The sequence below is a fragment of the Rhizobium sp. R634 genome (assembly GCF_002211305.1).
GTDB lineage: Bacteria > Pseudomonadota > Alphaproteobacteria > Rhizobiales > Rhizobiaceae > Rhizobium.
Map to the genome: position 1 here is coordinate 1 of NZ_LOKW01000023.1, position 56721 is coordinate 56721.

Below are 56721 nucleotides of genomic sequence, written 5' to 3' on the forward strand. Positions count from 1 at the left end.
TCCTTGAAGAGATCCACAATCTGGGTCGCAGCCTCAAACGCCTGATTGGCGGTGTCGGCCACCCCAGTCAGGAAAAAGTCCAACCAAGCCTCCCAGTTGCCATGTTCGCGAACCTCTTGCAGTAGCCGATAATATTCCCTCCGATGGGATTTCAGGTAAAGACTGAGGTAGAGCAATGGCTTGCGTAGAACGCCGTTCATGCAGAGGTATAGGGTCACTAGCAAGAGTAAGGGGCTGCGGCGTGCCAGTCAGCCAATTGAGCTTCGGCCTTCTCATCTTCCCCGGCGTTTGGGACTGGTATCTGCAGTGGCGCGAACAGCGCCGTGGCTTCTACACCAAGTGGGAAGAGGACATGCTCACTGCCAGTCTCGTTCGAGCACTACAATCGCTCTCACCCTCACAAAGCCCTCGGCTACCGCTCGCCAAAAGAATTCCTGGCCGACAAGACGCGCCAGCCCTCGTTCATGGGATCAATTTGATGACAGTAACTGTGATATTGGGTCCGGAATACGACAAGACTCTACGAACAACGGTCATGGATGTTATGGGGCAGCTTGGTGCTTCAGTCGAAAGCCGGATTTGGTCCGTTGCGGGTTCGCAGGAAATTGAGACCGTTCAGGCGCGATTGGCCGGACAACAAATCATTATAGAGGCAGAAAGCTATATTGGCCTTTCCATTACTGGCGATGAGGACATGATCAATGAAATCTCCGAGCGAGTGAGGCAGGCCAATCAAACTACCCCAACCTGATCCTGTCCGGTATTTTGGGGGCAACGACAGACCTCGGCGTCAGCCATCGATCGATAACACCCCGGTTTCCCCGGTCGGATCCCCGTGCACTTGCCGCGGATCTTCACGCCGCTCACAACCTTGCGCATTGCACAGATACTGACTGATGCACAGCGACGGTGACGCGCCGGTCGCAGCCGGCTCGACGAGCGGCAACACGACTTGATGGGGTTTTTCTCCCACCTGGAGAGAGTCGCACCCGGTCCAATAGCCCACAAAGCGGTGCGCTGCATCTACAGGTTTGCCACCATGAAACGGCACCAGCACGACACTTGACCACCGCTGATGCACACCACTTTTGCCGATACCGCTGTGCGCGAATTCCAGGCATGTGCCCCATCGCTGCCCGCCTGTATCGATCTTGTAAGCGGCGATTGGTGTCCAATCCATCTCGGGCAGCACCCATCGAACTGTCGGCTTGTGCTCGATCAGCAGAAGCGGCTTGCCGTCGTGCTCGAAGAAACCCTTATCACGTTGGATCCGCAGTTGCTCGACCTCGATCATGCAACCTGCCGGCCCACAGCCGCTCTCGATGTGGATTTCGGTCGACGTAGCGGCGGTCGCGGAACTACTCAAAATATTCCGCAGCTCCGTGGCATTTGTCGCGGCAGTCGGCGGATGGGTGGTGGAACCGACCAAAAGTACTGTCGCAAACAGCAGATGGCGCATGTGTGATTATTGCTCGTCGTTGTTCCGCAGTGGATCGGGAGAAGTCGGGCCGCTATCCGCAATTCATATCCATAGGCAGGGAAGTTTCAATCGCTAAGCGAAAATCCTTGACTGGGTCTGCGACAGTCACAGTCACGGGACGGTGGCGACCATTGTGTTGACTCGTTTCGCCTGAACGCTACAAACCCTGCGATTGATGTGGACGAGTCTCGGGCAGTTCTGCCCTTTTGGATGGCCGTCTTTTTGCCCGCAGTGATACCTTCCAAGAGGACAAACAGGCATGCAATCGAACAGGATCTACTTCGAAGGTAATCCTTGGCCAGAGGGACATTCAATCGTAGAGTTTTTGTGGTCAGCAAAAGAGATCGACGGAGATGTATGGTTCGACATTCATCTCGAGTCAGCAAATTACAATTCAGAGCGCGATATAAAGGATAAGGAAAGCTCGAACTACACCAGCGACTGGGACGCGCCATACTCTTGGGAAAACTATCAATCCTGCATACTATCGTCGGACGACTGGCACATTGGCGGCTTTAGGATCTGCTCCAAGCATGAATATACACCGGAGTTTCTGGATGGCCTCGAATTGCTGATAGACCCCCACCCGGAAACGATAACAGACCGGAATGATTTCGCGTTTCAGATATACCTGCTCGGCCATGATACGGTTGCCAAACACAAAATCAGGTTCGACCGGATCAGCAATTCCAGCCGCTTCAAGATCACCTGGTCCGGCAAGATTGCGCGAACCTACGTTGGAGACCACGAATTCAAGCACAATTTTTCGGTCATGGTGATGTCGGCGGATTTTCCTCAGCTGCCCGAAACTCCATGATATCCGCCCACAAAACGAATTTGGGTGTTCTCGCGTTGCTCGTCGGCAGTTTTGGATCAACTTCGGCAAAATCCGGAAGGCCCGCCTGGGCGTGATATCGATCGAACTCAAACTATCCGCTTGTTGGAGGCCACGCCTGCTCCGTGCGCCGAGGTTTCGTTCGGTCCAATTTCAGTGGCGCCGTCGCACGCGGACCTTGAGACTCTCGCCAATTCGTCCCGGGGCCAATCACAGACTCCATTCATTAAAAATCGGGCTTTCAATCTTTCATTGGGAACGACACGAGAACGGTTTTTACAGTCAACTCGTCGTTGTAATCGACCTTCACCTGCCGACTATCCTTCATCCAAATATCCCAATACACATCGCCATCCTCCTCCTCGGTTTCCTGAGGTTCACCGAAGGCGGCGAGCGCCTCCTCCCGACTGCCAACGGGACCGGAAGAGAGTGGAATGGATCCCAGATACGCGGATACCGTCGCCGAGCCGTTAGGATAGTAGAAGACGCCACTCATTGCATAAGGGCCGGATCCAAGCGGGTCTCGATAGTTGCGGGAGAAGAACTCCTTCGGCGTGAATGCGAGCGCGACACCGAGGTCAATGAGCTGAACGAAATCCGTCGTCAACTCCTTGAGCTTCTTCGGAGAGAGGGTATCGATCGATCCACCATTGGCCTTGATCGCCTCGATCACGTCGTTGTCGGTATTGGTCATTCCGACCAGCGTAAACAGTCGATCTGCATTCATGCTTTCACTTGCCCTCTGAATTGTTCCGGATCATCTTCTTGAGCCACTTGTCCCAATCGTCGTTGCTCATTATGGACAGCGTCTTCGCGGCGTCCCTGTACCGATTCTCATAGGAATCGTCGCAAGTAAGCATTGGAGCTGCTGCATGGCAATCTACAAGGGCGCGCTGGCATTGCTGGGAAAGTCGGAAACCGACGCAGCGCTCGTGGACTACTTGAAGTCGCTGGGTGCGACGCTCCCGCTCAAGCGGCCGCCACGCGGCGAGAAGGAAACGAACGTTGAGGTCCCCGGTCAACAGATTGAACTGCTCTTTACTCTCGGAAGCGAATTGCCGAACGGGAAGCGCTTTGCGGAAGGGGAGTTGGTTCTGCGTACATTCTTCGTTCTTCCGGAGGAAGCAGGAAGACCGATCGATGGAACGCCTTTCGATCTCGATATGACCATGACCCGGGAGCAGGCGCGAGCAAAGTTCGGGGAGCCGGAATGGAGCAGCGGTGGTAGTTTGAAAAACGATCGCTGGGTGCTTGGAGACAAGCGGATGCTTCTGAGCTTCACCTCGGACGAACGGCGCATCCGGCAAGTGTCGGTGTCGCAATTGTTCGAGTGAGCGGGTGTCTTTGCTCCGTATCGAGAGAAAAGCCCGACTATCTCGTCCCGTATTCGGCCAAGGCCGGGTGAATGGCTGGAATTAAAGCGCGAAGCTGCCATAGGCATGCACGTATTCGCCTTGAACCAATTCGAACCATCGACCGGTCCACCCCAAAATCGTGGAAAGACAACAACTTCACCGGCGGCCGTTATGCATAAGCCACTGAGGCGCCACCGAAATCCCGATGTGTCTTGCGGCGCTCAGGCGGCGACCGGACGCCGCACACTAACCGTACGACTCAACCAACAGCGCTGAGTGGCTTCACGCGGCGTTTCGCTAACACATGAGAAGCGTGCTCCAAATCCCCAGAAGCAAATTTAACCGTGCAACACTCGGCGCCTGCCTTCCACCGGAACACGAATTCGTGCACTCAGGTTGCAAAGAGGAGCGACACCATGAGCACTGAGGAGCCAGAAAAGTCCAAATCGGAAACGCCGAGCAGCCGGATCTACGATCTATTCAGAGTGCTCGTTTCCTCTGTGCTCATCAGCCTGCTTTTGGCAGGTATCAGCACATCGGCGGTGAGACTCTGGGAGCGGCTTTATCCGGAGAAAGTTGTCAAGGTCTGGCAGGTGTCCGAAGGCGACTACCAACGCATCTCAATTGCCCTGAATAACTCGGATACCAATCTTGTGCGCCTCAAAGAGTTGGTTGCCAACAATCCGGAAGCGTTAAAGCTGGCAACGACCATGCAAGAGGAGCTTCAGGCTGCACATACGTCGCTCGCGAATTCGCCATTCATCGAGCAGCGCGATACTATAAGCGTCTCGTGGAATCTCATCTCCTCAGCCTACGCCAAAAGCGTGACGGGCGACACTGGCGGTCAATCCGACAACACGATTATCTACATTCTCTTAGCTTTGGTCGCCTTCGTGCTCGTTGCCTTCACCGGCATCTATGCCTTCTGCAAGGATAAGTCGCAGCGCGCATTCATCGAGAAGACCATCACGACCATCGTTGGATTCGCGCTTGGGATGATAACCGGCTCAACTACCGCGCGGTTCAAGTAGTCGGTGGCTCAGGAGCTGCGGGCGCGACCGGCGTGGGCTTCGGGAGCGAACGGAAATATGCGGTGCGCCGCTTTTTCTTGTGACCTGTGCGCCACGTCTTCGACTCCACGATATCGCAGTAGGTCTTGAACCCTTCCTCGCTTGCAGGAGAGCGTTCCTCAGCGAAGAACTCGTCGACGCGATCCTGCAAAACCTCGGTTTTGCCGTTGGTTAGACTGCAATTGAAAATATCGATTTGCGACGCAGGGGCGCGCGTCTTGTCGTCGTTGAGGGTGAAGCCAGCTTCGGCGACGGCGGCAACAAGCCCATCGAACGCCATCTTGAGCTCGGCCTCATCGTTGCCCGAGAGACATATATCGTCCATATACACGGAGACAGTAACGGACGCGGGAAGCGCACGAAGATAGACGCCTATTGGGGACTTCGCGAGAACGAGCGTCGCCAGGATAGGCGATTGGACGAACCCATAGGGGAGCACATACCCTGCCCCGTAAGGATTTTTGACTGTTGACCACTTCGCATAATATTCCGGGCGCTGGACGTGGATGTCCTTCAACACGCGCTTAACGCGATTGCGCTGGATGCTGTAGAAAAATTTCGAGATGTCGATGCGGCAGAAAAGCTGGTTGTTTCGATGCCGATGCAGCGCGAGAACGTGCGACCCGTCCTTGAAATGGTAAACAAAGCTGTCGAATTTGTGCGCCTTGTTCACCTTGCGCTTGAGTTCAGCGCCAAGTTTTTCCCCGAACGGATTAGGCGCATAAATGGGCTTGCCGTTCTTGTTGTAAGAATACAGGAAGTTTTCGAACGATAAGGGCATAGTTGACAACCTTGCTATAGATATCGAGCGCAACATTGATGATCTCCAAGGCGGAGTACAACATCGTCAAGACAGCTACAGCAAGGTCGAGATGCTTATGAAATTTCTTCATCGGCAAATCCTCCATTGCGAGATTTCAGCAAACTGCAACCCATGTTTAACCATGGAGTCGTCAACTGAGAGAACAATAGTATATTCCCGAAGCTCGTACATGAGGACAACCCGAAGGTCGAACTTTCCGTAGAGCCGTGAGCTACAGCCTATTGCTGAAATCGATGTGGATATACGGTTGCCTTCAAAGAGTTGCAAGGGGTACAACCTCTGAAGGAATAAGATTCTTACTGGGACTGGCGAGTGCCATTGCCACCGACCGCCGGACATGTTGCCCGATTAACCAGGTCTCGATCAATTCAAGTTTTGTGCGCCGGTTGACATGCTGCTTGACACATGGCTGCGGCCGCTATCATTCCTTTGTGCTCTTCGGCGCGGTTTTGACCGTCGCTTTCTTTCGAGTTGGAGCCCTCTTGCGCTTCTCGCCCGCGTTTGGACGCGCAACATCCAACACGATCACCGATATCTTACCTTCAGATTCCGATGGTAGGTCGTCGACAAGCATGGCCTGCAGTTCTTCGGCGGTGGCAGGAGCTTCTTTCCGGTCGCGTCTTGCTGGCACTCTGTATTCAGAGCCGAACCAGAAAACTAGATAAATGCCGTAGCCGAAAGCGCCCTCGTCCGCAGCGTAACCCGTCAACTGCTCGATGGGCGCACTCCACAGCTCTGAATTGTAGTGCCGTTTGGCTTCAATTGGAAGGTTTTTGCCTGCATGCGTTAGGAGCAAAACGTCGGCACGTGTACTTTCAGCCCGCCGAGCCTCTGGAAGAGATGCCGCAACACCGTAGCGCTCCAATCGAGACCTAAGAAGCTCAAGAAGTCGATCCCGATCCTCGTTTTCGATTTGAGGTTTGGTCGCAGCGCCCGTGTGGTCGGTATTCCAATAGCGCTTCCATGGCATTTCGCTGCCCGTCCGAAGGCTCGCCCTATATCGTTCGATTTCCTCCATGACGACTGCTGCAAGATCCGCTGGGTTCGCGGGTGGCCCGCCGCTAAGTGCAGCTTTCAATTGCGAAGCGGTCGGCGCAACGAACATGCTGTCTCGCAACATCGAGGCATGCTCCGCAGCTGCGTGACTCAACACCGGGCTCCAGCTTGGGTCGACGCCCGGAATGAGCGCCTTCAGGAGTTTTCCGGCATCCGCGCGACTTGACGCACTGAGGCGATTGATTGCCGCCCGAACAATGCGGCTTGAACTATCTGGATTGGCCCAGTCACGTTCTTCTGCAGGCTGATCCCCACCGAGCGCGGCTATGCGGAGATAGTCAAGCTGATCGAGATCAAGAGATAGCTGATTGTATTTTTCGACCAGGTCGCCATTCGGAGCAAGAAGCGCGGCACCAACCGCCTCGCGTGAATGGCCGATGGCGAATCTGACAGGGTCAAGCGCCAGATCGATGAAACTCCATAGCCCTGTCGCTTCCGCGTCGAGGGTGCCACCGAGCGCATTTGCGACAAGCTCCAAAATTTCATCTCGCGTCAAAAATTGAGCGGACGCGCTTAAGGCCTGTCTGAGCGCGGCCGGTGGCAGATTTGGTCGCTCCTTTAAGAGTGCTTTCAAGACCTCTGAGACCAATTCGTGCTCGTTCGATTGGGACAGGTAGTGGATAGCATCGAGGTCGGAATCGCCAGCATCGAGAGCAGCGTTCCAATAGTTCAGAATCTCGTGTTTCCCTACAGCGGCGTCGCGCGCGAGATGCCCCATCGCCCAATTCGCAAGCGACGGTTTCTCGTCTCCGCTGAAATAGTTCTGCCTCAGGGCTACAATTGCGGTCACGGGAGGGCATTCTGAGATTTCTTCGTCCCTTCCAGCCAAAATTGCCTGGTGAATGCCGGCGGCGACCACATACTCGTTATGGAAAGCCCTATTTTCCGCTTCGGCTTTTCCCAGATCGCTTGAGGTCAGTTTAATATCAGCGTGAATCGCAAATTGAACGAACCCTTCCGCGATCGCGGACTTGATCCGATTGTTAGTATATTTCTCAATCTTCGCGAGCGGATCTTCCTTCTTCCGGATGACTGCGTTTCGATAATGCTGAGAAGCCCACCGCAGGACCCCCAATTCGCTCTCGCGTCCCGCCGCAATTGCATTCATCTTGGGTGTCATGTCTGCAATGTTATGAGCTCGGGCTTCCTCATTATCCGCAAGCTCCTTCGCTTGACGCTTTGCCTCCTTTTCCTTCCAATCTCTATTTGGGTCGGTGCGCAGTGACGTTATGAAATCGCCAAAGCCGCCCTCTTTCTCCAGGGTTTCAACAATGCGCTTTTCCCAGATGGGCCAATGCGTTTCAGTCCGCACGGCGTATGCCGCGACCTCCAATAGCCGTCGGCGATATGGTCCTTCGGGGGTGCTCTCGGCAAGGTTGATCAGGTTTTCGATCAGCGTGTCCGACGGAAGCCTGCGCGCGATGGTGATGAAATGGTTTGTAGCCATCCACGCGCCTTCACCCTCTTCGCCGCTTTCCATCAAGACGGTAAAGAGGTCGAGTTCTCTTTGATTCGTGTCCCGACCAATCCAAGCGTTGATTGACTTCGACAGATCGTCGTCAATTCGCTCCCACTCATATTCGCGCGTATTCCGAATCCAGGACCAAAGTGTTCGCGCATCGATGTCGAGATTTGACGCGATTGCCGAGGATAACGTCTGCTGCAAGAAGTGCCGCACTTCGACCTTGTGACCACGGTGGTCGTCCGATTCACCGATCATCGGTTGATCAAACAGATCGCTGCGAGGCGATTTCATCAGTCCCATCATCAAGGAGAGCAAAGCCCCCGAGTCTTCGCTTTCCCCTGGGGGAACCGGGGGAAGTCGATCTAGGTCGGAAAGCAGCCCCCGAATCTCCTCCAGTTGGAGCTGCTCGGGCTTGATGCCGGAAAGCAGATTGGCTCGGAGCGAAACCTGATCGTAGTTGACCGGGGTAGCAGCGATCTCGCGGAATAGCTGACGTCTGGCCGCAGTTGGATCGGTCTGGCCCTTGATCCACGCCTCGGACGTGCGCAATCTCTGCCAATGTGGACGGGTCGGCGCGATTGAGATTTCGTGCAGCTTTACCTGCATGCCGACAAGAGGCAGACCATCCCCTAATGCCTCGAGTACGGTGAGCTTAAGGTGGCTCTGTGCGTCACTATCGAGAATGGCTATGAACTCGTCGACAAGATCGTCTGACGCCAGACCGCCAAGCACGGTGGCACCATCCCGCGATGACAGAAAATATGGATCGTCGCGATCCAGATTGTTTAGAATAGCCTTCCGACCGGCCGCTTTGAAGGCAGCCGCATCGCCGTAGGCTAAAACGGTTGCCGCATCTCTCTCAATCAACCGGATCGCTCCGGTTTCATCGCCCTTCTGTGACAGGCCTGCGGCAAACCAAGCGTACAATCCCCTTAGCTCACTCGGCGCCTTTCGATCGTTGCCTGTGATGAGCGCGGCAGCACGACCAAGAGGAAATGGAAGGCTGCCTGAGGAACCAGAAACCGCCCCAGCAAGATAACGGCCGGCAAGAAATTCGGCGACGGTTCTGTGGGAGGGTTCGAAACTTTGCCCTTCACCACGAAAAATGGCCGTATCCAATGCGAACGCCGCGCGGGCTCTATCGACTCCGATTGCATCGACGGTGACATAGCCTTCGGCTTGCACTCCAGTGGCAAGCGCGTTTGAACGCCAGATCCTGCGGGCGCCGGTCGCCAAAAGGTAAAAGCACAGTCGCTCGGCGTCAGCGATGATCTCCTCGACGCCTGGGCGGGGATCTAGGACGCGCTGAGGATCGTGTTCGTGCGCGAGAGCATCGATGGCTCGCTCGAACAGCTCAAACCTCGTTGCTGGCCAGACACCATCCCTGCGCACAACAGAATGAAGAAGGCTGAGGCTAAGAGGATTTTCGAGGGATGCTATTGCTCCCCTGCCGCGCGTGTCGGCTATGAATTTTTCGGGGTCAGGCTCTCCCAATCCGGCAAGGACAGCTTCCGCCTCTTCGTCGTCCAGAGGAAGAAGATGAGCGACAATGATTGGCTGGTTGTTCGCCGCCCGTCGCATTTGCTGGAGATCACCTGCGGCCCTCCAGTCCTCGGCCCGGCAGGTAAGCCGCCAACGCCCGACTGTACTGTTGGAAATCGCCGTGGCGAGCTGAAGTAACTTGTCCTTGCCGCCATCTCCCGCTCGATACTCATCGAGAGCATCGAGATACGCCGTCTGCGAACTGCTAAGAGCGACGCCGTTCATGACCTCTCGGCATGTTACGACCTCGCCGCCTTCCTGCATTGCTTCATGCTGAAGTGCTGTCGATTTTCCGACCCCGGGCTCCCCAAGCAAGACCACATATGGTCTGTCTCGTAATTCGCTAAGATGAAATTCAACGGTTTCGCTCTCGAGGCGAATGTTAACCCGTCGGTCGAGTGGCACAATGGTCATGACATCAAAGGTAGAGTTGATCGTTGCCCGCAATCAATTCCTAGATGAGATGCTCAACAATTTTATTGCGCGAGGCAGTGCCGCAGGCCTCAAGGATCAGGTCGGGATAATCGAGTGCAGCTCGGCTCGCTGCTGGCGTCAATTGAGTAGATCGACCTTGCGGCGCGCTACCGTTGGGTCAGTCGCGGACACCGGAGATCGCAGGCAATCGGCGCTCCTTCTCGCTCAGCCAACGTCGCTTGCGCCGCATACCGCCTCCGCGGACTTTGCGGCACATTTGCTACATTTGCGGGCGATGGCCACGGAAGCCATCTCGAATCGGAAGACGTTTCGACGGCGGCACTCAGACTAGCGCGGCAAAAATAGCACCCGATTTAAGGTCGGACCTCGCGATATTGTCACGCTTTCGACCTTCTGCTCTGTTCACAACTTTTTGCTGCAATCTCTTCATTCGTACTTGGCAGCAAACGATTTGCAGTGTGCAACTACAGCGTAAAATTATTCCCGACACGGGGCGGCGATGATCTCAGAAGACAAATACATTGAAATGCTGGCCGCGGCGCTACAGCGCGCGACCATTCCCGACGCCGATGTTCAGTGGAACGTCAAAGTTGGAACTCGGCAGTTCGACGTACTGGCGACCATCGCCGCTGGAATGCATAAGATTCTAATTGGATATGAAGTCAAAAACAAAACGCGGCCGGTCGCGGTCGACGCGATCGATGCCTTCGTGACGAAAACCAGGGACGCTGGTGTAAACAAGGCGGTGTTCGTCAGTCGATCCGGTTTTCAAAGTGGCGCTATAACTGTGGCGGCCAAACATAATATCGATCTGTTCCAGATCGACCTCTTGCCTGACGGGCTTCCGGGCGTTTCGAAGACCTAGGCTCATTTTGTGATAAGTCGCGGTGCAGCTCGCCCATTCGAAGGTTTGAAAGTATCCGTCGTCGACGAAAGCTACAGAACGAATGCGGTAGAGACTGTCCACATCATCTATGAAGATGGACGAGTGATCACTTTGCCCGACGAGCCATCGCAGATGAACTATCTGATCACGAAGAGCAAATTCAGATCAGGGCTATCGCTGAAAGATGTCATCGATCCTGTTGTCGATGAACTCGTCCCGCTTGGAACAGTCATCGATCGATCCATCTCTGTTCGTGATCATCTTATCCCCCCCGACGAGTATTTTCTAAATTCCGGCAAGACGATGGAAATCAAACTCGTCATACGAGGGATCCAAGCAATGCTCTTGTCATCGAATGCCACCGTGGAACTGACGACCGCTAAGTCGAAGGTCCGATACTCTAATCTTACGACAGGTGAGAATATCGAGGTCCCGGCTCATCAGTTGCCTGTGGGCGGTGACAGCTTTCGTGTCGGCGCCTTCTATTTCACTTATGAACCGTTGATATATTATTACTGCGACCGGATCGACGGCGACATTGCCCAATTCTATCTTGTCGAGAGTTTCCAGTCCGGAGAACTCGTACAGGCCCTCTTCAAGCTATCGACGAACTATAGCCGCTTTTACATCGAGCTGACGGATCGAGACATCATCACGCGACTCGAAGCGCGCCTAAGGAAGCTGAAGCAATGAGGGTGGGAAGCATATCCCCTGCAACTGCGCCCTGTTCAATCGGCGCGCTCGCCGCTCCATTTCCGCAAGCACCATGGGGCATGTAGTCGATGTATCCCAATGAAACTTCAGCCCCTCTGCCAAATATCGATTCCTTGAGGAAGGCCACCGCCCATGGTGTACTCGGCTTTTTTCGCCGAGCCGAGGTCATCGAAATCCTAGCCTTCAAAAAGGGCAATGCTCAGCCTATCAACGTCTTCACCTTGGTTGCCATCGATGAAGAGGAACCAACGAAGACGAACACGAGCCCACAGTTTCTCAATGAAAAGCGACTGTCGCTTCCCGGCCTCAGTGGTATTACGTTCGGGGTATGCCGCTATGAGCGAACGATAGAGCATCTCCTTCAGGCCATAGAGCGCCTCACGCGCGACCACATCTGGGACTTGTCGGGCAAGGCGGTGCTTCAGGAGGCCTCGACAGCCCAGCCGCCGATTTTTGTGTCGCCGAATTCGTTCCAAGAGATTCCCATCAATTCAATCCTGAAGAACAATTTCTGGAACGGGAGCCACGTCTTCGAATGGGCGGATGCAGAGAAACGCCTGATCTCTCATTTGCTGACCGAACCCCAACGCCTGCAGATGCTGTCGGAAGCGATCACGGAATATCTCCCTATACGGTTGGCGACTTTGTCGGACCGGATCGGGAATATTATCGTGCAGGTACCAGTGAATATTTTGATGACCCGTTTTTCCGGAGCTCAGCATGGTGACTTCGTTCTGGAAACAGGATGGCATCCCCGGGCGAAAGCGCGTCCTTTACGCACGACGATCGAACTTGAGTTCGACAACCTGATCACCGGCTACTGCTCCGCTGTCGTTTTGAACGAACGCACGGAGCTGTCGATGCCGCCAGGTTCCGGATCGCACCGCGCCACCCTTTGGGATGATGAGCACCAGTTGCTGCTCGCCGCAACGGGTCCAAGCGCCTTTGTTCGTAGCGTTCATTTGAACTTTCAGCCAATTGCTCCCGAGCCCCGTATCTTTTCGTTGCCTGATGGCAAAGGCGGCGACACGCCGCAGAGGGTGTCAATCCATACCTCTATCGAAAGCCTGGTGGGTGCGGTCGATTCCGATGAAAGAGGCGGCTGGACAGAGGGGCGAATTTATAAAAGCGAAACCGCGCGCCAGGCAAAGGAACGTCAGTTTGTGCAATATCTTCCCGAGCCAGGACGACAGCGAGAAGAGCATGATAGGGCTGTTGCCGACATCAGAAATCTGATTGTCAGATACGGAGAATCCGGAGCGTGGCTATGGGATCCGTACCTTAGTGCGCTCGACATCTTGGAGACACTTTTCTTTTCGCCCCATCATGGAGCTGACCTTAGAGGCTTGAGCGCTCGCAAAACCGCTTGCGAGGACGACTGTGTCGTAGTCGAAGACGATTATATGTCGCGGCAACAAGCGCAGTTTGGCTCTTTCGCAGGGAATTTATACGGATTGAAGCTCGAATTTCGCGCCAGAAGTGGACCAGCCGGGTGGAATTTCCACGATCGCTTCCTGATTTTTCCGCAAAAGAGAAAGGGCGCTCTGGCCTGGTCGCTCGGTACTTCGGTCAACAGCCTCGGCAAGGCGCATCACATCCTTCAGCGAGTCGACGATGGCCAGATCGTCATGGACGCCTTCGACGAGTTGTGGAGAGCGCTTAACGCTCCCGAACACCTTGTATGGAGAAGCACAGGTGCATAGTGGTCATTGATCAGATGTCTAAGGACGAGCTGGCGGACCTCCTTGCGAATCGTCGAGGGCGCGCGCCGACTGGGTTGTTGGCAGCACTCAGCGTCAAGGCGGATCCGCTGTCAGCTCTGGAGACCGTACGTTGGCAAGACGAGATCTGGCCCGCGGTTGTAGAGGACTTCGGGATACTCGCTGAGAGCCCTCCTCCTCGCATCTTCCATGGCGATGAGACAGCCAGACTGTGGGCCGAAAGCGTGTCGTGGTTGGTTGCGGGAATTGCCGCCTGGTCCAAGGCAGAAGATGAGCGACTTGTTATGCTATCGGCCCTCCTGATAACCGCCGACATTTGCGGCGGCCGACGAGGCCTTTGGGAGTTGCTGCCGGATGACTTCGCACCGTCTTCCGATTTTCTCGATATAATCGAGAGATATGTCGCGCAACGAAAAATAGTGTTTGAGCCCCGCGGAAGCGCCGTGGCGCCGATATGGGAGCGAGAGTTCGTCGACGCCTTTCAGCAAGCTGACAGCGAGGGCGACTGGCCGAGAGTAGCAACGATGTGGCCCTCAATTGAACAGGCAACTTATCGTCAGGGCGGGTTGGTGAGCCCTCTGGCCTTCCTAACGCGATATGGCTTTGAGCGACTGGTTCAGGCAGTCAATGCAATCGAGCAGGTTGCGGCAACAATGGAGGTTATTGATGCGTTACCGCCACGGCGGCGGCTGTCTCTAGCGCTTGCCAGCCCGTCGAGTCGTTTACGATTCTGCGTAACCATGCGTAGCGTACGGGCGGACGCACGACGTGATGCAACCGCTTATTCTTTGGACGAGCTGACAGAGCTTCTCGTGAAGGTAGCTGCCAGAGGCGATGAATGGCGTAAATGGATGAAGGCTTTCAACGCCTACCCGTCTCGTTACCCCCACCTCCATAAAGCTCTCGGGAAAGCGCTTGCGATGTCGTCGCCCGAGGCAATGTTGATCTATCTGGAATCGGTTTCCCTGCAGCCAAGCCCCCTTACGATGCGTGACGAAGGGCGGAGATGTGTCAGCGATTGTTTGCGTACCTTTGACGAATGTGCCTCCGAGTCCGATCGCGCATTAGCCTTGGCAAAGGCGTTTCAGCTTTGGAACGAATGGGGATTTGCATCACGGGATCCGTCTATTCATCTGACTGGCATCAACAGATCTGCCCTGGATTATGCCATCGTGCGGTATATCGAGGTTTGCATGGACGAAGAGCAACGCCAAGCAACCTTGTCAAATATCCGGCAAAACCTGTCGAAGGTGGATGTCCGATGGCATGCAAGCGATGTCGACTGCTACAGTGAGTGGAATCGTTTGTTGTCTCGATTCCAGCCCTATGCTCATGCAATCTCCCGGCAAGAAGGACGAGATGACGCCCTAGCCGAGAAAATATACTACCCGTTTGACCCAACACAATCACTGTATCACGTCATTCAGTTTCACATGACAGATCCCATTCGAAATCTCTGATTCGGATCAAGGTTGATGCTTGTCTCAGTTATAAGCCCGATCGGCCCAGGATATCCTCCCGCTTTCAGATAATCGATACCGTTTGTTCTGGCGCGTATATTTAGGATCGACCGTGAGGCCGGTCTCTTCAAGCTCAGGATTCGTCATCGACGCGGTGAAGATAATTTGACGGGAACCCTAAGCGTTCTTCGAAGGCCGAGAGCGGCGCACTCCGACCGTGAATTCATGAGGCCTTTGCCGCTGATAGGGTGCGATCAGACCTCATCGCCATTTGTATTCAGAAGCGGTTTTCTAAACTTCTCGGGGAAAATGACAATCCGGTCGGCGGCCTTGGGCCACAGAACCCGCGCACTTCCCCACTGACTTGCCGTCGACAGTTCCGGATATCCATCAGAGAATGGATGACCGTGCTCCTTTGCCGGCTCGAAATAGATATGAGGATGGCTTGTGATATCGTCGCCAAGCTCATCAATCTCGACGATCGAAGAAAAGGGAACGACACCCCACACCTCAAACCACGCCTTGTTCTTTTCAGGGAGCGAGTGCCAGAAGGCAAAGAGTTCGGCACGATCGTCACCGGCTGCATCCGTTCCGCGCCAAGGATCAGCGTGGGTGCCGAGGCGGGCATCATTTAAGGCGTTCGCCAAGTCCCAGTTTTTATCCTCGTCGCCGCGGTAAGCGAAATAACGTCGATGTAGACACTCCAGTCCTCGGAACGTCATCTTTGGCCGAGAATACACCCACCATGCATGGTCGTCGGAGCCGTCAGAGGCATAAGGATAGCTTTCGTCGGCAACATCCCGGAGAAGGATCTCGTACTTGTCCGTAATTGCCCGTTTGAGCTTGCGCTTAATCGTAGTTTGCGCGCGCAGGCGCGCTTGATCGGAGCGGCGTCGAATTGTCAGGGACAGGCCAAAATAGGCAAAAAGAAGATGATCGTTCTTTGGCTGAAAGAGTGCGTCCTCCAACTCCGCCTTTCCCCAAAGATAAAACTCACCAATGGAATTTTTGGCGCACCAGGATCGAAAAGCGTCTCGTGCCCGTTTCGAAAAATCTGAACAGGCGGCAAAGATCAGACCGTGTAACTGTGATCGTTCCACCGGAGGAATGGCGTCGAGATAGCTCAGGAGTTTGCCGGGACCGATCGCGCGCTCACGCTTGCATTGGACGAGCCAGATCCGATCGCCAGACTGTCGCAAGGCGATCTCTTCATCTTCATCGCTTGTCGCATCGGCGAGTGATCCGTCGGCAACTTCCCATCCCCTGGCATCGAAACCGTCGTCACCGCCAAGGCGTCCCGTGGGCTCCAGGGCGCGCCAAGCTCGGAAATCATAGAGCACCTGCCGCACCAGATCCTCGAAACGCTTAGGTTCGAGCGCCTCAAACTGCAGTGGATTGACCGTCCGTGTATACTTCGGTGAAACCATCGTGCTTAAACCTCAAAATATTGAGCGACGGCGATACCCGTCGCGTAGGGTGGCACCAATTCGGCGGATTCAATACAGACCATCGAGTCCAAATATTGGCTAAACTATCCCCCATGCCCGAAACCTCCCCCTCCCCGTCATCTCCCTGAGGCCGAGCTCCAGAACGATCCGCCGCGCCGCCTGCGGCGTCACATCCAGCGTTTTCGCCACCATCCCGGCCGACACCAGCGGCTTTGACATTACCAGCTCGACCAGCTCCGGCAGTTTTGAAGACGTCCGGCGTCCGTCCAGCTTTCGCTCAAACATTGTTCGCGCCAGCGCCAACCGGTCGTGCTCTTTCATGCCGAGTTCGGCGGCCGCCAACAATCCATGGGCGATGGCGAGCAGCCGGGTTTCGCGATCGCGATGCCGGCGCCGATCGACAGCAATAGTTTTCAGGCCGAGGTTGATGGCGGCGAGATGTGCGCCGCTGGTGATGCCGGCTTCTCGAAGGATCGAGGCGGCAAACAGCCGGCCGAGCCAAGGCGCGTGCTGCAGCACGGAGAGTTCGTTCCAAGCATCGAGGGCAACAATCGCCTGCAGCGCCGCCGGCAGATGTTCGGCCTGCCGCAGCACGCTGCGCCATTCGTCGAGCCGCCCATCCTCGTCCCAGTCGAGATCATAGATCATCGGGTCCTTCTCGGCTGCAGTGCGACCTCTGGCCCCGCCAGCCCGGGTTGCGTTCTCGATTGCGGCCGACGACCGGGCCAGCGTCGCATCGATGGCGGCATAGTCAATGTCGGGCAGATTTTCCTCGTCATCACCATCCCCCTCTCCTTGCGCGTCGATGGTGACCACGGGCGTGGTAACACCGGCCAGCGCCACAGCTTCGGCGCCGCCCGCGCCAGTGTCCGACGTTTGTCGCAAAGTCCGGATACCGTCGGCTGAAAGAGCCCAGTCGGGCGACTGCCCGGAAATCCGTCGGCGGGTTCGCAGCACGTCGCGGGCGATGGTGAGCTCGTGGGTTGGGGTGCGGGTATCGCGAAAGGCGTCGTGGAGGACGAGGTCTTCGAGATGGACGAGTTCGCCGTCGATCCACAGCGAGGCGCAGGCATCGGCGAAATGCATCCTCTCGATCCAGCCAGCGCCGACGGGCGAACGGGCGATGCGCTCGTCGAGACGCGTCAACTCGAGGCCGGCTCGAAAAGCCGGGTCCATCAAGGTACTCATTGGTAATTTCGCGAGATCGTAAGTCATTGAAATCATGGTAAACGATTTGCTAAACGAACTCTATCTTAAAGTTAGTATTCCATAGTTGGCATGACGGTGAGTCATTGACCTCACTTCCGATAAGTCATGCTTATCGGACGTTATTGCTATAACGCCGCAAATCAGTGAAAACGGGGTAAAGCGCAGTCGCTGACGCCATGCCTACAGCCGGATTTCCCCGCTTCAGGAGGACCAATGGACATTCTCGCTCCGAAATCAGCGCCGGACGCCATCGCCCGCCGGGCCGAAACGCTCGATACCATTGCCGCGGTGCTGCCGATCGACCGACGCGACAAGCTGGCGGAAATTCTCACCGACCAGGACGTCGAGACGCTGCGGCACCTGGTCAACGAAGGCATGGGCGACAATACGCTGCGGGCGCTCGCCTCCGACCTCGGCTACCTCGAGGCCTGGTGCCTGGCGGCGACCGGCAGCCCCCTCCCATGGCCGGCGCCCGAGGCGCTGCTGCTGAAATTCGTCGCCCATCACCTCTGGGATCCACGACGCCGCGAGACCGACCCGGAGCACAGCGTGACGGCCGAAGTCGAGCAGGCGTTGCGAGACGGCGGCTTTCTCCGTTCGATCGGGCCGCACGCGCCGGACACGGTGCGCCGACGGCTGGCCAACTGGTCGACGCTGACCAAGTGGCGTGGTCTCGACGGCGCCTTCGCCTCCCCTGCCCTTCGATCGGCGCTCCATCTCGCCGTCCGCGCCGTACCGCGGCAACGCCGCCGCAAGAGCGCCAAGGCGGTGACATCAGAGGTGCTGGCCAAACTGCTGGCGACCTGCAGGTCGGACAGCCTGCGCGATCTGCGCGACCGCGCCATGCTGATGGTCGCCTTTGCTTCCGGCGGCCGCCGGCGCAGCGAAGTCGCTGGCCTGCGGAAAGAACAGCTGACGGTCGAGGCGCCCGTTACCGGCGACGACGGCAGCCCCCTCCCCTCACTGTCGATCCATCTCGGCCGCACCAAAAATTCCGGCGCCGGCCAGGACGAGGTCGTCTATCTCACCGGCCGGCCGGTCGAGGCGTTGAGCGCCTGGCTGGCCGCCGCCAAGATCGACGGCGGCAGTGTGTTCCGGGGGATCGATCGCTGGGGCCATGTTTCTCGGCGGGCGCTCGATCCGAAGGCTGTCAACGACATCGTCAAGCAGCGGGTCAGGATGGCTGGGCTGGAGGTGGGGGAGTTTTCCGCGCACGGGCTGCGGTCAGGGTATCTGACAGAGGCGGCCAACCGTGGCATTCCCCTCTCCGAAGCGATGGAGCAATCTCGCCATCGCTCGGTCCAGCAGGCATCGAGCTACTATAACAATGCGACGCGTAGAAGCGGGCGAGCCAGTCGGATGCTGTAGCTGTGGCTCTCGGACATGCACCTGCCCTTCCGGCGAACACGGTAGGGCTATAGGGGCCATGCTTAGCGAACAACGGCTGGTTCAGATCTTTGAACCGTGTCGGGAGCGCTCCGCGATGCTAGACAGATCGACTTTCTTGCCCGCGACATCCGCGACGATCTTCAAAGTGCCTCCGAGGGATTCGACATAATCGCGGAGCGTCGACAGCTTCATGTCGGCGCGCTTCTCCAGTCTGGAAACATTGGTCTGCTTGAAACCTGTCGCAGCAGACACGTCTTCTTGTGTTCGTCCGGCAAGTGCCCGCAGTTCACGCAGATTATGAGCGGTCACGAGGTCCTCGGCGCGCTTTGCAATGGCGCGCTGTTCATCCTCAGGCAGCGTTTGTATCAGCTTGTCGAGATCATCCATGCTTCTTCTCCAACTCGCTCAAATGCTCGTCGTACCGTTTGTCCGCCAGATCGATCAGCCGTTTGTAGAAGAGTTTCTGGCTCACACCGCTCTTCGCACCTCCGCAGAGGACGACCGCCTTTCGCTCCGGATCGAAGGCAAAGGCGAACCGCCATTGTACCTTCAAGACCTTGACGCGAAGCTCTTTCATGTTCGCGTGTCTGGAGCCTTCGAGGGTGTCGACCTCAGGTCGTCCCAATCGAAATCCTTTCTCGCGAAGCAGCACCAGATGCGCGAGCAATTCGACCCGGACATCGGCTGGGAGGTCTGCGATCTCGCCTTTGAAGCGATCATGAAGCTCGACCTTCCATTGCGTCATTTCATATCCTGAACGATATAGATACTTTGGGATATATAATCCGTGTCTCTCCTCGACGCAATAGGGTTTGCTTCGTCGAAGAGACGCTCACAACATCATTTTTCTCACGCATTTCTTATCTGTACAAAACACATCAAATGGATCGCTGGAAAGCCGGATGGCAACGTCCTAAACCTATGAAGCGGCTCATTGGCTATGTTCGCGTCTCTACTGACGACCAGGCCCATGACGCCCAGATGAACGAACTCCGCGCCGCCGGCTGCGATCGGATTTTCCAGGAACACGGTTCCGGGGCATCGCGTGCTCGGCCGGTGTTGACGCGGCTGCTTAGAGAGCTCAGCGCGGGAGACGTCCTCGTCGTTGTCCGTCTCGACCGGGTGGCCCGATCTGTCAGCCACCTCCTGCAGGTGATCGAGGACCTTGAGGAACGCGGAGCTCGTCTCCGGCGAGGTTTCGAAGCTTTCCCTCCCTTCCCTGCAGGCCGTGATCGCTTTTCTTCGGAGGTACCGATTCGGTATCGTTTGGGATTGGTTATGTCATTTTCCTCGGCACGAATAAGATGGACCGGGATCATCGATAGATGTTGGGCCGTTTTTCGCACGACTTCGGGAAGACTGCTTTGAATCCAGAGAAAGATGTAATTGCCTGTCTTTCACCGGATGTGCGCGCGTATCATTGATTCCACAGGTGAGAACCGTCACTGTATTAACCACTTGTTAACCAAAAAACTCTTGCTCAGAGCACAGAATCGGCGCCTATTGCCATCGGCGGAAATCTTTTGATTTTTCGCTTCAAACCGCCACTGGCAAGAAATAGGTTACGAGATGGCGAATAACGCCGCAAAAACAGCACCCGAAATCGAGGGACTGACCGCTTTGATGGAGCGGCATGCTGAGGCCTTGTCGGGGCAATTGCAAGCGCATCATGTCAAGGTCTTTCCGCCATCTGCGGAGAAAGGCATCCGCGGGTTTGCGCCGTCGGAGGCCGCCAAGCTCCTGGGCGTTAAAGAATCCTATCTTCGCCAGATTGCCTCCGACATGCCTGAGTTGAACGTCAGTACGGGGGCGGGCGGCCGGCGCATATTTTCGATAGAGGATATTCATCAGATCCGAAAGCATATGGATCAGGTGGGCCGTGGCAACCGACGCTACCTGCCCCATCGGCGCGATGGCGAGCAGTTGCAAGTCATCTCTGTGATGAACTTTAAAGGCGGCTCCGGCAAGACCACCACGTCGGCGCATCTGGCCCAGTATCTCGCGATGCGTGGATATCGCGTGCTCGCGATCGATCTGGACCCTCAGGCCAGCCTATCCGCCCTATTCGGCAACCAGCCGGAAATTCACGTCGGTCCTAACGAAACGCTTTACGGCGCCATTCGCTATGATGAAGAGCAGCGCCCGATCGAGGAGGTGGTCCGGGGAACATACATACCCGATCTCCATCTCATTCCCGGCAATCTTGAGCTTATGGAGTTCGAGCACGACACACCGCGCGCGCTGATGAGCCGCAAGGAAGGCGATACGCTTTTCTACGGGCGGATCAGCCAGGTCATCGAGGATATCGCGGACAATTACGATGTCGTCGTCATCGACTGCCCTCCCCAGCTCGGCTACCTGACCCTTTCGGCCCTGACCGCAGCGACGTCGATCCTGGTGACTGTGCATCCGCAGATGCTCGACGTCATGTCGATGAACCAGTTTCTGGCGATGACGTCAAACCTGCTGCGGGAAATCGAAAATGCTGGCGCCAGGTTCAACTTCAACTGGATGCGGTATCTTATCACCCGCTTCGAGCCGAGCGATGGCCCACAAAACCAGATGGTAGGTTATCTCCGGTCAATCTTCGGCGAGAACGTGCTCAATTTTCCAATGCTGAAGACGACGGCTGTCTCGGATGCCGGGCTTACAAACCAGACGCTCTTCGAAGTCGAGCGTGGCCAATTCACGCGTTCGACCTACGATCGCGCCTTGGATGCGATGAATGCCGTCAATGACGAGATTGAATCTTTGATCAAAAAAGCGTGGGGTAGAACCACATGAGCCGAAAGGACATTTTGGGCGTTTCCGCTACCGTACCGGCTGCGCCCTCGCCGCGCGATCCGCAAGTGGCAAAGAGCCGAACCATGCCGCTTCTCGGTGTGGCTCGCAAGGACCGTGACCCGGCGACCAAGCTGACCGCTAATATCGGCAACGCTTTGCGCGAGCAGAACGATCGCGTGGAACGAGCCGAGGAAATCGAACGGCGTCTTGCCGAGGGACAGACTGTGATCGATCTCGATCCGAAGGTTATTGACCCTTCGTTTATGCAGGACCGGATGCCAGGCGACATTGATGGGCTGCTGGCGTCTATCAAGGAACAGGGCCAGCAGGTGCCGATCCTCGTGCGCCCTCACCCGCAAAAGTCCGGCCGCTATGAAGTTGCCTTCGGCCATCGACGCTTGCGCGCGCTGACGGAACTCGGTCTGGCGGTCAAGGCGGTCGTCCGCGATCTGACGGACGAGCAGCTGGTGGTTGCCCAAGGCCAGGAAAATAACGAACGGCAGGATCTTTCCTTTATCGAGAAGGCGCGCTTTGCCGCCCGCCTGAAGGAACGCTTCCCCCGGGACGTAATCATCTCATCGATGTCCGTCGACAAGGGCGATCTCTCCAAGATGTTGTCCATCATTGAGGCGCTTCCCACAGACTTGATCGATGCCATCGGCCCTGCCCCCGGTATCGGCCTCAGAAGCTGGCAGGAAATGGCCGAGCTGATCGAAAAAGCATCTCCGGCCGCCAACACCCTCGAACGTGTACGGTCCAGCGAATTTCAGGTGCTTCAGTCCGCCGACCGTTTCAAGGCGCTAATTGCGCACCTGAGGCCGCGCCGGTTGAAACGTGGACTTCCCGATGTCATGGCGAGCCCCGCTGGCGAGCGCCTAGCGCAGGTGAAGCAGAGCAAGGCGAAAGTGGAAATCATGATCGATCGGAAGGCGACGCCGGACTTTGCGGCCTTCGTGCTCGAGCAATTGCCGGCGCTTTATGAAGCGCACCGTGCGAAACAGAAACAGAAGAAGGAAGCGTAAGCCGCAAAAGAAAAGAGCCCCCTCAACGTTGCCGTCGCGGAAGCCCTTCTGTCTCTTTAGCACGAACAGAATCGCATTTCCTCGAATCCTCGTCAAGAGTCTTGGCACCGATTTGGTGAGCAAATTTCTTTTGCCTGCGGAAAGGTAAGAGACGATGCAAACGGGAAATGTGACGACGCCCTTTGGGCGGCGGCCGGTTTCGCTCGCCCTGGTCAGACGACAGCAAGCAGTTGCCGAGATCAAGGCGGGGAAGTCGGCGCAGAAGTGGAAAGTCTTTCGGGATGTTTCTGCAGCAATGGCCGCACTTGGCATTCAGTCGAACAGCCTGGCGGTGCTTGACGCTCTGTTGAGCTTCCATCCGGAAAATGAATTGCGCCAGGACGCGCCGCTTATCGTTTTCCCGTCGAACGCACAGTTGTCGTTGCGTGCCCATGGCATGGCGGGATCCACCCTCCGACGGCATCTTGCGGCGCTTGTTGAGGCCGGCCTGATCGGTCGAAAAGATAGCGCCAACGGCAAGCGTTATGTTCGCAGGGACCAGACCGGCGATATCGAGAACGCCTTCGGCTTCGATCTTTCGCCATTGCTGTCTCGCGCTGATGAGCTTGCGACACTGGCGCAGCAGATCGCGGCGGAGCGCGCCGCCTTCAAAAGGATGAAAGAGAATCTGACGATCTGCCGGCGCGACGTGCGCAAGCTGATTACGGCCGCCATGGAAGAGGGCGCGGCTGGCGACTGGCAGGCTATCGAGGGCATTTATGTAGGGCTGATTGCCCGGCTGCCACGCACACCGTCGCCCACCGATGTGAGCGTAGTTCTCGACGAAATGCAGATGCTGAAAGACGAAGTGCTCAACCGGCTGGAAAATCAAGAAAAAGCAGAAAATCCCGGCGGCAATGGCGCCCACAATGAGCGGCACATACAGAGTTCAAAACCCGAATCCCTTAATGAACTTGAACCTCGCTCTAGAAACGAGCAGGGGGCGAAATCGAGCAAAGCGAATGGAATTCAGCGAGAGCCGTTGAAGGCATTTCCACTCGGCCTCGTGTTGAAGGCCTGCCCGGAAATTGTCGACTATGGGGCTGGCGGCGCGATCGGGTCCTGGCGCGAGTTGATGTCCGCTGCGGTCGTCGTCCGGTCGATGCTGGGAATAAGCCCGTCGGCCTACCAGGAGGCCTGCGATATTATGGGGCCGGAAAATGCGGCGGTCGCTGTTGCCGGCATCCTGGAGCGCGTCAACATGATTAACTCGCCCGGTGGGTACCTTCGTGATTTGACGCGGCGAACCGAGCGTGGGGAGTTCTCACTGGGGCCCATGATCATGGCTTTGCTGAAAGCAAATGGTGCGGCGCAAGCGAAAGCGGGGTAGGGCGGCCGCGCCATTTTCGAGGTGAATTGCGTCGCCGCTTGCCTTTCAGAGCCCCGAAAGCGAGTTGGTCGCGACCAACTCTGCTAAACCTTTGTAGTCGTTGATTTTTCGGGCATGGGTGTTTTGGAGTAAAATCACCGGCCGCAATAATGACGTTCCACCAAGACCGATCGGCTGACCTCTGTAATTCAGCGGCGCCAGCCGTGGGATCGACGACGAGTAGGGTGGCTAAGGTACTTCAGCGTGTGAATAGCCGCTCGATCTCCCCACGCTGTTCGGCGTGTTTGACCGGGTTGTCGTTCTTTAGTTTTTGCGGGTTGAGGATCTTCCAGCGGATCGGCGGCAAGGCGAGGGCATGTGGCAAGCCGATAGGCTCGAAGTCGGGTTCGCCATCGTGAAGAGACAGCAGAAACGTGCGGCCCCGGCCGCGCCCACCGCGGTCTTGTCATCGAGGCCTGCCTGGATGTCCTTCAGGAACCGCTCCCGGATATCCAGCAAGTCATCCAGTGAGACCTTTCGATCGTCATCCCATCGAATTCTTGATTGAAGACATGTGTGACGTCGGCCCTATTGGGCTGCAGCAACTCATGGGGCGAGCGCCCGGAGCTCGCCACGTAGACAAGGAAAGTACGAAACAGCGGGTCAGTCAGTCCCTCGTTTTCATAAAGCAACTTGATGTCGAAGAGATCGCGCGGATGTTGGCGATCAATTGCTGCATGCATCTTGCCGCCGAAGAGGACTTCGAAGGCGACAACCTCCATTTCTACAAACCAAACTGGTCTTCGACCAGCTCGCTGACCCTGCGTCGTTCGACGGGGCGGACCGTGCCGCGGGCGACCGGAGAGGTCTCGACCTTGACTGCGGTTTGGCCCCGCCTCACTTCGACGCGCGTATCGCCGCCGCCACCGCCGGCTATTCGCTTTGCTCGGACTCCCTTGATCCTTTCAACCTTGGCGGCGACCCGGTCGAGGATCTCGTTGATTTCGGCCAAGCTCTCGTCCCTCGGTTTGAGCGGAAGGTAGGTCAGGTCGATATCGACTGACACGCGGGGGAGGTCTCTGTAGAAAAGATTGATAGCGGTTCCACCCTTCAACGCGAAAGCCGGCTCGTTGGCAATCATCGGCAAGACCTGGACGAGGAGATCTAGCTGGGAAAGATACTGGTCACGGGCCATCGGCGCTCTCTGGCTTTCCTGGAAGGTACTCTTCTGGGATGGTGATGCGGTATATGGGATGCAGCTTGCCGCCCTTGATGAATGAGCGGTCGCCTCTCCCAAGATCGATATTCGACCGGTCAATATATTTGAGCCAGGCGTGATCATGGCGGTCGGCAAACACGAAGAAGAGCCGTTTCACCTGGACTTTCGTGCAGTCTGCGAGAAGTTCGGTTATGCGGCGCGGACGAAGGGTTGTCAGACCCTCGAAGATCGCATCGATGTTATCAAAGCTCTCGTTTTCGGGCAGTTCGTCCAGCGCCTCGATAATGGCCCGCTCCGGCGTTGATGCGCGTATCGTCCAGCTCTGCAGAAACAGGATGTGATTGCCGTCCGGTTCCGCCGCCAGTAGTTCAATGCCGATACCCGCTGTCTTGAAGAGGCGCGTGCTGCGAAGGAGAGGGAGGCCATTGGTAGGCAGGTTCGCGAGCCAGCGCGGCGCATCGCCATAGATGAAGATCTTCTCGGCAGCCTCTAGTGTCAGGTAGGGCACATGACCGCGAAGGGCCAGCGCCGTGCGGCCGCCAACATGGAACGGATAATTCATGATCGTCTGTGCAGACATGACGGCAATGCGCCAGTCGATGTGTTCTTTCGGTGAGCCGTCCCGTCCTGAGGGGCGCCGGTAGACGCCATGAATGACAGGCTGCAGCCAACCGCGGCGGAGATAATCATGCGTCGAGCTCCGGCGGATTTGCATTTTCCGCATCCATGCCGAATCCACGAGGAAGCCTGCAGGAACCTCATCCAGCATTGACTTTAATTTAGCGCGTTTTCGATCGCCCATGACGGACAAAAATGACATTATTTAAAGTCGCTAGCAAGGATACTTTGATAAATGGCGAAAATGTCCGTTTGAAACGGACTTTTGTGATCGATTATACGGCGATGAATTGGCCGTTTGCTCACGCGCGAAAAATTAACGCCTTTTCGTACTAACGAAGCTGAACGCCCGAATCGGCGGCCATGCGGGATATCAGGGAGGATCTCAATGGATGCCCAATTGTGAATTTCGTGTCGCTATGGATTGTGGGCCGCCAATGCGATAGTCGCTATCTGCAGAACCTGCTGCGATGCTGAGTGCATCGCCGAACTTCAACGCAGACATCCAAGGCCATCAAAGTGAAAAGAGTCCAGCGCAGCTTTGCCGTCGAATACAGATCTGGTCGGCGAAAAGCAAATTCCAATCCGAATTCAATCTGGGGAAACATGGATCTTAAGTCCGTTGCGCAGGAACTGCGCGACGAGGCAATGCCATTACTACCGGGCGCACCTCAGACCGGCGGCAGCGAAAAGGCTTTGACCGGCGAAGACCAGGCCTCGGGGCTGTTGACACTACCTATAGAGCAGGAGACAAATGGGTCGGCTTTACAGGAGACCAGAATGGCCGACGAAAACAATACGATGAGTGATGCTGACACGCCGGCCGCAGCGGCGCCCGATGTCCTCAAGAAGGAGCGCAAACCTCGCGCCAGGAAGGCGGCGCCTGAGACCGCCTCGGCAGCAGTTTCCGCGCAACCGGCAGCGGCTTCGAATGCCGCAGCTGGAAGGCGAAAGAGAGGACCCAAGGCACAGGCTGACGAAGGTGCGACGAGCGCCAAACGTGCGCGTGTCAAACGTGCTCCGAAGGTTGTACAGGCGGTGACTGCACCGTCGGTGGCGGCCGTAGATGAGTTTGCCGATCTTCTGCAGCTGGAAGAGGAAAACCAAAGACTGCGAAAGCTTCTGGCCGAGAAACTCCGAGCTGAAAATGCCGATCTGCGAAAGCGGCTCAACCTCGGTTGATAGCTCGCGGCTGGTCAAGCGCTGGCCGCATTCTCATGCTTATCGAGACGAGCATATTGGCGGCGGTTAGTCCTGCCGCCAACGTTTTTGCCCGCTGCCTGCATGCGGGGAAAAATACGAGGTCGACTAAAATGGCGTCTCCATGGAAACTTCTTGCCCGGCTGGTGTCGCCGCGACGTCAGCAGAGACAAGAACACGGCTCGACCGATGACGTGAAGCCGGACCTGTTGGCCATCGCCACTCCGACTGAAACGGCCGACAACGGCTTGACCACCGGGGAATCGCCGGCCGACGAGAAGCCGGTCGCTGACGGTCAATTGGGCGCCGTGTCAGCGGCCCTGAATCATCCCCAAACGGCAAGCAGTGCCCACGGCACAGCGGATAGCGAAGATGCCAAGCACGTAGAGGCAGCTGACCCGGCTATATCCGATGACGTTGCTACGGTCGCACGCGACCCACGAAAAGCCTCCCAGGCTGGCGATGGTGCAAAGCGAAAGCCTAGCAAGCGGGGGAAGACAGCGGCAAGGAGTGAAGTTGTTCCGCCACCCTCTCCAGGCGTTCGCGCCGTTTCTGACGATGCGATCAGCCTCGATGAAGAGATCACGCTGCTCCGTGAGCAATTGGCGCGCAAGCTTCGGCTGCAAAATGCACAACTAAAGAGAATGCTGGCGCGGTTCGAACGCTGAACGTGTCATTCTCCATCGCACCAACTGGTGCCAGTCTCTTGACTGGGCAACTTGTTACACTAGCGCCTTCCATAGCGTCCAGCTACCGACATTGATGCTGGCCGGGGTCACCGCAGCTCCGAGTGGGATCGACGGATAAATTGCGCTGACACCTGCGACTAGGCCTGCAACGCCGCGAAGCGTCGGGTCTGTTTACCTTCACGTCACCAGCGGATCGCCGTCATAGATCTGACAGCGCCCTATGCTGAGACGCAGCTGCCTTCAACGTTTCGACCGTTCGGTTTCCTTCGCGAAACAGGTTGAGCATTACAGCTGCGGCAAGCTCGACATCTGGACTGTCTTTAGGAAAACCGCGCTGCGACCTCCACGCCTCGAGCACATTGTCCAGGATGTTCAGCTCCTCCGGCCCAAACGTCGTTTCCAGAAACTGATGCATGCTCGAATGACCCCTTCACAAGTGACGGCCGCAATATGGGGAGGGCTCGGCGCGGATCAAGGGCGGGTTCGCAGGTGGCGCGGTTGCAAAGAGGAAGAGGAGGGAAGGGGAGCTGTGACGGATTGAGAGGGTTGGAGAGAGTCTCCGTCCGGTCCGTCATGGAGAAACGACATGGCACAAGCCACCCCGAAAATCACCCTCAGTTCAGCCCGCGACATCCCCTTCAACAAGCTCGTGCTGAGCCAGCAAAACGTCCGCAAGATCAAGGCGAGTGTGTCGATCGAAGATCTGGCGGAGGACATCGCCCATCGCGGTCTTCTGACCAGCCTAAACGTGCGTCCGGAAGTCGATGCAGAGGGCAAGGAAACCGGTATCTACCGGATCCCGGCCGGCGGGCGCCGGTATCGCGCCCTTGAACGGCTGGTATCGCAAAAGCGGCTTGCCAAGACGGCCGGTGTTCCCTGCATTGTCAGCAGCGGCGAGACGCTTGAAGTTGAGGATTCTCTTGCCGAAAACGTCCAGCGCGTCGGCCTGCATCCGCTCGATCAGTTCCGCGCCTTCCAGACGCTGCGGGAGCAGGGGCTCGGCGAGGAGGAGATTGCCGCGCGCTTCTTCGTCTCGGTCGCCACCGTGAGGCAGCGCCTGCGGCTTGCATCCGTCTCGCCGCGGCTTCTCGACTTCTACGCAGAAGACGAAATGAAGCTCGAGCAGATCATGGCGTTCTCGATCACCAACGATCATGTCCGTCAGGAACAGGTCTGGGATACGATCTCGCGGTCGCATAGCCGCGAGCCATACTATATCCGGCGCCTGCTGACGGAAACGGCCATCCGCGCCAGCGACCGCCGCGCCGTCTATGTCGGCATCGACGTCTACGAGGCCGCCGGTGGCGTGGTGATGCGCGATCTCTTCGAGCAGGATCAGGGCGGATGGCTGCAGGATCCGGCGGTGCTGGAGCAGCTCGCGCTCGAAAAGCTCAAGGTCGACGCCGACGCGATCCAAGAGGCCGAGGGCTGGAAATGGATCGAGGTCGCCTTCGATTTCCCCTATGGCCATACATCAGGGCTGCGTCGCTTCTATGGCGAACAGGCCGAGATGACCGAGGAGGAGCTCGCTCGCTATGATGCCACAAGGGCCGAGTACGATAAGCTCGATGGGGACTATGCCGCGGCGAGCGAACACTCGGAGTCGACGGAACAGAAGCTCGAAGAACTCGGTGCGGAGCTCGACCGGCTCAATGATCGGCCGTATGTCTTCGATGTCGAGGAGGTTGCTCGCGGCGGCGTTTTTGTTTCGCTGGGCGCCGGCGGCGAGCTCAAGATCGAACGGGGCTTCGTACGGCCAGAAGACGAGCAGCAAGCCGAGGTCGATACCCCCGATGCTGACGGCGCGGGAAGCGTCGATTTTGACGGCGGTCCATTGGTCACCGACGGATCGGCCAGCAGCGGCGATCAGCTGGAAGACGAGGACGAGATGATTAAGCCCCTCCCTGATCGCCTGGTTCTCGATCTGACGGCCGTGCGGACCATCGCGCTGCGTAACGCGCTCGCCAACGATCCGGTCATGGCCTTCATTGCCGTACTGCATGCCTTCGTGCTGAAGACCTTCTATCTCTACGGCTCGGATTCATGCCTGGAGGTGACCCTGCAGAGCGCCAGGTTCAGCCAGACCGAAGGACTTGCCGACACGGTATGGGCAAAGGAAATCGACCAGCGGCAGGAAGCCTGGGGTCAGGATCTGCCCAAGGATCCGAACGACCTCTGGGCGTTTCTGATCGCACTCGACGAGGTCAGCCGCCAGGCACTGTTTGCCCATTGCGCCTCGCTGGCGGTCAACGCGGTGATCGAGCCCTGGAACAAGCGGACCCGCGCAGTCGCACATGCCGATCAACTGGCCCGATCGATCGGTTTCGGGATGGTCGAGGCAGGATGGACACCGACCACTGACAACTACCTTGGCCGCGTCACCAAGGCCCGCATCCTGCAGGCGGTCCGCGAGGCGAAGGGCGATCAGCCGGCGGAGCTGATCGGCCATCTCAAGAAGACCGACATGGCCCGCGAGGCAGAGCGGCTGATGACCGGCAGCGATTGGCTGCCGGAACCGCTCCGGCTTGTCACGGACAGCGCGTCGGTCGAGCCGGCGACTGTCGAAGCCGGGGAGATCGCCGATGGCGGGACGGTCGATGCACCGGCCCGCGACCTGCCGGCTTTCCTCACCGACGATATCGATGATGTCTCCACGTCCACCGACGAGATCGACGAACGCCAGCATCTCGACGCGGCCGAATAATCCCATTCACCAGACTCAACCGACGGCCCGGCTCCGCAAGGAGACCGGGCCGCATCTGTTTTCAGGAGAGTTCAATGCCCGATTTTACGATCGAAACCACCTATCACTTGCCGGTGTTCCGGCATCGCACCTATGCCGCCGAAACGCTGGAGGCGGCTTGCCGTGCTGCAATCGAAGACGACAACTGGGAGATCTCCGAGAAGGACCAGGATTCCTCCCGCGAAGTCCACGTCACCGGCGTCTGGAAGGGAACGCACGCTGCCTATACCGGCGCTTCGATCCCGGTGCCGCCGCAATTCGATGAAGCGGTCCAACGTCGAGCCCGCCATTTCGAAATTTTGCTTGGTCTCTTGAAGATCTTCCTCGACGATGCCCATGCAGCGCGTGAACCATCGCTCGATTGGCTTGCCCGTTCAGCTTGGGAGATCGCGCGGGGAGAAGCCATTCTCGCGGGAAGTCCGGATCCTGACGAACCTGTCGACCCGCCAAAGCCTGTCCACGTTCTCGCCCGGCTGCAGGAAGATCGGGTTCGCGACGCCATTACCGCCGTTCTCGAGGTCGATCACAGTTTCGGTGGGCTTTCGACCGAGGCGGTCAGCGATGACGAAATCCACGAGGCATGTGTATCCATCGCAACGACGACGGACTTTTCTGACGTCGTCGGCAATGCCGAATTCCAGGCCGCGCTGACGGCGATCCGGGCAGCGCACCTGCGCCTCCGCTGACACTGACCCAATCAGCGCTTCATATCCCTTCACCCCAGCCCGGACATTGCGCCGGGCTCTTTGCTTTTCAGGAGATAGTCCAATGAACATCCCCAGCTCCAGCCCTCGGCCCACCACTTCCGGCTTCAAAGTCGATATTTCCCGCGGCGAACGGATCGGCCGCGTTTCGTCGGAATGGTTTACGCGCCCCGACGACGAACGGTTCCTCTCATTGACCGAGCTCTACGATACCGTTCGCTCCCGTGCCGACCGGGCGCAGGCGCGAACGATCGAGAGTGCCGCTATCCGCGTCGAGGCCACGCGCGACAACGCCGAGGGGCTCGAACTCCTTGTTCCCGGCCAGCGCCAGCCGATCGCGCCGACCCATTGGAGCTACGGCCAGCTCTGCGGCCTGGTCGGCGCGCCCGCCACCTATATGCGCCAACTGCCGGCGCCGCTTGCCGCCATCAACCTTCAGCACGGCCTGCTCAATCACCGTGCCGAGCTGGTGAAAACACTCGAGATGGACGATGGCCGGCTCGAACTCCGGGCCGTCACCGGGCCGGAATACGGCCGCATCTGGGATCATGAACTCGTCTCGGCGGTGATGAAGATCGCCGGCAATGGCACAGGCGATACGATGTGGAAGGTGCCCGGCGTGCTCGATTGGGCGACGATGACGCACAATCCCTTCGTCGACATCACCAAGGACACGACGACGCTCTACGCCAGTGACCGCGACGTGTTCCTGTTTCTGGTCGACGACACCCATCCAATCGAAGCCGGACGGTTGCCAAACGGCGAACCGGATCTTTATTTCCGTGGCTTTTATGCCTGGAATAGTGAAGTCGGGTCAAAGACGCTCGGCATCGCTTCCTTCTACCTTCGCGCCGTTTGTGCCAATCGCAACCTCTGGGGCACGGAAAACTTCGAAGAGATCACCATCCGGCATTCCAAGTTCGCCGCCCAGCGTTTCGCGCATGAAGCAGCTCCCGCGTTGACCAGTTTCGCCAATTCCTCACCGGCGCCGTTCGTGGCCGGCATCAAGGCGGCGCGTGAGCGGATCGTCGCGCGTAAGGACGAGGATCGCGAGACCTTCCTGCGCCGTCGCGGCTTCTCGAAGGGGGAAACCGGCAAGGTGATCGAGATGGTCTTGTCGGAAGAAGGGCGTCCGCCGGAATCAGTCTTCGACTTCGTGCAGGGTATTACCGCACTGGCGCGCACCAAGACCAACCAGGACACGCGCCTGGAACTCGAAGGCAAGGCGAAGAAGCTGCTTGAAAGTGTCTCCTGATCGGAATGCGACCGCGAGATCGCATCTCCGAAACTTTCCATCCCACCATGCGCCCGGCCTTTGTGCCGGGCTTTTTTGATTTCGGATATGCAATCCAAATATCGCGACCCTTGCCGCTCCGGTCCCTGAAATTGGAGCTGTCGATTATGATAATTGGAAAGTCAAATACCTGTTGCTTGGGACTGGCTGGCATGAATTTTGGGACCCGGCAGTCGGTCGGATGCGTGCTTCCGGCTGCTGGTTGCCGCTGACAGGCGTCCGTCTCTCTCGACGGCGATCAGAGAGGGAGAGAGGGGCCGGAAAGGGTTGGCCTGGCGGGTTTAGAGAGCGCTCGACCGGGCCGATCCTTTCCTCGCTCTCGATGGGTTCTCCATGACCATCTCGTCTCTAGTCGCCGACGCGGCCACACCCTCGATTGTTTCCATACCTCACGGCAGCCGAGGCGGCTCTATCCTCAATGCCGCCAATGGGCTGCTTGCTTTTCTTGAGCAGGGTCGGCCCGTCGGCTCTGCCGACCTGCGCACTGTTATGACCGACGTTTTCGGTGGCAGCGATGCGGCGGGCTTCTGGCTTTGGAAAGACGCCTATGAAGCGGCCGAAGTCGCTCAGGTCTTGTTCCTGCGTAAGTTCGGCACAGCAATCGCGGCCCGTTGCAATGCGCCGCAATTGGCGCTCGCGATGCTGACGAAAGTTGCAAAGCTCCTGCCGACCCACAGCCGGCGGTCGGAAGAGAGTCAGGCGCTGCAGCAGCTTTCAACCCCGCTTCCCCTGGCTTTTGTCGCTGCACGGGCCGCAGCGATCAAGGCCGACGACCTTGTTCTCGAGCCCTCGGCCGGGACGGGGATGCTTGCAATCTTCGCCGAGCTTGCGCGCGCCCATCTCGCTCTCAACGAAATCGGCGACCTCCGTGCAGACGTGCTGCAAGAGCTGTTCTCCAAGAGGGTGGTCAGCAGGCACGATGCGGCTCACATCGACGACTATCTTGATGACGCGGTACGACCGACCGTAGTGCTGATGAACCCGCCCTTTTCGGCCGGTGTCCATGTCGAAGGCAGAGTCGCTGACGCCGCCTGGCGTCATCTCTCTTCGGCTCTTGCGCGCCTTGCGCCCGGCGGTCGTCTGTTGACGATCACGGCTTCGTCGTTATCTCCTGACAACGGCAGATGGCGCGAGCCCTTCGTCCGACTTCAAACCCAGGGGACGGTAATCTTCAGTGCCGCCATCGATGGCCGTATTTACGCTCGCCATGGCACTACGGAGGAAACGCGCCTCACTGTCATCGATAAAGTTCCGGCACCTGATCCGGCGCGGGTGATCGCCTCCCGGAGCATGGCGCCGGATGTCGAAACGCTGCTGGAATGGATCGGCGACCTCCCGCCGCGTGCGGCATTGTCGTCCTCGCCGGCGGTTGCTCAAACCGCTGCGATAAAAGCATATTCGGTTCTCGATACTCGGAATCGGGATAGGTCACCAAAGCCTATTGCTCCGAAGGTCGAGACCAGCGCCGCCACAGCTGCGAATGACATCGTCGAGCTTGCCTACGAGCTGGTTGACACCGACGTTCGAGCTGAACCGAAAATTGGCGTCGACGTTGTCTACGAACCTTACCGCCTGCAGACGATCCGTATCCCGAATGCCAAACCGCATCCGGATCGGCTGGTCGAGTCGATGGCGATGGCATCGGTCGCACCGCCGCAGCCGGGCTATCGTCCGCATCTGCCGCGCTTCATCGTCGAGAGCGGCGCACTTTCAGATGCTCAGTTGGAAAGCGTCATCTATGCGGGGGAAGCCCATAGCGGCCATCTCGCCGGCAACTGGACGGTCGATACGTCGTGGGACAATCTCAAAGCGGCGAGGGACGAAGACCAAAGTGCGGTACGTTTCCGTCGTGGTTGGTTCCTCGGCGACGGTACCGGCGCGGGCAAAGGTCGGCAAGTCGCCGGCATCATCCTCGACAACTGGCTGAAGGGAAGGCGCCGGCACGTCTGGATCTCGAAATCCGACAAGCTGATCGAGGACGCCCAACGCGACTGGAGTGCGCTCGGTCAAGAAAAGCTGCTGGTGACGCCGCTCTCGCGCTTTCGTCAGGGACGGCCGATCCAACTGCAGGAGGGAATCCTGTTCGTCACCTTCGCGACGCTCCGCAGCAACGAGCGCGAGGGAAAAGACTCACGCGTTCAGCAGATCGTCGATTGGTTGGGCCAAGAGGCGGGGAATGGCGAAGCCGCGACAGGGAACGAAATGCGCTTTGATGGCGTGATCGTTTTCGACGAAGGCCATGCCATGGCCAATGCTGCCGGCGGCAAGACCGATCGCGGCGACAAGGCCGCCTCGCAGCAGGGAAGGGCAGGGCTTCGACTGCAACGCGCGCTTCCCGATGCCCGCGTCGTCTACGTCTCGGCCACCGGTGCCACGGATGTCGAGTCTCTCGCCTATGCCGAACGGCTCGGTCTCTGGGGCGGCGCCGACTTCCCGTTTCCCACCCGTTCGGAATTCATCGCCGCGATCGAGGACGGCGGCGTCGCCGCCATGGAAGTGCTTGCCCGCGATCTGAAGGCGCTTGGACTCTACGCCTCCCGCTCGCTCTCCTTCGAGGGTGTCGAATACGACATCGTCGAACATCGCCTGACCGACGAGCAGATCCGCATCTACGATGCCTATGCGGAAGCATTCCAGGTCATCCACAATCATCTCGATGCCGCAATGCAGGCGGCTGGGATCATCGGCGCGACCGGCACGTTGAACCGCAACGCCAAGGCGGCGGCCCGCTCGGCCTTCGAGAGCTCGAAGCAGCGCTTCTTCAATCATCTGCTGATCTCGATGAAGACACCATCGCTGTTGAAGTCCGTCGAGGATGATCTGAAGGCGGGACATGCGGCGATCATCCAGATTGTCTCGACCGGCGAGGCGCTCACCGAACGCCGGCTGGCGCAGATCCCGACATCGGAATGGAACGACATTCAGGTCGACGTCACCCCGCGCGAATATGTGCTCGGCTATCTCGCGCATTCGTTTCCCGTCCAACTATTCGAGGAATTCTCCGATGGCGACGGCAATCTCAGTTCACGACCCGTCTACGATGCCAGCGGGCAACCGGTTCTATGCCGCGAGGCCGTCCAGCGCCGTGACGAACTGATCGAAAAGCTGGGTAGCCTTGCGGCGGTCTCGACTGCCCTCGATCAGATCGTCCAGCGTTTCGGGACTGAGATGGTGGCGGAGATCACCGGCCGCTCACGCCGCATCGTCCGCAAGGATAGCGGATCGATCAGCCGCTATGCTGTCGAAAACCGGCCGGGCTTGGCCAACCTCGACGAAACCCGAGCCTTCATGGAGGACCAGAAGCGCATCCTGATCTTTTCGGACGCGGGGGGCACTGGTCGCTCCTATCACGCGGAACTGACGGCCAAGAACCAGCGCCTGCGAGTTCATTATTTGCTTGAGGCCGGCTGGCGCGCCGACGTGGCGATCCAGGGGCTCGGTCGCAGCCATCGCACCAATCAGAAGCAGCCGCCCCTGTTTCGCCCTGTCACCACCAACGTCAAGGCCGAACGGCGCTTTCTCTCCACCATCGCCCGGCGGCTCGACACACTTGGCGCCATCACCCGCGGCCAGCGCCAGACCGGCGGACAGGGCATGTTTCGCAGCGAGGATAATCTCGAATCCCAATATTCCCGCGATGCGCTCCGGCAGTTCTACGGGCTGCTTTACGCCGGCCAGATCGGTGGATGCTCGCTCAGCCAATTCGAGGCGGTGACTGGTCTATCGCTGACGTCGGATGAAGGCGGCCTGAAGGACGACCTGCCGCCAATCCAGACATTTCTTAATCGAATGCTGGCGCTGACGATCGCAATGCAGAACCTGTTGTTCGATGCTTTCGAGCAATTGCTGACCGCACGGATCGAGGGCGCCATTGCGGCGGGAGTCTATGACAAGGGTCTGGAGACGATCACCGCCGACAGCATGAAGCTGACCGATCGGCGGACGATCTACACCCATGCCAACGGCGCGCAGTCGCATCTGCTGACGATCGAAGAGAAGCGCCGCAACCAGCCGATGTCGCTCGCCGATGTCCAGGCTTTGGTGCAGCAGGATCCACGCGCAACGCTGATGATCAACGGCAAGTCCGGCCGCGCCGCAGTCATGGTGCCGACGCTGTCGATCATGCTCGACGATGGCTCGATCCAGCCGCGCGTCTCTTTGCTCCGGCCGCTCGATGAGTTGCGCTTCGAAGTCCGTCAACTGGAAGAGACCAACTGGGAAGCGGCCGACCTGAGGAGCTTCGAGAAGGCCTGGATAGCCGAGATAAATAATCTGCCGGAATTCTCCGTCTCGACGCTGCACATCGTCAGCGGTTTGCTTCTGCCGATCTGGCGCCTGCTGCCGCAGGATTATCGCCGCGTCTATCGATTGGAGACGGATGACGGCGAGCGCATCGTGGGTCGCGTCATCGCCACGTCGGTGCTTTCCGCGCTTTGCCGTAATCTCGGTGTGGATCAGGCCCAGACGATATCAGCCGCACAGGCTTGGGCCTCGCTCATCGGCGGATCATCGGTGGCCGTGCTTGCCGGCGATCTCAGCCTGCGTCGCGTCCGGGTGATGAATGACCACCGGATCGAACTCGCCGGCTTCAGCGATGGCATGCGCGACTGGTTGAAAGCCATCGGACTTTTCTCTGAAATCATTGCCTGGAAAACGCGGTTCTTCTTGCCCGTGACGGAGGAAGGACCGTCGATCCTCAATAGGCTGATCGAGCGTCATTGGCTGCTCGAGCTCTCGAGCCGAAGCTGAGGGAGGTGATCATGGCATCCGCCTCCGAACTGGCTGCCCGTCTCGCGCGTGATGCCGAAGCGGTGTGTCGTCATTATCTTTCGGCCGGCCGGCGATATGGCAACTACTGGATCGTCGGCGATACCTGCAACAACAAGGGGCGGTCGCTCTATGTTCATCTGGCCGGCCCACGGGTCGGTCGCTGGACCGATGCCGCCACCGGTCAATACGGCGATCTCCTTGATCTTGTTCGTGAGAGCTGCGGCCTGATCGATTTTCGCGATGTCGCGAGCGAGGCGCGGCAATTCCTGCGCCTGCCGAAAACGGAGGGAGCGTCGGCATATCAAGCAACCAGCGCCACAGGCCGAACCAACCGCCCAGCATCCGCGCGGGCACGGCGGCTTTTTGCGATGGGGCAGCCGCTCAGCGGCACACTTGCCGATAGCTACCTGCGACAGCGCGCGATCTTGCGCGGATCGGAGCACGCCAGTCTCCGTTTCCACCCTTCCTGCTATTACCGCGATCTGCTCACGGGCGATATCGCGCGCTATCCGGCCCTGATTGCTGCTGTCACAAGTCCAAGCGGTGCGATCACCGGGGTGCATCGGACCTGGCTCGACCCGAACGGTGACGGCAAGGCGAAGGTCGAGGATCCCAGGCGAGCATTGGGCAGCCTGCTCGGCAATGCAGTGCGTTTCAACGTGCCAGCCGATGCACCCGTGTCGGTGATGGCGGCAGGTGAGGGCCTCGAAACCATGCTGTCGCTGTCGCATGTCATGCCGGGAATGCCGATGGTGGCGGCGCTCACTGCCAACCACCTTGCGGCCTTCCGGGCGCCGACAAGCGTCTTACGCTTCTATATCGCTGCGGATGCGGATGCGGCCGGCCGGCACGGGATCGAAAGGCTGAGCCAGGCGGCTCGATCAATCGGCATCCTGCCGCTCGTGCTCGCGCCCGAACTCGGCGATTTCAACGAGGATCTGCGCAGGCTGGGACCGGACCGGTTGACGGCGAACCTTCGTCGGCAGCTTATACCCGAAGACGCCGCTGCGTTTCTACCTGCTGCGTAACACCGGCCAGGCGAGGGCGCGAAGTGGCGTCAGGTCGGATTCTGATGGACGCGGCGTCATGGTTCTCCATGTTTGCCCGCACCCGCCAGCCTGCCGAGAGGCGACCCATACCACGCGGTGCCCTGACCTTCAGCGGGTCGCTCAGGTTTCTTCCCCGCAGCGGCTTTGCCGCGGCTCCTCGCGAGCCAAGAAACCCTCCCTCCGCCGCCCGGCGCTTCGCTGGGCCGCGGCGCGATCCGCCGCGGTTCCGGCCCGGTCCCACGTGGACAGGGATCGCCGTCAGGCCGCGAGAGGCGCGGCGAAAAACCGACGGAGATCGACATGAACCTTTTTCCATCCTTCAACGAGGCCCCCGAGCCGCAGCACGCATCCTCCCCGACCGACCGCTTCATCTACGAGATGCAACTGCACGGGTACCGCCCTTTCCAGGACGAGCCCGATCCTCGCCCGCTCCCTGAAGAACCGGCCGTCCAGGGGTCGCTGACCACGATCTTTGACGCCCTGTTCGAGATGCTCGGCGACACGCGGCTCGAACCTGATCTCGAGGACCTCTTCTGGTCGACCGTCAATCTCTTCCACCGTGCCGGCGAGCGCATCCAGCGTGAGCTCGACCGCAACGAGGAGGCGCAGCGCAGCGGTCAACGCGAACAGGACGGCTCCGAAGTCAAAAGCGTCGAACTCGAACGCCTGATCGCCGAAGGCATTACAATGCTGGAGCGCCGCAACAGCTTCGAGTTCATGCGCGACTTCGCCGCTGACCTCTTCGAGGCGCAAACCGGTTCCGCCTGGCGGCCGCGCACCGGCTCGAAAATCAGCCACGCCAACATGACCGCGGCGATGATCGATAGCCGTGATTTCCTGTCTGCCCGGCGGCGCGCCGAGACCGAAGTGCTGATCCCGCCCGGCACCAAGATCGCCTTCGCAGGCGGGATGGACTATAACGACCACGATCGCATCTGGGCGAAGCTCGATCAGGCCTATGCCAAGCATCCCGACATGGTCCTGCTCCACGGCGGCTCGCCTAAGGGCGCCGAGCGCATCGCCGCCTGCTGGGCAGAAGCCCGAAAGGTGACACAGATCTCCTTCAAGCCGAATTGGACCAAACACGCCAAGGCTGCTCCGTTCCGCCGCAACGACGAGATGCTGTCCGTCATGCCGGCCGGCCTGATCGTCTTCCCTGGTAACGGCATCACCGGCAACCTCGCCGACAAGGCGCGCCGGCTCGGCATTCCGGTCTGGCAGGCAGGCGGCGATTAGGCCGCCTTGTCGCCCATACGGTGGACAGAAGAGCGATCGGTCGACGGTGGCAATTGGATGGCTAAGTGGATGGCTTGGTGACAAGAAGCGGGATAGGAAGTGCAGCATTCGCATCGTCAAGGATTTCGAAGGAATGCCTTCCTTCGTCGTCGATTGACACGGAGTAACTCATTCGATCCTGGATGTGGTTGTTCTCATCAAAGGTTAGGATCTTCGGCTTCAGCGATGTGATCCGGTTCTCGTCGAGATAGATCGAGTTGCAGATGATAATTTGGTCCCCGGGCTGGCAGGTGCGGGCAGCCGCACCGTTGAGAATGCAGCACCGGGAGCCTCGCTCGCCCAGGATGACGTACGTCGAGATTCTGGCTCCCGAATTTTTGTTCCAGATCTCGACGAACTCCATCGGGAGTATGCCCGCTTCTTCACAGTGATCGGGATCCAGAGTAATCGAGCCATGATAGTTGAGATTTGCCTCTGTCACGTAGATGCCGTGCAATTTGCCAGCCACCAATTTTCGCATGTTCCCTCGCCTCAAATTTCAACGACGGCTTTATTAGAGGAAACTTGAAATCGACAAAAGAAGTTTGCTGCGATGCCCCGGCTCCGTCGAGCGGTATGTGGAAACCGCCACCCACTTCGTGGGCCACGGCTTGCAGGGACTGACGCGCTCGTCCTGATCGATAATTGCGAAGAAGCCATCAAAGTCCTGCTGGCGGCGCGCCCTCCGATCGGAAGGCTTTTGTAGTCTGGGTATTGTTTCAGAGGAAGCGTTAATCCCGGGCACGAACCGACTCCGGACAATCGCCTTTACGGTGCCTTTTGGTGCGGCTGCGTTCGTGGCTGACGTTCTGCCTTCACCCATCGCCGCAGACGAGTGTCACGGTTTACCCGCTAAACAATCTCAGGACGGCTCGCGCCATTGAGGCGATCGGGCTTGGAAGCGAGCCGTTACGCAGGGGGCGCGCGAGACGGCGGCAGCCCGGATTCCTCAACGACGGTGACGGGCTCCTGGTGGCTGCATCGAGGTGCGGTCGAGCCTTAAGGGCGCTTCCTCCGTCGGAGGCTTCGAAACCATTCCCTTCTCTATGTCGCCTTTCTAAGGGACCGGCCGCAATCAGCGTCAACCCGCAAGGGGTTCCCCTGCGCTGACGCTCCGGTGACGCCTGCGGCTCGCCCCCTTCTCCGGGCGCCATCGGGAATGGTCCCGAGCAACCGAAGGAGAATTACCATGGCTACCACGATCGCAACCCTGACGCAGAAGACCGATGGCAGTCTCGAAGGCGTCTTCGCCACCATCCGGGTCAATGCCTTGATCGCCATTATCCCCAATGTCAACAAGGCTAGCGAAGAAGCTCCGGATTACCGCATCATCCACCGCAAGACCGGCTTCGAAATCGGCGCAGGCTGGAACCGCATCGCCCGCCAGACCGGTGAAGAATATCTCTCCGTCAAGCTCGAAGCGCCCGAGATCGGCGTCATCTTCGGCAATCTCGCACCCGCTCCCGGCGGCGAGGCAAATCGCAAGGTCATCCTGTGGAACAACCCGGCCTGAGCGAGGTGGCCGGTCCCGAAATGGATCGGCCTCTCCCATCCACCTAATCCGAGGAGATGGCGATGAGCCGCTATACGATCACCGTCACCAGAACCGCATTACGCCATGCCGATCCCGATGCCGTCATCGGATACGACCGCCCGCTACAGACGTTCTTTCTCCAGGCCTTCGCCGACAGCGAGGGTGAGAACCTGGCGCTCTGGCTCGGTACTAATATCCGGGCGTTTGAAACCCTGTCCGATCTCCGCGCAGCCGCGATCGCTCTGGGTTACGACTTCGTTCCGATCGCATCTGGCACGCTATGCCGGCTGCTCGACGACTATGCCCGAGAGGCGATCTGCCCGGTGCCTGATAGCATTGTCCAGGATTTGCAGCCTCAAACTCACTAATCGGCGCTAGTTGCGCAAAACACGAAAGCCCGACCTCTGCTGGAGGCCGGGCTTCCTCTTATTCGCCCAGTTGGCCTACTTGTTGAGGGCATCCTTCAGGGCCTTGGCCGGCGTGAAGGCCAGCTTCTTCGCCGCGGCGACCTTGATCGTTGCGCCGGTCGCGGGATTGCGCGCTTCCCGCTCCGGCGTGTCCTTGACCTTGAACTTGCCGAAGCCGGGCAGCGAGGTTTCGTTTCCGGCGACGGCAGCCTCGGTAATCGAGGCGATCACAGCCTCGACGATTGCCTTACCTTGCGCCTTGGTCAGGTTGTGCTCAGTAGCGATCTTGTCGGCGATTTCATTGGTGGTGGTCATGTCAGTCTCCGCATCGTGATTGATATGGAATCCGTGACAGGCGATTTTCGTCCTGTCATCGGTGAAGAGTGAGTACGACGTTCAAAGCGCTGGATTTCCACAGCTTCTGATCGAGCGCAGCACTCCGCGTTCTGAGAGCCACGACAGTGTCCGCCGCCCCCGACAATTATCGGTGCCACACGAGAGGTTGGTTGTCTGCTTAGTCCCTCCGAGGGTGTCATGGCGGTCTGGCTCTACTCGTGTCGCTTCGCGCCACTCCCGGAGCCCGCTTTGCGGTCTCCGCCTCCGGTCACGATCCATCTCGCGGGCCAAGAAGCGATGTCGACGCCTCATGTCGAAACGGCGCCTCATCCATATGGCCGGCTGATCGCCGGATACGGTCGCGGCGCCTGCCGGCACCGCGGTGCTCTTCTTCTCTGACGTCCTATTGTGCACCCGCCACTCCGGCGTCAAGGACTGCGTGGGCTCCTTTCGTCAGAAACGAAAAGGAGAATGCGTCAATCAAAAGTTCAGCAGAATGGTCGATAGATAGTCAGCGGAATGGTCGATAGGAAGTCAGCGGAGTGGTATGTTGCTAGAGCCAAGCATTGACAAAAATGTCCATCGATCACGGCTCGCAAACCTTCACGTTACTGCGACCGAAGACCTTGAACACAGTTGCAAAATCAGCCTTGTACCTTTGCAGTCCTTCCTGTCTCGATCTCCTCAATCATTGCTTCGAAATCTTGTGGCAATGCTACATAATTCAGCAAGAATGCCGCCGCGGCGACACTTTACCCGAACCAAGACAACGGATGGCAGTTCCTTGAATGTGTCTCAATCGAGATACACACATGAACGTAGAGGTCAGGAGAAACTGCGATGGCCGCACACACATCCATGCTGCACGTTCGAGTAGACGACAAGCTCAAGGCCGATGCCACCGAAACACTGTTTCGGCCTATCCGTCTCGGATGCCGTGCAGATGTTCCTAACCCGCGTCGCCAAGGAGGGCGTCCTGCCAGTCGCTCTGACGACCGCCCCGAAGCGCACGACGAATGGTTCCGTGCCAAGGTGCGCGAGGCGCTGGTCGATACTCGACTAGGCGTGCCGCATCGGCAGGTCATGGACGAGGCACAAGCATTGATCGACAGGAAGCGCCGTGCCCGAGCTTAAATGGTTTTGCTGAAGACGAATTATTGCCCCGGTCAAACCGAGTCGATAAAATATCCCCGACAAAAGAGCGAGCTTGGAGTGTGCCGTGACAGATCAAAGCATCTCGTGGAAACAGGATGGAATCGACTCCGGCTGGTTCTTCGCCCAGGGCGTCGGTTCGGTGAGAAGCAGTGTCAGCTACCGCCCAGGCGGGTGGTGGTTCCTTGCGGAATGGCTACCCGACACTGAAGAGCATGATATCGGCCCCTTCAAAACCAAAGCAGCCGCGATAGCCGAAGCGGAGCGCCTTGCCGTTCAGCGGCTAAAGGACAATCATCGATCGCATGTGCTCACGACCTACTGTCAATAGGTCGGTTGGAAATGGAACCGATACGAAAATGAATGTTACGGAAATCATCGCCGCAATAGAGCGCGTTATTGAAAGCGCGACTCCAGGACCATGGTACGGTCGTGGATCTAAGGGTTCTGAAAGTTATGGGGGTGGATGTGTTGCCACGACAACAACCTATCAGGACATAAATTTTAAGGCGATCGCCGACGTAAGATCGCACTCTTCGGAAATCAGCTACGATCAAGCTGCTGCAAATCGCGAGTTTATTGCGGCCTGCAATCCTGAAAATATCGCCGCTCTTATCTCGGCCTACAAGGAGTTGGAGAGAAAGCTGGCGGCTGATGGCGTGTCTCTGTCGACATAATCGTAACAGCCTTTGCTGTTCGGCAGCCGGCTCAGAGCCTATGACCCGGGCGTCGTCCCAAACCTTCGGCGAACTTCCGAAATGCAGATGGCGACTTTCGATCGGGCCACAACGGGGTGGGGCTCCAGCCTTGTCAAAATCGTCATTAACGCCTGTCTTCAGGAAGCGTGCTTTTGCGCGGCGTAGACTACCGCGTGCGAAACACCTTTGCAGATAAACGGAACGCACGGGCGGGGGCAGTCGGTTCCGCCTCCCTGCCGGCCGCTATGCTGAGGCTCCTGCGGCTGCCCTTGTTCCGCCCTTAGCGTGGCGAGAATTCCCGAAATCCGCCTGACGGCGCCGCTATGCTGATTTCTCCGATACTCTTCATTGTTTGATTGTAACCCGCCTGCGGGCGGGTTGCCCCATTATCCCTGATCACTGCCGGCAGCCATACGATCGGGACTGCCAGATGATTCGCATCTCGGCCCATGAAGCATCGAAAATCAGTCAGTTTAACCGGCCTCCTGGCTGGCGCGAAAGGAACTCAGCTTGCTCAGGAGCTCCCCAGAGATCTCGAATTGCCGCGCCGTTCCCCGGCCCATGGAGTTCTTCCCCATCGTCTCTAAAAGCATTCCCCGCTTTACCAAAAGGTCGACCGTCTCCTTCACGCCGCTTCGCGTCAGCTCGGTAATCTCGATGATATTCGAGAGGGTTAGTTTCTGGTGGGCCTGGGTCATCGTATAGAGGATCGTCATCATGCCGATCTGCTTCAGTCTCGCCTGCGGGGTTTCGTCCGCCAGCGGATGATCGAGGATCTCATGAAGAATGAGGCCGGAGAAGGCAAGGTTGTGCCATTGCGTTTTAATCGCGCTTGTCATGTCATTTAACTGTGCTATATACGGCAGTATGAGCCTGGGAAGTCCGATTGGATCTCCCGAAACGCAATAGGGCGCCGTGGTCTCGAAGGATCCTGTTCATGAAAAGCCTTCTCCTGAATTCACTGCTCGCGGTCTGCTTCGTCGCGCCACCCTATCTTATTTCCGGCAGTAAAGCGCGGGCCGAAGATTGGGGATGCCAGGTTATCCTATGCCTTTCCAATCCCGGCGGGCCGACCCAATATGGCGAATGCCGGCCGCCGATCCAGAAACTGTGGCAGGCGCTTGCCGAGGGCCACTCGTTCCCGACCTGCAGCGGCGTCGGTTTTCAGAGTTCGCGGCCGGGTTATGAACCCTATTATTGCGATGCCGGGTACAGACTGACGAGCGATTATGGTCCGCGCGGGCAGGAAACGACCTGCGTGTCGACGTCGCTGCAGCCGGTGAGCAACAGCCTCTGCTCAAATGACGAGGAAGACTACACCCACAACAATTCGGTGCTGTCGCCACATTGGCAGCGCGTGGACGGACGGCGCCAATGCATGGGCTATCCGATAACGCGTCCGAATGTGCGATCGCAGCCGCACTATGTCGATGTCACCATCGACGGCGCAGGCACGCAAAGGGTCTGGTACTGATCGATGGCTGCTTCTTTCGTCGATATCGCGCAAACCTGCGCGCCGATGGCGCACGTCGAGACGCTGGCAGGCATCATAAGCCTCGAGAGCCGTTTTCAGCCTTTCGCCATTCGCATCAACAGCGGTCCGCCACTCGCCGCCCAACCCGGGTCGAAGGCGGAGGCGATCGAGGTCGCCACGTCTCTGATTGCCGGCCACCAGGATATCCAGATCGGGCTCGGCGGTATCTCGATAGAGGAGCTTCAAAAACTGAAGCTATCCGTCGCCGACGCCTTTGATCCCTGCCTGAGCCTCAAGGCCACGGCCACGCTTCTCGACGGATACTACCGCGCCGCATTACGTGAGGGGGATCCGGCTAAGGCCGAAAGCCTGATGCTCCAATCCTACTATGGCCGCGATGATCCATCCCTCGGCGCCATGGTCAGATATGACGAGCAGGTGCGCCAGGAAGCAAAGCGGTTATCGCCGATGCTTGCCTCCCTTGAGATTGGCGAGCCCGATGGTCGGGCCGGGCCGACGCAAGATGAGGCGCCGCCGGCGCTTGCGAAACAATCCTCCCAAACCGCCGAGGCCGTATCCTGGGATGTTTTCAGCTCAGGGCGGCAATCCTCGGTTCTCGTTTTTCCGAATGATCGATCGGAGCAAAGTGAATGATCTCCAAAGCCCGTCTTCGCCCCCTTGCCGCATCCACGCTCATGGCGGGCGCCATTGTCATCTGCCTGGTCGAGCCAGCCTTCGCCCAAGCCGCCGGCATCGAAACCGTTTTGCAGAACATCGTCGACATGCTGACCGGCAATATCGCCCGCCTGCTGGCCGTCATCGCCGTCATCATCATCTGCATCGCGTGGATGTTCGGCTACATGGATTTGAGGCGGGCCGGATTCTGGATCATCGGGATCGGCGGCATTTTCGGCGCCACCGAGCTGGTCAACACCATCGTCGGGAATTGAGCGCCATGGCGAGCACTCTGAGTCTCGAAGACGACACGTTGTTTCTCGCCTGCACGCGCCCGGCAATGATCGCGGGCGTGACCATGGAGGCGATGGGCGCCAACATCATGCTGACGACCATCCTCTACATCACCGCGGGATCGATCGCCTACGCGCTGGTCGGGATCGTCTTTCATGTCCTGTTTCGCGCGCTCGTCAAGCACGACCACAACATGTTTCGGATCCTGATTGCGTGGATCGAAACCCGTGGCCGCTCTCGCAATGCCGCCTATTGGGGTGGCGCCACGCTCTCGCCTCTGACGCTCACCCGGCGTTATGACGAAAGGGATCTCAGCTTTGTCTAACATTGCGACGCTCCGGTCGCGCGAGCTCGGGCCGGAGACCTTCATTCCCTATGTCAGGCATGTCGACGAGACGACCATTGCGCTCGAATCCCGAGCGTTGATGACCATGATCGCTCTCGACGGCGTTTCCTTCGAAACATCAGACATCAGGGACCTCAACGGCCTGCACCGCAGCCTGAACACGCTCTATCGCAATATCGCCGACGAGCGGCTGGCGCTCTGGACGCATGTCGTGCGCCGCCGCGACAATGCCTATCCCGAGGGACGCTTCGCCAATCCCTTCTCCGACGGTCTGAATGCGAGATACCGCGCGCGGATGGTGGGCGAAGACCTGTTTCGCAACGATCTCTATCTCACCCTCGTCTGGCATCCCGGCCGGGATCCCGCCGAAAAGGCAGCCAAACTTCTCTCCCGGCTGCGCAAGGCGCACCGATCCGATACCGAGCTTGACGGGCAGGCTCTGAAGCATCTGCGTGACCGCGTGGCCGATGTCGTCGCCGGCCTGCAGCGCTTCGAGCCGCGGCTGCTCACCCTTCATGAACAGGACGGCATCCTGTTCTCTGGCCCGAGCGAAGTGCTCCACCAGATCGTCGGCGGCCGGCGGGAACCGATCCCGTTGACGGAGGGACGAATTTCCTCGGCGATCTATTCCGACCGGGTGATTTTCGGGCGCGAGACCGTCGAGATCCGTCACGAGGCCGACAGCCGCTATGCCGGCATGTTCGGCTTCAAGGAGTATCCGGCGACCACGCGCAGCGGCATGCTCGACGCTATCCTGACCGCACCTTTCGAGCTCATCCTGACGCAGTCCTTCGCCTTCGCCTCAAAGGCCGATGCCCGCACGATCATGGGCCGCAAGCAGAACCAGATGGTCAGCGCCGGCGACAAGGCGGCCTCGCAGATCGAGGAACTCGGCGAGGCGATGGACGATCTTGAATCCAATCGCTTCGTTCTCGGAGAGCATCACCTTGCGCTTGCCGTCTTCGCGCCCTCGGTCAAGGAACTGACCGATCACATGGCGAAGGCGCGCGCCTACCTCACCAGTGGCGGCGCGGTTGTCGCCCGCGAGGATCTCGGGCTCGAGGCTGCCTGGTGGGCGCAATTACCGGGCAATTTCCGCTATCGGGCGCGCTCGGGCGCGATCACCTCCCGTAACTTCGCAGCCCTGGCGCCCTATCATTCCTATCCGGCGGGCAAGAAGGACGGCAACGAGTGGGGACCGGCCGTCGCCATGCTCAAGACCGCGTCTGGCTCACCCTTCTATTTTAACTTTCACCACGGCGACCTCGGCAACACTTTCGTCTGCGGCCCGTCGGGTACGGGCAAGACGGTGCTGTTGAACTTCATGCTGTCGCAGCTCGAAAAGCACGATCCGCATATGGTCTTCTTCGACAAGGACCGCGGCGCGGATCTCTTCGTCCGTGCAGCCGGCGGTACTTATCTACCGCTGAGGAATGGTGTCTCCACCGGCTGCGCGCCGTTGAAAGCACTGGAATTCACGGCGGAAAACAAAGTATTCCTCACCGGTTGGATCGCCAAGCTGGTCCGATCCGGATCTGGCGAACTATCGATCATCGAGTTGCGCGACATCGCCTCGGCGGTCGACGGGGTGGCGGACCTGCCGGTGGAGCGTCGCTCCATCGGCGCCCTGCGCACCTTCCTCAACAACACCGATCCCGAGGGCATTGGAGCACGTCTCCGACGGTGGGAGAGGGGCGGGCCGCTTGGCTGGGTCTTCGACAACGAAGCCGACGATATCGGCATCGGCGCCAGGCTCATCGGCTACGACATGACCGATTTCCTCGACAACGAGGAGATCCGCACGCCGTTGATGGCTTACCTGTTCTATCGCATCGAGCAGTTGATTGACGGGCGGCGCATCATCATCGTCATCGACGAATTCTGGAAGGCGCTACAGGACGAAGGTTTTCGTGATCTCGCCCAGAACAAGCTCAAGACGATCCGCAAGCAGAACGGTCTCATGTTGTTTGCGACCCAGAGCCCGCGCGACGCCATCGTCTCGCCGATCGCCCACACGATCATCGAGCAGTGCCCGACTCAGGTCTTTCTGCCGAACCCGCGCGGCGACCGCGCCGACTATGTTGACGGCTTCAAGCTGACCGAGCGCGAATTCGAGCTCGTCTCACGCGAGCTCTCCGTCGAGAGCCGCCGGTTCATCGTCAAGCAGGGGCACAACAGCGTCGTCGCCGAGCTGAACCTCAACGGCTTCGACGACGAACTCGCCATCCTCTCCGGCCGGACGGCCAATGTGGAACTGGCCGACTCGATCCGATCTGAGATCGGCGAGGGACCGGAGGACTGGCTTGCCGTGTTTCACAAGAGAAGGAAGACAGCATGATCCGCCCAGGAACGATTCGGTCCTTGTTTCTATCGGCCGCTTTTTTGGCTTCGGCGGTGCTGGCACCGGCCCAGGGCATCCCGGTCATCGATCAGACGTCGATCGCCAAGCAGATCGAGAGCATCACGCAGCTGAAGTCCCAGCTCGACACCTTGAACCAGCAGCTCCAGCAGGCCCAGCAGCTCTACGGATCGCTGAACAAGATCACCGACATGGCTGACGTCGCCAACCTGCTGAACGATCCCTCGATCCGCAAGGCGCTGCCGCAGGATTTCAACGCGATCGAGGGACTGTTCAAAGGTTCCGGCAGCGGCGTCTTCGGCAGTTCCGCCTCGAAATTCCTTCAGGACAACTCCAGCTACCGCACCGATGCCGACGATTTCTATGCGCAGGAGCTGTCGCGCATCCAGAACCAGAACGCCGCCCAGATGAGTCTCGGCCAGCAGATCTATGATGCAGCGACCAAGCGCATCGACGGTATCGACGAGCTTCGCCAGAAAATCTCCAGTGCGGCCGATGCCAAGGACATCGCCGACCTGCAGGCTCGTCTCCAGGCCGAGACCGCCTTCCTGCAAACCGATGTCCTGCGCATGGAGGGCCTGCAGATGGTTCAGCAGGCTCAGCTGCAGGTCGATGACCAACGCAAGGCCGAAGATTGGCGCAAGCGCATGGACACGATGGGAGCAGCACTCAAATGAGATGGTTTCTTTCTGGTGCGGCCATGGTTTTCCTCGCGGCCTGCTCCCCGCAGACGGAGAAGACTTACACCGTCGATGAACTTGCGGCCGATGATGGTCTGCTCGCGAAAATCATCGGCGAATGCCGCAACAATCCCGGCGAACTCCGAGACACGCCCAATTGCCGCAACGCCGAGGCTGCGGACGGCAAGCTGCGGCTGGAGCGCATGCGCAAGTCGCTCGGGGGCTGAGCGATGTATCAGGTCTTCAGCTTCGTTGACGGGCAATTCAAGACACCCTTGGAAAACTTCATTTCCTCCGGCACCTCGAATATCGCCAGCTGGGTCAGCGGCCCGCTGACGGCGGCGCTTACGCTCTATGTCGTGCTCTACGGCTATCTCGTTCTGCGCGGCTCCGTGCCGGAACCGATCCTCGAATTCGCCTTCCGGGCGATGAAGCTCGCCATCATCGTCATGCTGGTCAGGAATGCCGGCGACTATCAGACCTACGTCACCAATATCTTTTTCGATGCGCTGCCGCGCGAAATCTCGCAGGCTCTAAACTCCGGCACGGCGCCGAGCGCATCGACCTTCGACAGCCTGCTCGATAAGGGCCAGAAATGCGCCTATGAGATCTGGTCGCGCGCCTCCTGGCCGGTTGATATCGTCACCGGCATCGGTGGCATGATGGTCATCGGTGCGAGCTTCATCGTGGCGGCGATCGGCTATATCGTTTCGCTCTATGCCCGGCTGGCGCTCGCCATCGTTCTGGCCATCGGCCCGATCTTCATCGCGCTCGCGATGTTCCAATCCACTCGCCGGTTCACCGAATCCTGGATCGGCCAGCTCGTCAATTTCGTCATTCTTCAGGTGCTCGTCGTTGCCATCGGCTCGCTGCTGATCACCTGCATCGACACGACGTTTACGGCGATCGAAGGCTATAGCGACGTCCTGATGCGGCCGATCGCGCTCTGCGCCATTTGCCTTGCCGCTCTCTATGTTTTCTACCAACTGCCCGGCATTGCTTCGGCTCTTGCGGCGGGCGGGGCGTCGCTCACCTACGGCTACGGTGCCGCCCGCGATGCGCACGAAAGCACGCTCGCCTGGGCGACATCCCATACCGCCAGAGCGGTCGGCCGCGGCGCGCGTTCCGTCGTCCGCCGCCTGACGCCAGGCCGGACCGAATGACGGCAACCAACGCTTCAGACAATTGAACAGGTTTTTTGGATGCTCCGTATCGTTTTGTCGCTTCTTCTGACCGCTGGTCTCATAGGCTGCGGTTCGATTTCCCACCCGCTCCCGAAATGTGATGGTTATTCCCGCCGGCCGTTGAACCGTGCCATGTGGCAGTGGCAGGACAGTGGAGGCGAGCAACCGGCGACCGGGGCCGTTCCCGCTGAGCCGACCAGTCACGCCGCCGCCTATGTGCAGGAGCCGTCCTCAGTTCCGCCGGCCGCTTTCGCGCATTTCGATGTCGCGGGCTCCTACCGTCCGTGCGAGGGCGAATGATATGGTGACCACGGACAACCTCAAAAGTTACTTTGAAAAAGCCCGCCGGTTCGATCAGGACCGTATGATCCAGGTCGAGCGTTCCGCCCGCATTGCCTGGTTCGTCGCTGCTTGCGCCAGCATCCTGGCCGGCGTCTCGGTATTTGCCGTTGCCGGCCTCACCCCTTTGAAAACCGTCGAGCCCTTCGTCGTGCGGGTCGATAATTCCACCGGCATCGTCGATGTGGTCTCGGCGCTGACATCGACCGCCGGCACCTACGACGAGGCCGTCACCAAATATTTCGCGGCCAAATATGTCCGCGCCCGCGAAGGTTATGTCTGGAGTGAAGGAGAGGAGAATTTCCGCACCGTCGCCTTGCTGTCGACGCAGCCGGAACAGACGCGGTTTGCAGCGGTCTATCGCGGCAGCAACCCGGATTCCCCGCAGAACATCTACGGCCGTAGCGCCACGGCGCGGATCAACATCGTTTCCATCTCGCTGATCAACGCCAATGTGGCATCCGTCCGCTATATGAGAACCGTGACCCGCGGTGACGAGGTGCGCACCACGCATTGGGTTGCGACCCTTACCTTCTCCTATGCCAACGCTCCGATGTCCTCGACCGATCGGCTGATCAATCCGCTCGGCTTCGCCGTCAGCGAATATCGCGCCGATCCGGAGGCCATCAATTGAGACCGCACTTTCTCCTTCCGCTCTTCCTGGCCGTCGGCCTTTCCTCGGCGGCGCTTGCCCTGGAAACGCCACGCGGCGCCGCGCAGGACAGCCGCATCCGTTTCGTCGACTATCAGCCCTATAACATCACCAAAGTCGTCGGCACGCTCCGGTCTTCGGTGCAGATCGAATTCGCCGCCGACGAAGAAATCGCTCATATCGCGCTTGGCAACAGCGTCGCCTGGGAAGTGGCGCCGGCCGGCAACATTCTATTCTTGAAGCCTCGGGAAAATCAGCCGGTGACGAATATCTCCGTGGTGACGACACGACGGGACGGCTCGACCCGCAGCTATCAGATGGAACTCACCGTCCGTGACGGCAGCGTCGAAGCCGGTCAGAACACCTATTTCTATGTGAAATATCGCTATCCTGCAGATGAGGTGGAGCGACGCCGGCAGGAAGCGGCCGCCCGGGCGCAGGCGGCACAGGCCGGCGAGGCCGATCGCGTGCTTGCCCTCCACGAAGCCTATGGGCCGCGCAACTGGCGTTATTCCGCTCAAGGATCCCAGGCGCTCGAACCGCAAGCGGTCTATGACAACGGGAAGGTCACTACCTTCGCCTTTGCCGGCAACCAGGAAATGCCTGCGGTCTATATGGAAAACTCCGACGGCAGCGAAAGCCTGGTTCCGAAGTCCGTCGACGGCAATCTCGTCCTCGTTCACGCGATCAGCCGCAAGTTCATACTGCGCCGAGGCGGCGACGTCCTCTGCGTCTTCAACGAAGCCTACGATCGCGTCGGCATCAATCCCGAGACCAATACGACGTCACCATCGGTCGAGCGCCTCGTCAAAGCGCCGCCCGGCGCGGCGCAATAGGAGGTGACATGGCCGAGGAAGAGATTTCCCAGATCCCCGGCGAGCGCGCCGAGACGTCGGCCGGTGGCCGGCTCGACAACAACCCGATCCTCAAACGCGGCGCTGTCGCCTTGGCGATCGTCGTCTTTGTCGCCTTCGCTCTCTGGTCGATGCGCGGCCAGGACAAGCCGTCAGATGGTGCCCAGCCGGAGCGGGTGGTTATCCGCCAGACATCGGATTTCGAACCTGCGAAGGAGCCACAGTCGGTGGTGACACCGCCGCAGGTCCAGCTCCCGACGCCAGTCGCCGCCGAGCAGGCGCCGACCGACGACGACAAGCTGCTCGATGCTGCCCGCCGTGCGCCGGTCATTGTCTATAGCGGCGAGAAATCGCCGGCGACGCGGCGGCAGGATCAGGATGCGGCAACGGATCAGGCTTCCAACTACGTGCCGCTCGGCGCCAATCCCGGTGGCTTCGCCTCGCGGGGCGAAAACGAGGATGAGCGCTTCAACCGCTTACTGACGCCGACGCAATTGCAGGGATCGCGTGCCGGCACGTTGGGCAATCGCGATTTCATCGTCGCCATGGGCACATCCATTCCTTGCGTTCTCGAGACCGCGCTCTCTTCCGATCAGCCGGGGTTCACGAGCTGCGTCATCAACCGCGACGTCCTTTCAGATAACGGCCGCGTGGTGCTCATGGAAAAAGGCACGCAGGTCGTCGGTGAATATCGCGGCGGCATTCGGCGTGGGCAAAAACGTCTATTCGTTCTCTGGAACCGGGCGAAGACGCCGAAGGGCGTGATCATCACTTTGGCGTCGCCGGCAACCGATGCGCTCGGCCGCGCCGGCATCGACGGCTATGTCGACACCCATTGGTGGGAGCGGTTTGGCAGCGCGATGCTCCTGTCGATCGTCGGCGACGCCAGTTCCTATGCCAGCAGCCGGCTGCAGGACAGCGATGTCGAAACGCAAAACACCACCAGCGCCGGTCAGCAGGCAGCGGCGATCGCCGTCGAGCAATCGATCAACATTCCGCCGACGCTCATGAAACATCAGGGCGAACTGGTTTCGATCTTCGTCGCCCGCGATCTGGATTTCTCCAGCGTCTACCGCCTTCGTGTGACCGAGCCCCGCAACCGCATCTACGACCGTGCTGCGCTTGGGGATTTCAGCCCCTCCTCGAAGCTCGTGACAAAATAGGTTCGGCGATGACTGAAGCTGCCGACACCGGCGTCGTGCGCGAACTGCTTTCGCCGCTATCACGCTTCCTGCGCGACAAGACGCTCTATGAGGTCATCGTCAACCGGCCCGGGCAGATTGTCACGGAGGGCAGACAAGGATGGCAAACTCACGACGTGCCGGAGCTGTCATACGACAGGCTGATGCGTCTCGCCCGAGCGGTTGCGAGCTTCTCTAGCCAATCGATCGACGAGACGCGGCCGATCCTGTCGGCGACTCTACCGGACAGCGAGCGGATCCAGATCGTCATCCCGCCGGCAACGACGAAGGGAACCGTCAGCATCACCATCCGCAAGCCGTCCTCCGTGTCGCTGACCCTGGAGGATCTCGATCATGGAGGCTTGTTCGCCGATGTTTTGCCGGCCCAAGACGACGGGCGCCGATCAGACCATAGGCTGTTGGAATACTATCGGATCGGTGCCTACAAGGCCTTTCTCCGGGAGGCGGTGTTTGCAAGAAAGAACATCATAATTTCCGGCGCCACCGGGTCGGGAAAAACAACTCTATCGAAAGCGCTGATCCGCCACATTCCGCAAAGCGAGCGGATCATTTCCATCGAGGACACACCGGAGCTGGTGGTCCCGCAACCCAACCATGTTCGGCTATTTTACTCCAAAGGCGGGCAGGGGCTCGCCAAGGTCGGTGCCAAGGACCTGCTCGAATCGTGTCTCCGCATGCGGCCTGACCGTATCCTGCTGCAGGAGCTGCGTGACGGGACGGCATTCTACTACATCCGTAATGTCAACTCCGGCCATCCCGGCTCGATCACGACGGTCCATGCCGACTCCGCCCGCCTCGCCTTCGAGCAGCTGACGTTGCTGGTTAAGGAGTCGGAGGGGGGTGGGGACCTGGAACGGCACGACATCCGCGAGATGCTGACGATCGCAGTCGACATCATCGTGCAATGCAAGCGGATCGACGGCCGGTTTCGGGTGAGCGAGATCTACTATCGAGACACTGTTGAGGCGGTGACAAGGGCAGTGGGTCAGTATTCTAAGTGAACCCGTTCCCTGGAGTCTGTCCATTGCCGTGGCGGGGCAGACCTCGAATAGGCCTCTCTCAACCGACGGCGCAGAAAAATAGGGCCGCTGGAAAACCAGGGCCCTTTAAGGTGTGAAGGTCAATACCTCCAGAGGGGAACAGCTGACACGATGGTACTGGGAGGAAAACCATCAACTGCATCAGCTGGAGGCAATATGCTCATATTTTGACCGCTTGGTAAAACATTTTTTGTGCAGTGCAGCTATGCAGAAATGGCAGAGAGTTCTCTCGGCCGATTTGACCGGACGAAGAGCTTCATGCAGTCGAGGCCGCCGGCGCGATGTCCTTCCTTTAGGGTCATCTGCGTCGCGTGACTAAGGAAGCTGGCGTCGATCATGGCAGCCGCGGCATTTCGCCGTCGGCTAGACGCCAGATCCATGGTGTCATCTCGGCTCGCGCGGCGATCATCTCATCCAGGGCAATCTCGTAGTCTTCGTCGGCGTTCGTTGGAACGATGAACATAGCGACCGGCGCCGGCCTTGCCTCCGGTAACGTCGCGGAGGCAATGGGCCGGTCGCGAGAAAGATCGAACCGCAACCCCTTCACGCTTCTGCGCTTGAGGCCGGAGAGCCGCTCCAGGAGACGCAGTTCATGGACATTTTCGAACGGAATCCAGTTCTCGTTGACCATCATCATCGCCACTTCGTCGACCGAGGCGATCCCCGCGCCCGACATACCGAACGTGGCGATGAGGATGAGATGAAACTCCTCGTTGGATCGCCAGAGTTCCAGCTCGGTTTCATACCGGACGTTCAACCGCTTCCACGCGCCCTCGTCGATCATGAAAGGGAAAGGCAGGTGACGCACTACTATCTTCTGGCCATCGCGTGCCGAGGAAAATTCCTTCACCTCCGCGACCGTCATCATCAGTTTGCGTGGACCGGGGCCAGTAGCCTGCGCGCCGGCCAATATCGCCGCGCGCCTGGCGGAGATCCCATCCTTGTCCTCCTGGTGGAACACCTCCGGGACGAACAGGATGTCGCTGAGCGGGCCGCCGCGGACGATCATCTGCCTCGCTGCGTTCAACAGGCTGCTGCGGACGCGACCCCAGCCGCGTCTTCCAGCCCATAGCGCCGTCCATTCCGTCAGTTCCCCTGTCTCCCAGAGATAGTGGAGCGTCGCCTTGAGCGACAGTTTTTTCGGATCGCTTCGCACCGTTTCCGACGGTGCCGAAGATGAGGCCGAAGCCGACCGGTTCCCTCGTTTCGACAGCGAGAAATCGAGTTTGAGCACAGCCGCGCCCGTCGCCGCGTCGATCTGGATGGCATTGCCGATCAACGGCCCGAGGCCGGATAGCTCATAGGGCGGTTCGTAGGATGGGCAGCCGGTATCGTGATCTCGTCCTGAAAGCGGCATCCGTTTGATCAGGAACTGGTCGTCCATCCGGGCGATATACATCGGCACCGGCGCTTTCCTACACCGACAAAGTGGCCTGAGCTTCTGTTCGTAGGCGCGTTCGAGATGCAGCTGAAAGTCTGGGGAGCTTTCATCGAACGTCTGGCTACCGATCAAAAACTGTCGCACGTTTCCCTCGCTTGCCCGCAAAGACTGATCAAGCCGCACAGGAAGGCGTAGCATAGGTGCGGTGGATTATACTAGGGAAAATTCGTCAGTATAAGGGAACGAAAATGCCCGACACGCTATAGAGAAACGCGAAAAATCCAGCGACCGATGGTCCGGCGGGCCATGCCCAAGGATCATGAGAATGAGCGCCAACGCCGCAAGCCGCATCATCGAACCCTCTGATGTTCGAGTGCCTGACATCCGGATGACATAAAAGAGAGTGGCGCAGGCAGAATGAACCATCAGCGGGAAGGCAAGAAAATCACCCGGCTTGCCATCAACAAGCTTCACGACAGAAAGGCCAAGCCGTCCAAGCGCCAATGCGCAT

Annotated in this window: 53 protein-coding genes and 4 pseudogenes (1 of these 57 only partly in view); 39 read left to right on the forward strand and 18 right to left on the reverse strand. The window is 58.7% G+C overall.

Annotated elements, in window-relative coordinates:
* Positions 1-224, reverse strand: a pseudogene (locus ATY77_RS33225) (Fic family protein); the annotation flags it as partial.
* Positions 225-241: 17 nt separating this feature from the next.
* Between ATY77_RS33225 and ATY77_RS17995 the strand changes: the two are divergent.
* Positions 242-751: a hypothetical protein gene (locus ATY77_RS17995; protein ID WP_190237672.1), complete on the forward strand. Its 510-nt coding sequence runs from the start codon at positions 242-244 to the stop codon at positions 749-751.
* A gap of 39 nt (positions 752-790) precedes the next feature.
* On the opposite strand, the gene ATY77_RS18000 is transcribed toward ATY77_RS17995, so the two are convergent.
* Positions 791-1459, reverse strand: coding sequence for a hypothetical protein (locus ATY77_RS18000; protein ID WP_088688422.1), 669 nt, complete (start codon positions 1457-1459; stop codon positions 791-793).
* 280 nt (positions 1460-1739) lie between these two features.
* Between ATY77_RS18000 and ATY77_RS18005 the strand changes: the two genes are divergently transcribed.
* Positions 1740-2297, forward strand: a complete 558-nt coding sequence (locus tag ATY77_RS18005) for a hypothetical protein (RefSeq protein WP_088688423.1) — start codon at positions 1740-1742, stop codon at positions 2295-2297.
* A gap of 259 nt (positions 2298-2556) precedes the next feature.
* Here the strand turns inward: ATY77_RS18005 and ATY77_RS18010 are convergent, their stop codons facing one another.
* Positions 2557-3009: a hypothetical protein gene (locus tag ATY77_RS18010; protein ID WP_141103947.1), complete on the reverse strand. Its 453-nt coding sequence runs from the start codon at positions 3007-3009 to the stop codon at positions 2557-2559.
* Positions 3010-3187: 178 nt separating this feature from the next.
* Between ATY77_RS18010 and ATY77_RS18015 the strand changes: the two genes are divergently transcribed.
* Positions 3188-3649: a hypothetical protein gene (locus tag ATY77_RS18015; protein ID WP_088688425.1), complete on the forward strand. Its 462-nt coding sequence runs from the start codon at positions 3188-3190 to the stop codon at positions 3647-3649.
* A gap of 437 nt (positions 3650-4086) precedes the next feature.
* Positions 4087-4701, forward strand: a complete 615-nt coding sequence (locus ATY77_RS18020; RefSeq protein WP_088688426.1) for a hypothetical protein — start codon at positions 4087-4089, stop codon at positions 4699-4701.
* Here the strand turns inward: ATY77_RS18020 and ATY77_RS18025 are convergent.
* Positions 4694-5557, reverse strand: a complete 864-nt coding sequence (locus ATY77_RS18025) for a reverse transcriptase domain-containing protein (protein ID WP_245314358.1) — start codon at positions 5555-5557, stop codon at positions 4694-4696. The genes ATY77_RS18020 and ATY77_RS18025 overlap by 8 nt on opposite strands.
* A gap of 427 nt (positions 5558-5984) precedes the next feature.
* Positions 5985-10073: a hypothetical protein gene (locus tag ATY77_RS18030; protein WP_141103948.1), complete on the reverse strand. Its 4089-nt coding sequence runs from the start codon at positions 10071-10073 to the stop codon at positions 5985-5987.
* A gap of 487 nt (positions 10074-10560) precedes the next feature.
* Here ATY77_RS18030 and ATY77_RS18040 point away from each other — a divergent pair, with 487 nt between their 5' ends.
* From ATY77_RS18040 to ATY77_RS18055, 4 genes are all read left to right on the forward strand, one after another.
* The gene (locus tag ATY77_RS18040; RefSeq protein WP_088688430.1) at positions 10561-10926 is read left to right on the forward strand and encodes a restriction endonuclease; all 366 of its coding nucleotides are present in this window, start codon (positions 10561-10563) and stop codon (positions 10924-10926) included.
* A gap of 153 nt (positions 10927-11079) precedes the next feature.
* A complete protein-coding gene (locus ATY77_RS18045; protein ID WP_141103949.1) occupies positions 11080-11640 on the forward strand; it encodes a hypothetical protein in 561 nt (186 codons plus the stop codon).
* An 89-nt stretch (positions 11641-11729) separates the two neighbouring features.
* Positions 11730-13364, forward strand: coding sequence for a VPA1262 family N-terminal domain-containing protein (locus ATY77_RS18050; protein ID WP_141103950.1), 1635 nt, complete (start codon positions 11730-11732; stop codon positions 13362-13364).
* Positions 13364-14842 carry a hypothetical protein gene (locus ATY77_RS18055; RefSeq protein ID WP_141103951.1) on the forward strand — a complete coding sequence of 493 codons (1479 nt, stop codon included), beginning with the start codon at positions 13364-13366 and terminating at the stop codon, positions 14840-14842. The genes ATY77_RS18050 and ATY77_RS18055 overlap by 1 nt, the downstream gene beginning before the upstream one ends.
* 254 nt (positions 14843-15096) lie before the next feature.
* Here ATY77_RS18055 and ATY77_RS18060 read toward each other — a convergent pair whose 3' ends face one another.
* Positions 15097-16269, reverse strand: coding sequence for a hypothetical protein (locus tag ATY77_RS18060; RefSeq protein ID WP_088688434.1), 1173 nt, complete (start codon positions 16267-16269; stop codon positions 15097-15099).
* A gap of 99 nt (positions 16270-16368) precedes the next feature.
* On the reverse strand, positions 16369-17514 hold the full coding sequence (locus tag ATY77_RS18065) for an RHE_PE00001 family protein (RefSeq protein WP_190237657.1): 1146 nt from the start codon (positions 17512-17514) through the stop codon (positions 16369-16371).
* Between the two features lie 198 nt (positions 17515-17712).
* Between ATY77_RS18065 and ATY77_RS18070 the strand changes: the two genes are divergently transcribed.
* Positions 17713-18867, forward strand: a complete 1155-nt coding sequence (locus ATY77_RS18070) for a site-specific integrase (RefSeq protein ID WP_088688435.1) — start codon at positions 17713-17715, stop codon at positions 18865-18867.
* Between the two features lie 81 nt (positions 18868-18948).
* Here ATY77_RS18070 and ATY77_RS18075 read toward each other — a convergent pair whose 3' ends face one another.
* Together ATY77_RS18075 and ATY77_RS18080 are read right to left on the reverse strand one after the other, a co-directional pair.
* The gene (locus ATY77_RS18075) at positions 18949-19275 is read right to left on the reverse strand and encodes a helix-turn-helix transcriptional regulator (RefSeq protein ID WP_088688436.1); all 327 of its coding nucleotides are present in this window, start codon (positions 19273-19275) and stop codon (positions 18949-18951) included.
* Positions 19268-19633, reverse strand: coding sequence for a type II toxin-antitoxin system RelE/ParE family toxin (locus ATY77_RS18080; protein WP_088688437.1), 366 nt, complete (start codon positions 19631-19633; stop codon positions 19268-19270). The genes ATY77_RS18075 and ATY77_RS18080 overlap by 8 nt, the downstream gene beginning before the upstream one ends.
* A 137-nt stretch (positions 19634-19770) precedes the next feature.
* On the opposite strand from ATY77_RS18080, the pseudogene ATY77_RS18085 reads away from it, so the two are divergent.
* The 4 genes and pseudogenes from ATY77_RS18085 to repC form a co-directional block, all read left to right on the forward strand.
* Positions 19771-20067, forward strand: a pseudogene (locus tag ATY77_RS18085) (recombinase family protein); the annotation flags it as partial.
* Positions 20068-20457: 390 nt separating this feature from the next.
* A complete protein-coding gene (gene repA, locus ATY77_RS18090; RefSeq protein ID WP_088688438.1) occupies positions 20458-21672 on the forward strand; it encodes a plasmid partitioning protein RepA in 1215 nt (404 codons plus the stop codon).
* The gene (gene repB / locus ATY77_RS18095; protein WP_088688439.1) at positions 21669-22694 is read left to right on the forward strand and encodes a plasmid partitioning protein RepB; all 1026 of its coding nucleotides are present in this window, start codon (positions 21669-21671) and stop codon (positions 22692-22694) included. Before repA ends, repB begins: the two co-directional genes overlap by 4 nt.
* Positions 22695-22848: 154 nt before the next feature.
* The gene (repC, locus tag ATY77_RS18100) at positions 22849-24063 is read left to right on the forward strand and encodes a plasmid replication protein RepC (RefSeq protein WP_088688440.1); all 1215 of its coding nucleotides are present in this window, start codon (positions 22849-22851) and stop codon (positions 24061-24063) included.
* A gap of 470 nt (positions 24064-24533) precedes the next feature.
* Here the strand turns inward: repC and ATY77_RS33230 are convergent.
* The 3 genes and pseudogenes from ATY77_RS33230 to ATY77_RS18110 all read right to left on the reverse strand — a co-directional run.
* Positions 24534-24851 (reverse strand): annotated as a pseudogene (locus ATY77_RS33230) (nucleotidyl transferase AbiEii/AbiGii toxin family protein); the annotation flags it as partial.
* Positions 24827-25237 (reverse strand): nucleotidyl transferase AbiEii/AbiGii toxin family protein, encoded by a 411-nt coding sequence (locus tag ATY77_RS33235; RefSeq protein WP_280950751.1) that lies wholly within the window; start codon positions 25235-25237, stop codon positions 24827-24829. The pseudogene ATY77_RS33230 and the gene ATY77_RS33235, both read right to left, overlap by 25 nt.
* Complete coding sequence (locus ATY77_RS18110) at positions 25227-26081, reverse strand: type IV toxin-antitoxin system AbiEi family antitoxin domain-containing protein (protein ID WP_088688441.1); 855 nt, start codon at positions 26079-26081, stop codon at positions 25227-25229. Before ATY77_RS18110 ends, ATY77_RS33235 begins: the two co-directional genes overlap by 11 nt.
* 317 nt (positions 26082-26398) lie before the next feature.
* On the opposite strand from ATY77_RS18110, the gene ATY77_RS18115 reads away from it, so the two are divergent.
* Positions 26399-27061, forward strand: a complete 663-nt coding sequence (locus tag ATY77_RS18115; RefSeq protein ID WP_088688442.1) for a transcriptional regulator — start codon at positions 26399-26401, stop codon at positions 27059-27061.
* 131 nt (positions 27062-27192) lie between these two features.
* A complete protein-coding gene (locus tag ATY77_RS18120) occupies positions 27193-27747 on the forward strand; it encodes a hypothetical protein (protein ID WP_088688443.1) in 555 nt (184 codons plus the stop codon).
* 220 nt (positions 27748-27967) lie between these two features.
* Here ATY77_RS18120 and ATY77_RS18125 read toward each other — a convergent pair whose 3' ends face one another.
* Positions 27968-28183, reverse strand: coding sequence for a hypothetical protein (locus ATY77_RS18125; protein WP_088688444.1), 216 nt, complete (start codon positions 28181-28183; stop codon positions 27968-27970).
* A 171-nt stretch (positions 28184-28354) separates the two neighbouring features.
* Here ATY77_RS18125 and ATY77_RS18130 point away from each other — a divergent pair, with 171 nt between their 5' ends.
* The 6 genes from ATY77_RS18130 (at position 28355) to ATY77_RS18155 (ending at position 39564) form a co-directional block, all read left to right on the forward strand.
* Positions 28355-30472, forward strand: coding sequence for a ParB/RepB/Spo0J family partition protein (locus tag ATY77_RS18130; protein WP_088688445.1), 2118 nt, complete (start codon positions 28355-28357; stop codon positions 30470-30472).
* 74 nt (positions 30473-30546) lie between these two features.
* On the forward strand, positions 30547-31197 hold the full coding sequence (locus ATY77_RS18135; protein ID WP_088676180.1) for a hypothetical protein: 651 nt from the start codon (positions 30547-30549) through the stop codon (positions 31195-31197).
* An 82-nt stretch (positions 31198-31279) separates the two neighbouring features.
* Entirely contained in the window at positions 31280-32470 is a 1191-nt protein-coding gene (locus ATY77_RS18140; protein ID WP_088688446.1) for a DUF932 domain-containing protein, read from the forward strand.
* Positions 32471-32842: 372 nt separating this feature from the next.
* A complete protein-coding gene (locus ATY77_RS18145) occupies positions 32843-37258 on the forward strand; it encodes a strawberry notch family protein (RefSeq protein WP_088688447.1) in 4416 nt (1471 codons plus the stop codon).
* An 11-nt stretch (positions 37259-37269) separates the two neighbouring features.
* A complete protein-coding gene (locus tag ATY77_RS18150; protein WP_088688448.1) occupies positions 37270-38307 on the forward strand; it encodes a toprim domain-containing protein in 1038 nt (345 codons plus the stop codon).
* Positions 38308-38628: 321 nt separating this feature from the next.
* The gene (locus ATY77_RS18155) at positions 38629-39564 is read left to right on the forward strand and encodes a DUF2493 domain-containing protein (RefSeq protein WP_088688449.1); all 936 of its coding nucleotides are present in this window, start codon (positions 38629-38631) and stop codon (positions 39562-39564) included.
* Positions 39565-39625: 61 nt separating this feature from the next.
* Here ATY77_RS18155 and panD read toward each other — a convergent pair whose 3' ends face one another.
* Positions 39626-40084 carry an aspartate 1-decarboxylase gene (gene panD / locus ATY77_RS18160; RefSeq protein ID WP_088688450.1) on the reverse strand — a complete coding sequence of 153 codons (459 nt, stop codon included), beginning with the start codon at positions 40082-40084 and terminating at the stop codon, positions 39626-39628.
* Positions 40085-40792: 708 nt separating this feature from the next.
* Here panD and ATY77_RS18165 point away from each other — a divergent pair.
* Positions 40793-41116, forward strand: coding sequence for a DUF736 family protein (locus tag ATY77_RS18165; RefSeq protein WP_088688451.1), 324 nt, complete (start codon positions 40793-40795; stop codon positions 41114-41116).
* A gap of 62 nt (positions 41117-41178) precedes the next feature.
* Positions 41179-41505 carry a hypothetical protein gene (locus ATY77_RS18170; protein ID WP_088688452.1) on the forward strand — a complete coding sequence of 109 codons (327 nt, stop codon included), beginning with the start codon at positions 41179-41181 and terminating at the stop codon, positions 41503-41505.
* Positions 41506-41580: 75 nt separating this feature from the next.
* Here ATY77_RS18170 and ATY77_RS18175 read toward each other — a convergent pair whose 3' ends face one another.
* Positions 41581-41859 (reverse strand): HU family DNA-binding protein, encoded by a 279-nt coding sequence (locus tag ATY77_RS18175; protein ID WP_088676189.1) that lies wholly within the window; start codon positions 41857-41859, stop codon positions 41581-41583.
* An 861-nt stretch (positions 41860-42720) separates the two neighbouring features.
* On the opposite strand from ATY77_RS18175, the pseudogene ATY77_RS18180 reads away from it, so the two are divergent.
* The 3 genes and pseudogenes from ATY77_RS18180 to ATY77_RS32595 all read left to right on the forward strand — a co-directional run bounded on the left by ATY77_RS18180 (position 42721) and on the right by ATY77_RS32595 (position 43709).
* A pseudogene (locus ATY77_RS18180) lies at positions 42721-43014 on the forward strand (type II toxin-antitoxin system RelB/DinJ family antitoxin).
* A gap of 85 nt (positions 43015-43099) precedes the next feature.
* Complete coding sequence (locus ATY77_RS18185) at positions 43100-43363, forward strand: hypothetical protein (RefSeq protein WP_088688453.1); 264 nt, start codon at positions 43100-43102, stop codon at positions 43361-43363.
* Between the two features lie 28 nt (positions 43364-43391).
* Positions 43392-43709, forward strand: a complete 318-nt coding sequence (locus ATY77_RS32595) for a hypothetical protein (protein WP_141103952.1) — start codon at positions 43392-43394, stop codon at positions 43707-43709.
* 494 nt (positions 43710-44203) lie between these two features.
* Here ATY77_RS32595 and ATY77_RS18190 read toward each other — a convergent pair whose 3' ends face one another.
* Positions 44204-44569, reverse strand: coding sequence for a MarR family transcriptional regulator (locus tag ATY77_RS18190; RefSeq protein ID WP_088688454.1), 366 nt, complete (start codon positions 44567-44569; stop codon positions 44204-44206).
* A gap of 98 nt (positions 44570-44667) precedes the next feature.
* Between ATY77_RS18190 and ATY77_RS18195 the strand changes: the two genes are divergently transcribed.
* The 13 genes from ATY77_RS18195 to virB11 are packed head-to-tail and all read left to right on the forward strand — an operon-like array spanning position 44668 to position 54790.
* Positions 44668-45204 carry a hypothetical protein gene (locus ATY77_RS18195; protein WP_088688455.1) on the forward strand — a complete coding sequence of 179 codons (537 nt, stop codon included), beginning with the start codon at positions 44668-44670 and terminating at the stop codon, positions 45202-45204.
* A gap of 3 nt (positions 45205-45207) precedes the next feature.
* Positions 45208-45858, forward strand: a complete 651-nt coding sequence (locus ATY77_RS18200) for a lytic transglycosylase domain-containing protein (RefSeq protein WP_088688456.1) — start codon at positions 45208-45210, stop codon at positions 45856-45858.
* Positions 45855-46154, forward strand: a complete 300-nt coding sequence (locus ATY77_RS18205; protein WP_088688457.1) for a TrbC/VirB2 family protein — start codon at positions 45855-45857, stop codon at positions 46152-46154. The genes ATY77_RS18200 and ATY77_RS18205 overlap by 4 nt, the downstream gene beginning before the upstream one ends.
* Positions 46155-46159: 5 nt before the next feature.
* Positions 46160-46498 carry a type IV secretion system protein VirB3 gene (locus ATY77_RS18210; RefSeq protein WP_088688458.1) on the forward strand — a complete coding sequence of 113 codons (339 nt, stop codon included), beginning with the start codon at positions 46160-46162 and terminating at the stop codon, positions 46496-46498.
* The gene (locus ATY77_RS18215; protein ID WP_088688459.1) at positions 46491-48857 is read left to right on the forward strand and encodes a VirB4 family type IV secretion system protein; all 2367 of its coding nucleotides are present in this window, start codon (positions 46491-46493) and stop codon (positions 48855-48857) included. Before ATY77_RS18210 ends, ATY77_RS18215 begins: the two co-directional genes overlap by 8 nt.
* Positions 48854-49555, forward strand: coding sequence for a P-type DNA transfer protein VirB5 (gene virB5 / locus ATY77_RS18220; RefSeq protein ID WP_190237658.1), 702 nt, complete (start codon positions 48854-48856; stop codon positions 49553-49555). The genes ATY77_RS18215 and virB5 overlap by 4 nt, the downstream gene beginning before the upstream one ends.
* The gene (locus tag ATY77_RS18225; protein WP_088688460.1) at positions 49552-49785 is read left to right on the forward strand and encodes an EexN family lipoprotein; all 234 of its coding nucleotides are present in this window, start codon (positions 49552-49554) and stop codon (positions 49783-49785) included. The genes virB5 and ATY77_RS18225 overlap by 4 nt, the downstream gene beginning before the upstream one ends.
* Positions 49786-49788: 3 nt before the next feature.
* Positions 49789-50721, forward strand: coding sequence for a type IV secretion system protein (locus tag ATY77_RS18230; protein ID WP_088688461.1), 933 nt, complete (start codon positions 49789-49791; stop codon positions 50719-50721).
* 39 nt (positions 50722-50760) lie between these two features.
* On the forward strand, positions 50761-51042 hold the full coding sequence (locus tag ATY77_RS33240) for a hypothetical protein (RefSeq protein ID WP_088688462.1): 282 nt from the start codon (positions 50761-50763) through the stop codon (positions 51040-51042).
* 1 nt (position 51043) lies between these two features.
* Positions 51044-51715: a virB8 family protein gene (locus ATY77_RS18240; RefSeq protein ID WP_088688463.1), complete on the forward strand. Its 672-nt coding sequence runs from the start codon at positions 51044-51046 to the stop codon at positions 51713-51715.
* Entirely contained in the window at positions 51712-52569 is an 858-nt protein-coding gene (gene virB9 / locus ATY77_RS18245) for a P-type conjugative transfer protein VirB9 (RefSeq protein ID WP_088688464.1), read from the forward strand. The genes ATY77_RS18240 and virB9 overlap by 4 nt, the downstream gene beginning before the upstream one ends.
* Before the next feature lie 8 nt (positions 52570-52577).
* On the forward strand, positions 52578-53750 hold the full coding sequence (gene virB10, locus ATY77_RS18250) for a type IV secretion system protein VirB10 (protein WP_088688465.1): 1173 nt from the start codon (positions 52578-52580) through the stop codon (positions 53748-53750).
* Between the two features lie 8 nt (positions 53751-53758).
* Positions 53759-54790, forward strand: a complete 1032-nt coding sequence (gene virB11, locus ATY77_RS18255; protein WP_088688466.1) for a P-type DNA transfer ATPase VirB11 — start codon at positions 53759-53761, stop codon at positions 54788-54790.
* Between the two features lie 373 nt (positions 54791-55163).
* On the opposite strand, the gene ATY77_RS18260 is transcribed toward virB11, so the two are convergent.
* Together ATY77_RS18260 and ATY77_RS32600 are read right to left on the reverse strand one after the other, a co-directional pair.
* The gene (locus tag ATY77_RS18260; RefSeq protein WP_088688467.1) at positions 55164-56354 is read right to left on the reverse strand and encodes a DUF1173 domain-containing protein; all 1191 of its coding nucleotides are present in this window, start codon (positions 56352-56354) and stop codon (positions 55164-55166) included.
* Positions 56355-56420: 66 nt separating this feature from the next.
* On the reverse strand, positions 56421-56721 hold the 3' portion of the coding sequence (locus tag ATY77_RS32600) for a hypothetical protein (RefSeq protein ID WP_141103953.1). 53 nt of this gene lie beyond the right edge of the window; the window shows 301 of its 354 coding nt (coding positions 54-354); the start codon falls outside the window, past its right edge; it ends in the stop codon at positions 56421-56423.

Bases quoted from the DNA above. Each gene is read 5' to 3' on its own strand.
- repC (WP_088688440.1), top strand. From the start codon at position 22,849: ATGCAAACGGGAAATGTGACGACGCCCTTTGGGCGGCGGCCGGTTTCG.
- ATY77_RS18145 (WP_088688447.1), top strand. From the start codon at position 32,843: ATGACCATCTCGTCTCTAGTCGCCGACGCGGCCACACCCTCGATTGTT.
- ATY77_RS18020 (WP_088688426.1), top strand. From the start codon at position 4,087: ATGAGCACTGAGGAGCCAGAAAAGTCCAAATCGGAAACGCCGAGCAGC.
- ATY77_RS18140 (WP_088688446.1), top strand. From the start codon at position 31,280: ATGAACATCCCCAGCTCCAGCCCTCGGCCCACCACTTCCGGCTTCAAA.
- ATY77_RS18165 (WP_088688451.1), top strand. From the start codon at position 40,793: ATGGCTACCACGATCGCAACCCTGACGCAGAAGACCGATGGCAGTCTC.
- ATY77_RS18170 (WP_088688452.1), top strand. From the start codon at position 41,179: ATGAGCCGCTATACGATCACCGTCACCAGAACCGCATTACGCCATGCC.
- ATY77_RS18120 (WP_088688443.1), top strand. From the start codon at position 27,193: ATGGCGTCTCCATGGAAACTTCTTGCCCGGCTGGTGTCGCCGCGACGT.
- ATY77_RS18240 (WP_088688463.1), top strand. From the start codon at position 51,044: ATGGTGACCACGGACAACCTCAAAAGTTACTTTGAAAAAGCCCGCCGG.
- panD (WP_088688450.1), bottom strand. From the start codon at position 40,084: ATGCGAAAATTGGTGGCTGGCAAATTGCACGGCATCTACGTGACAGAG.
- ATY77_RS18230 (WP_088688461.1), top strand. From the start codon at position 49,789: ATGTATCAGGTCTTCAGCTTCGTTGACGGGCAATTCAAGACACCCTTG.
- ATY77_RS18070 (WP_088688435.1), top strand. From the start codon at position 17,713: ATGGACATTCTCGCTCCGAAATCAGCGCCGGACGCCATCGCCCGCCGG.
- virB5 (WP_190237658.1), top strand. From the start codon at position 48,854: ATGATCCGCCCAGGAACGATTCGGTCCTTGTTTCTATCGGCCGCTTTT.
- ATY77_RS18135 (WP_088676180.1), top strand. From the start codon at position 30,547: ATGCCCGATTTTACGATCGAAACCACCTATCACTTGCCGGTGTTCCGG.
- virB10 (WP_088688465.1), top strand. From the start codon at position 52,578: ATGGCCGAGGAAGAGATTTCCCAGATCCCCGGCGAGCGCGCCGAGACG.
- repB (WP_088688439.1), top strand. From the start codon at position 21,669: ATGAGCCGAAAGGACATTTTGGGCGTTTCCGCTACCGTACCGGCTGCG.
- repA (WP_088688438.1), top strand. From the start codon at position 20,458: ATGGCGAATAACGCCGCAAAAACAGCACCCGAAATCGAGGGACTGACC.
- ATY77_RS18225 (WP_088688460.1), top strand. From the start codon at position 49,552: ATGAGATGGTTTCTTTCTGGTGCGGCCATGGTTTTCCTCGCGGCCTGC.
- ATY77_RS18190 (WP_088688454.1), bottom strand. From the start codon at position 44,569: ATGACAAGCGCGATTAAAACGCAATGGCACAACCTTGCCTTCTCCGGC.
- ATY77_RS18015 (WP_088688425.1), top strand. From the start codon at position 3,188: ATGGCAATCTACAAGGGCGCGCTGGCATTGCTGGGAAAGTCGGAAACC.
- ATY77_RS18150 (WP_088688448.1), top strand. From the start codon at position 37,270: ATGGCATCCGCCTCCGAACTGGCTGCCCGTCTCGCGCGTGATGCCGAA.
- ATY77_RS33235 (WP_280950751.1), bottom strand. From the start codon at position 25,237: ATGGCCCGTGACCAGTATCTTTCCCAGCTAGATCTCCTCGTCCAGGTC.
- ATY77_RS18110 (WP_088688441.1), bottom strand. From the start codon at position 26,081: ATGTCATTTTTGTCCGTCATGGGCGATCGAAAACGCGCTAAATTAAAG.
- ATY77_RS18045 (WP_141103949.1), top strand. From the start codon at position 11,080: ATGAACTATCTGATCACGAAGAGCAAATTCAGATCAGGGCTATCGCTG.
- ATY77_RS18075 (WP_088688436.1), bottom strand. From the start codon at position 19,275: ATGGATGATCTCGACAAGCTGATACAAACGCTGCCTGAGGATGAACAG.
- ATY77_RS18210 (WP_088688458.1), top strand. From the start codon at position 46,160: ATGGCGAGCACTCTGAGTCTCGAAGACGACACGTTGTTTCTCGCCTGC.
- ATY77_RS33240 (WP_088688462.1), top strand. From the start codon at position 50,761: ATGCTCCGTATCGTTTTGTCGCTTCTTCTGACCGCTGGTCTCATAGGC.
- ATY77_RS18025 (WP_245314358.1), bottom strand. From the start codon at position 5,557: ATGTTGCGCTCGATATCTATAGCAAGGTTGTCAACTATGCCCTTATCG.
- ATY77_RS18000 (WP_088688422.1), bottom strand. From the start codon at position 1,459: ATGCGCCATCTGCTGTTTGCGACAGTACTTTTGGTCGGTTCCACCACC.
- ATY77_RS18175 (WP_088676189.1), bottom strand. From the start codon at position 41,859: ATGACCACCACCAATGAAATCGCCGACAAGATCGCTACTGAGCACAAC.
- virB11 (WP_088688466.1), top strand. From the start codon at position 53,759: ATGACTGAAGCTGCCGACACCGGCGTCGTGCGCGAACTGCTTTCGCCG.
- ATY77_RS18065 (WP_190237657.1), bottom strand. From the start codon at position 17,514: ATGATTTCAATGACTTACGATCTCGCGAAATTACCAATGAGTACCTTG.
- ATY77_RS18060 (WP_088688434.1), bottom strand. From the start codon at position 16,269: ATGGTTTCACCGAAGTATACACGGACGGTCAATCCACTGCAGTTTGAG.
- ATY77_RS18130 (WP_088688445.1), top strand. From the start codon at position 28,355: ATGGCACAAGCCACCCCGAAAATCACCCTCAGTTCAGCCCGCGACATC.
- ATY77_RS18195 (WP_088688455.1), top strand. From the start codon at position 44,668: ATGAAAAGCCTTCTCCTGAATTCACTGCTCGCGGTCTGCTTCGTCGCG.
- ATY77_RS32595 (WP_141103952.1), top strand. From the start codon at position 43,392: ATGAATGTTACGGAAATCATCGCCGCAATAGAGCGCGTTATTGAAAGC.
- ATY77_RS18040 (WP_088688430.1), top strand. From the start codon at position 10,561: ATGATCTCAGAAGACAAATACATTGAAATGCTGGCCGCGGCGCTACAG.
- ATY77_RS18050 (WP_141103950.1), top strand. From the start codon at position 11,730: ATGTATCCCAATGAAACTTCAGCCCCTCTGCCAAATATCGATTCCTTG.
- ATY77_RS18125 (WP_088688444.1), bottom strand. From the start codon at position 28,183: ATGCATCAGTTTCTGGAAACGACGTTTGGGCCGGAGGAGCTGAACATC.
- ATY77_RS18155 (WP_088688449.1), top strand. From the start codon at position 38,629: ATGAACCTTTTTCCATCCTTCAACGAGGCCCCCGAGCCGCAGCACGCA.
- ATY77_RS18010 (WP_141103947.1), bottom strand. From the start codon at position 3,009: ATGACCAATACCGACAACGACGTGATCGAGGCGATCAAGGCCAATGGT.
- ATY77_RS18080 (WP_088688437.1), bottom strand. From the start codon at position 19,633: ATGACGCAATGGAAGGTCGAGCTTCATGATCGCTTCAAAGGCGAGATC.
- ATY77_RS18200 (WP_088688456.1), top strand. From the start codon at position 45,208: ATGGCTGCTTCTTTCGTCGATATCGCGCAAACCTGCGCGCCGATGGCG.
- ATY77_RS18005 (WP_088688423.1), top strand. From the start codon at position 1,740: ATGCAATCGAACAGGATCTACTTCGAAGGTAATCCTTGGCCAGAGGGA.
- ATY77_RS18205 (WP_088688457.1), top strand. From the start codon at position 45,855: ATGATCTCCAAAGCCCGTCTTCGCCCCCTTGCCGCATCCACGCTCATG.